Here is a 41,900-nt window from a genome sequence, read left to right as displayed (position 1 = left end):
CACCTCGCGCCGGTCGACGTCTTCGCTGCGATGGCCGCCGACGGCCGCGGCGTGCTCTCTCACCTCGCCTCCTGGGCGGCCTACTTCGGGCTCGTTCTCGGCGGCTTCCTCGCCCTTTTCTCCGTCGTCCTCGCGACGGCGATCGTCTCGGAGTCGCACGGTTGGACGATGGCTTCGGCGGTGGGGCTGATCTTCGTCGTCGGCAACGGCCTCTTTCTCTTCGGGCCGCGGCTCGCGGCCGTCGCCCGCTACACCCGCGACCTGCGCCAGGGGGGGCAGGCGCTCTTCTGGACCCTGGGTGCAGAGGCGTTGGCCATCACGGCTATCCTGTGGGTCACGTTCCGCCTGTACGAGAGGAAGAAGAGCTTTCTCTAGCCGATGCTCGATTTCGCCACGCTCTACGCCGAACATGCCCGCGACGTGCAGCGCTTCGCGCTGTTTCTCTCGGGCGATCCGGCGCTCGCCGACGACATCACCTCCGAGACCTTCATCCGAGCCTGGGGAGCGCAGGACCGCTTCGATCTCGCGAGCGTCCGGGGCTATCTCCTCGCCATCGCGCGCAACCTCCACCTGCACGAGATGCGCCGTCACCGCGCGCGCCCCGGCCTCCCCCTCGACGCGGAGGGCTCGCTCGAGCTCGCCACCGAGGAAGTGTCGCCCGAGCGCCGGGCCACGGCGCGCAGTGAGCTTTCCCGGGTCCTTGCTGAGCTCCAGAAGCTGCCGGAGGTCGACCGCGCCGCGCTCCTCATGCGGGCCGAGGATCAGCTCCCGTACGACGAGATCGCTCGCGCCCTCGGCCTCAGTCTTTCCGCCACGAAGGTGAAGATCCATCGCGCGCGCCTTCGCCTCGCCGAGGCGCGCCAGGTTGACTCGAGAATGGAGACCCCGTGATGAACCTCGATCCCGCCGTGATCCAGGACCTCCTGCCGCTCTACCTCGCCGGTGAGGCGAGTCCGGCGACGCGCAAGCTCGTCGAGGAGCACCTTGCCGCAAACCCGGACCTGGCGCGCCTGGCGCGTGCCGCCTCCGACCCGGAGCTCTCCCGATTCGGTGGGCCCACCACTCTTCCGACGCCGAGCGCCGGGAAGTCGGCGCTCGACGCCACCCGCCGGCTCCTTCGTCGCCGGTCCTGGCTCATGGGTTGCGCGATCTTCACCACCGTTCTGCCGTTCTCCGTTCAAGGCAACCAGAACGGGATCCAGTTTTTCCTCCTGCGTGATGCGCCCGCGACCGCGACGGTGTCGTTCGTCCTTGCCTCCCTGCTGTGGGTCGCCTTCTGGCGTGTCTCGCGGCGGCTCCGGGTGACCGGCCTCTAGCCTGACATTCTCACCAGACTTCTACTGCGGCGCCGCATCTGCCCATGCCGGCTGCGTTGCGCTCACGACCCGTCCACAGGACGGGTACCCCGCCTGCTCGACGTACTGAAAGTACGTCTGCGCGGGCCTCGGTCGCGACGCCTTGCCGTCACGGGCATCTGCCACGCCTCGCGACGAAGCCGGTGAGAAGGTCAGGCTAAGCCTCTTCCCGCCCCGAAGGGTGGGAGCGCGACTCCTCCGCCGGGGCGTTTCATGGTCGTTTCGCGCTTGAAACGATTCGTCACGGAGTCGATGCCATGACGATCCTCTCGCGACGACGTTTTCTGCAGATCGGTGCCGGGGCCGCAGGGGCGGGCGCGGCAGCGGCCTTCACCCCCGGGACGCCGGCTTGGGCCGGCTTCTTCGGACCCGCGCAACCGGGTGATCGCATCGAAACAGTCCCCACCTACTGCGACCTCTGCTTCTGGAAATGCGGCGCGATCGCCACCAAGAAGAACGGCCGGCTGTGGAAGATCGAGGGTAACCCGGCCGATCCGCTTTCGCGCGGCCGGCTCTGCCCGCGCGGCACCGGCGGCGTCGGGACCTACTACGACACCGACCGCCTGCGCTCGCCCCTCCTGCGCAAGAAGAACCGCGGCGAGGACGATTGGGTCGAGGTGACCTGGGACGAGGCGCTCGAGTTCATCGCCGAGAAGCTTCAGAAGCTCAAGGCCGAGCACGGGCCGGAAGCGCTCGCCTTCTTCAGCCACGGCATCGGCGGCAATTTTCTCAAGCACACCTTCAAGGCGTTCGGAACGCCGAATCTCGTCGCGCCCTCCTACGCCCAGTGCCGCGGGCCGCGCGATGTCGGCTTCCAGTTGACGTTCGGCGAGGAGATTTCGACCCCGGAACGGACCGACATCTCGAAGGCCCGCTGCCTGGTTCTCGTCGGCTCCCATCTCGGCGAGAACATGCACAACAGCCAGGTGCAGGAGTTCGCCGAGGCGATCGGCGCGGGCGCCACGGTGATCGTCGTGGACCCCCGATTCTCGGTGGCCGCGGGCAAGGCGAAGCACTACCTGCCGATCAAGCCGGGCACCGACATCGCCCTGCTCCTCGCCTGGATGAACGTGCTGGTCGCCGAGAACCTCTACGACCGCGAGTTCGTCGAGACCCATGGCTTCGGCTTCGACGCCTTCCGGGCCGAGATCGCCGCCTACACGCCGGAGTGGGCCTACCCGATCACCACCATCGAGCCCGAGGCGATCCGCGCCACCGCGCGCGAGATGGCGCGGCATCGTCCGGCGACGTTGCTCCATCCCGGACGGCATGTCACCTGGTACGGCGACGACGCGCAGCGCAGCCGGGCCATCGCCCTGGTGAACGCGTTGCTCGGAAACTGGGGCAGGGAGGGCGGCTTCTACTTTCCGGCCTCGTTCGCCCTTGCGAAGTACCCCTATCCCCCCTACCCGCACGGCGAGCGCGGCGCCGTCGACAATCCGGATGCGAAGTACCCGTTCGCGGACCTCGGGCTGACCAACGGCATCCGCGCCGCGACGATCTCCGGGGCGCCCTATCCGATCAAGGGCTGGTTCGTCTACGCGACGAACCTGCTGCAGGCGCTGCCCAACCAGGAGGAGACGATCCGCGCCATCCAGGCGCTCGATCTCATGGTGGTCGTCGACGTCGTGCCGTCGGAGATCGCTGGCTGGGCCGACGTCGTTCTGCCCGAATCGGTCTATCTCGAGCGCTACGACGATTTCAACACCGAGGCGTTCCGCGAGCCTTTCGTCTCGCTGCGCCAGCCGGTCATGGAAGCCCCCGACGACCAGCGCCCGAACTGGTGGATCGCGCGCGAGCTGGCGGGAAAGCTCGGGCTCGGCGCTTTCTATCCGTGGACGAACGTCGAGGAGTACCTCGAGGCGCGCCTCGCAGGCACCGGACTCACGCTGGCGGAGATGAAGAAGAAGGGAGTCGTGGTCGGGCCGCATCGCCCGATCAACGTCGAAGAGGGCCACGCTCTCGAGTTCCCGACGCCCTCGGGAAAGGTCGAATTCTGGTCGACGCAGCTCGCCGAGAAGGGGTTCGACGCGGTGCCGAAGTACACCCCGCACGCCGAGCCGCCGGCCGGCTACTTCCGCCTGCTCTTCGGCCGCGCTCCGGTCCACACCTTCTCCCGCACCCAGACGAATCCGCTGCTGCATGAGGCCATGCCGGAGAACGAGGTCTGGATCCATTCCGACGTCGCCCGCCGCTGGGGGCTCGAGAACGGGAAGCCCGTGCGGCTGGTGAACCAGGACGGCGTCGTGTCGCTGCCGGTCAAGGTCAAGGCGACCGAGCGCATCCGCACCGACTGCGTCTACATGGTGCACGGTTTCGGACATATCGCGAAGGGGTTGAAGCGCACGGCAGGCAGGGGAGCGTCCGATGCGCAGCTGATCTCGCGCTATGCCGTCGATCCGCTGATGGGCGGCACCGGCATGAACGTCAACTTCGTCACCTTCCAGCCGGCCGCCGGCGAGGAGGCCTGAGCATGGCTCGCTTCGGCATGGTGATCGACACCAAGCGCTGCGTCGGCTGCATGGATTGCGTCGTCGCCTGCAAGACCGAGAATCAGGTGCCCGAAGGGTTCAACCGCGACTGGATCACGACCGAGGTGCGCGGCAAGTTCCCGACCCTCTCGATGGAGACCCGCACCGAGCGCTGCAACCACTGCGACAACCCGCCGTGCGTGACCTGCTGTCCGACCGGCGCCTCGCATGTCGAAGAGTTCGGCAAGATCGTCCTCGTCACCCACGACCTGTGCATCGGCTGCAAGGCCTGCCTCGCCTCCTGCCCCTACGACGCGCGCTTCATCCACCCGGAGGGTTACGCCGACAAGTGCACGTTCTGCATCCACCGGGTGAAGGAGGGCAAGGACCCCGCCTGCGTCGCGGTCTGCCCGACCCGCTGCATGCATTTCGGCGACCTCGACGACCCCCAGTCGGAGGTCTCCCGCCTGCTCGCCGCGCGCGTCCACCACGCGCTCATTCCCGAAGCCGGCACGAAGCCGCGTATCTTCTATCTGACCTGAAGGAGACCGACGTGATCGAGCTCACCACGACACGCGCCAACCATCTCGTCGACCCGGTGCTCGAGGTCTGGGCCTGGCAGATCCCGGTCTACCTCTTCCTCGGCGGCCTGGTCGCCGGGATGATGATCATCTCGGGCTACTTCCTCTTCTCCGGCCGCTTCAAGAACACTCGTTCCGCCTGCTTCGTACTTCCGGGAATGAGCCTCGTTCTGCTCTCGCTCGGGATGTTCGCTCTCTTCCTCGATCTCGAGCACAAGCTCTACGTCTGGCGGCTCTACACCACTTTCGAGTGGCGCTCGCCGATGTCCTGGGGGGCGTGGATTCTGGTGCTGGTCTACCCGGCGCTCGTCGCCAATCTTCTGCTGCGCGTGCCCGCGCCGCTGCGCGCCCGGGTGCCGGCGCTGGGTGAGCTCTCCGACCGCCTCGTAGCACGCCCGGAGCTGCTGCGCTGGATCGGGTCGATGAACATGATCTGGGGCGGCCTCCTGGGGATCTACACCGGCGTCCTGCTCTCGGCCCTGGGCGCCCGGCCGCTGTGGAACAGTGCGCTCCTCGGTCCGCTCTTCCTGGTCTCCGGTATCTCGGCTGCCGCCGCACTCGTCCACCTCATCGCTCCCGACGTCGGCGAGCGCGAGCTCCTGGCCAAAGCGGATAACGGCTTCCTGATCGCCGAACTGGTCTTCATCACGCTCTTCCTCATCGGCCTCGTCTCTTCGACCGATGCGCACGTCCAGGCTGCCGGACTCCTCCTCGGCGGACCCTTCAGCGCACTCTTCTGGGTCGGAGTGATCGGCCTCGGGATCGTCCTGCCGCTCACGATCCAGCTTCTCGCCGTGCAGCATCGTGTCGCACACACGCCGATCGCCCCGCTGCTGGTGATCGCGGGTGGTCTCGCGCTGCGTTTCGTCCTCGTGCAGGCGGGCCAGGTCAGTCACTGGACCCGCGTTCCAGGTCTCTGAACAGCGATCACCGATCTTGGAGGTGGACCGCATGTCCTCCGATTCGCATTCCGCTCATCGGGCGCCCGCGCCCTACATGAACCCCTATCTCGCCGGCATCGGCCTAGGCCTCGTGCTCCTCGCCTCGTTCGTCGTCATGGGGCGCGGGCTCGGTGCTTCCGGTGCCTTCTCGTCCGCCTGCGCGGTAGCCGTCAACGCCGTGGCGCCGGCGCACGCCCAGGGCAACAGCTTCTGGAGTGAGTACCTCGCGGGCGGCGTCGGCCATCCGCTCAAGGACTTTCTGGTCTTCGAAGTCCTGGGCGTCCTCGTCGGCGGGTTCTTCTCGGGCCTCCTCGCCGGCCGGGTTCGCCGGACGGTCGACAAGGGACCGCGCATCTCGACCCGGGGGCGCTTTGCCCTCGCTTTCGCCGGCGGCCTTCTGATGGGAATCGGCGCCAAGCTGGCGCGCGGCTGCACCAGCGGCCAGGCCCTGACCGGCGGGGCTCTGCTCTCCGCCGGGGGATGGGCCTTCATGATGATGGTCTTCGCCGGCGGCTACGGTGCCGCCTGGATGGTGAGGAGGCAGTGGCAATGAACGCGCCCTTCTTCAAGTTCGGGATGTTCGGCGACGAGACCTCCCTGATCGTCGCCTGCGCCATCGGCATCGGCTTCGGGTTCTTCCTCGAACAGGCCGGATTCGGTTCGGCGAAGAAGCTCACCGATCAGTTCTACTTCAAGGACATGGCGGTCTTCCGGGTGATGTTCACCGCCATCGTCACCGCCATGCTCGGCCTGTTCTACCTCGCTGCCATCGGCTGGGTCGATCTCTCGCTGGTCTACATCCAGCCGACCTACCTCTGGCCGCAGATCGTCGGTGGTCTCCTGCTCGGCGTCGGCTTCGTGGTCGGCGGCTACTGCCCGGGCACCTCCGTGGTCGCGATGGCGACCGGCAAGGTCGACGCGCTGGTCAATCTCGCCGGAATCTGTGCCGGGATCTTCGTCATCGGCGAGGCCTGGCCGTCGATCGCCGGCTTCACCGAATCGTCGAACCTCGGCCGGCTGACGCTGCCCGAGGTCTTCCACCTGCCGATGGGGCTGATCGTGCTGCTCGTCGTGCTCATGGCGGTCGGTGGCTTCTGGGGCGCGGGCGCCCTCGAGCGCCGGTTCGCGAAGCGACCGGCAAAGGAGAATCCGTGAGCCTTCCGAGGCTCGACCGCCTCACGGGCAATCAGAGGCTGGCGCTTCTCGCCGTGGTGCTGGGGCTGGGCGCGCTCGTGATCGGCACCCCCCGCAGCGGCAAGATCGTGCTCGACGAGCGCGAGTTGGCGGCGATCGTCGAAGGGGAGCTCGACCATGTCACCCCCGACGAGCTTGCCGACTGGATCGTCGCCGGCCGGCAGGACTTCCGCCTGATCGACCTGCGCACCGCGGCGGAGTACGCCGAGTACCGGATTCCGCAGGCGGAGAACCTCGCGATCACCGCGCTTGCCGATGCGGACCTGGCACGCAACGAGAAGATCGTCCTCTACTCGGCCGAGGGGATCCACTCGGCCCAGGCCTGGTTTCTCCTCAAGGCGAAGAAGTTCCCGGCGGTCTACATCCTGCTCGGCGGTCTCAAACAGTGGACCGAGCAGGTCGTCTTTCCGGAGTCGCCGGCGGAGAGTGCGGGTCCGGTCGAGCGCATCGCCTTCGCGAAAGCGGCGGAGCGCGCCAAGTACTTCGGTGGGGCGCCGCGCGCAGCGGCTGTCGCGGGCGCGCTGGCGCCAGCGCCGGGCGCCAGCGGCGATATCGGCGCCAGCGCTCCGGGGCTGCCCAAGGTCGTGCCGCCGCCGGCGCCGGCGCCGGGGGGGGCCGCGGCGAAGAAGAAGAAAGAGGGCTGTTGAGGTTGGAGACGAGGCGGCCGCTATGACCGAGACGATTCGAAAGCCGATGTCGCCCACGCCCGAGGAGATCGCCTGGAGCGGTGTCGCCACCTCTTTCGCCGCGTTCGGTCGGGTCTTCCTCTGCCTCGACCGCGAGTTCCGCGTCGTGCATGCCTCCTATGTGTTGGACGACCTGGCGGGCGCGGGTACGGCGGCCGCGGTCGTCGAGCGGCCGATCGACGAGCTCATCGGCGGCGAGCTCTTCGCCGAGGGCGGCGCCCTGCGCGCGGCGCTCCTCGCGGGCGAGCGGCGCGAGGGCTGGCGGGCAGTCGTTACCGGCGCCGGTGGGCTGCAGCGCCTCGCGGCCCTCTCGGCCGCACCGATCTGTCCGCCGCCGGAGGTGGCCTGCGATCCGCGCGTCGCCTTCGCGGTCATCCTGCGACCAGCCGAGGAGGATCTGCCGGCGGTGCTCGGTGGACCGTCGGCGTTCAGCGGGATCGTCGCGCGCTCGCCCGCCATGCAGAAGATCTTCGCGCTGATCGAGAACCTGCGCGAGAGCGATGCCACGATCCTGCTCTCGGGCGAGAGCGGGGTGGGGAAGGAGGTCGTGGCACGGGCGATCCACGAGCACTCGCCGCGCCGCGGGAAGCCGTTCGTGGCGGTCAACTGCGGCGCCCTGCCCGGTGAGCTCCTCGAGAGTGAGATGTTCGGGCATGTGCGGGGCGCCTTCACCGGGGCCCTGCGCGACCGCATGGGGCGCTTCGAGGTCGCCTCCGAGGGGACGCTCCTGCTCGACGAGGTTGGCGATCTCCCGCTGCCGCTGCAGGTGAAGCTCCTGCGCGTGCTGCAGGACGGCTCGTTCGAGCGCGTCGGCGAGAACCGCACGCGGGTGAGCCGGGCGCGGGTGATCGCTGCCACCCACATCGATCTGGCGCGTGCGGTGCGCGAAGGCCGCTTCCGCGAAGATCTGTACTACCGCCTGCGCGTCGTGCCGATCGACATCCCGCCCCTCACCCGCCGCGGCGAGGACATCGAGCCGCTGGCGCGCGCGATTCTCGCTCGCGTCGCCGCGCGCCAGGGCCGGGCGCTGCGTCTGTCGCCTGACGCGCTGCGCGACCTCCTTGCCCACGACTGGCCGGGCAACGTCCGTGAGCTCGAGAACGCGCTCGAGTATGCGGTGGCGATTTGCCACGGCCAGACGATCCTCCCCGAGGATCTTCCGACTCTGGCCCGCCGCGCGTCGCTCGAGGAGGTGGCCTTGCCGGGAGCTCGCTTGGAGCCGCACACCGAGAGCGTCGAGCACTCCGCGCCGCCTCCAGCCGGGAGCATCGCGCTGGCGCGACGACGGCTCGAGGCCGAAGAGCTTCGCCGGGCGCTCGACTCGCACAGCTGGCGGCGCGCCGAGGCTGCGCGGGCGCTCGGCATGAGCCGCACGACGCTCTGGCGCAAGATGCGCGAGCACGGCTTCGTCGCCTGACCGCCTTCTTCCTTCCCGTATTGCGGCGCCGCCCGGCGAAGTCGGCTCGCGGGCTGCGGCTTGCTTCCGGGAACTGTTCGCCCGCCTCGGGTCTCTTCCTCATTGGTGACCCACTCTGCCGCAGATCCGAGCGCCCCGACGCCTGAGCTCCGAGAGCTTCCGCACCTTGGAGGATTGCGCCCCGGCGCCGCGGCCCGGCTCCTGGTGACACGGGTCACCCGTCCCACAGCGACAGCGAAACTCAGTGCGAGGCAAGTCCCATGAGAAAGATCCTGGTCATCCTGGTGGCGCTGGCAGCGGCAATCGGTTTCTCCGTTCTCACTCTGCGTCCGGCCGGTCCGGCCCCGAAGCCGCTCGACAAGTTGCGAGAGGAGCACAAGGTCAAGTCCGGTCCCGCTGTCGATCATGCCCGCTTCGAACAGCTCGCGGGGCCCTTCGAGCGGCCACAGGAGGTCACTGCAGCCTGCATTGGCTGCCACAACTCGCGCCACACCGAGGTCATGGCGTCGTCGCACTGGAACTGGGAGCGTCTCGAGTACATCGAGGGCAAGGGGATCCGGGCGGTCGGCAAGAAGAACATCCTCAATAACTTCTGTATCGGAGTCGCCGGGAGCCAGCAGACCTGCGACAGCTGTCATGTCGGCTACGGCTGGGCTGATGCCTCTTTCGACCTCACCGACCCGCGGAACGTCGATTGCCTCGCTTGTCACGACAACGGCGGCGACTACGCCAAGAAGAGCGGAGGCGCAGGCATGCCCGCTCCCGACCTCGACCTGGCGAAGGTGGCGCGGGCTGTTGGCCGACCGCAGCGGGCCAACTGCGGCGCCTGCCACTTTCTCGGCGGCGGCGGCAACAACGTCAAGCACGGCGATCTGGAGGTAGCACTTCTCGACACCAGCCGGGACGTCGACGTTCACATGGCGTCCGATGGCGGCGACATGTCGTGCGTCGAATGTCATCGCGCCGAGAACCACCAGATGCTCGGCAAGGCCTACTCGCTTTCGTCGATGAACCGCGACCGGGTGGAGTGCGAAAGCTGCCACGGCGCCTTGCCCCACGAGGACAAGATCCTCAACCAGCACGGCTACAAGGTCGCCTGTCAGACCTGTCACATTCCGAGCTACGCCAAGGTCGCCGCTACCAAGCTCCGGTGGGACTGGTCGACCGCCGGTTCGTTGCGCGACGGGAAGCCCTACCAGGAGGTGGACGAGGCGGGCAATCCGACCTACATGTCGACCAAGGGCAGCTTCGTCTGGGGCAAGGACGTGCGTCCCGAGTACACCTGGTTCAACGGCACCGCATCGCACTACCTGCTGGGGGACGAGTTCGATCCTTCCCAGCCCCTCGTCCTCAACCCCCTCTTCGGCGACTACGAAGACCCGGACGCCAGGATCGTTCCGGTCAAGATCCACCGCGCTCGGCAGATCTACGACGTCCTGAACCGGATCCTGATCCAGCCCAAGCTCTTTTCCGCAGCAGCAGGCGACAGCGGGTATTGGAAGGAGTTCGACTGGGACAGGGCGGCCACCGCCGGCATGAACGAGGTCGGACTTGCGTACAGCGGCAGTTACGGTTTCGCTGCGACCGAGATGAACTGGCCGGTCAATCACATGGTCGCGCCGAAGGAGCAGGCGGTCGCGTGCGACGAGTGCCACCGGCGCGAGGGTGGACGGCTCGCGACTCTCGGCGGCTTCTACCTGCCGGGGAGGGATCGCAGTCGCTGGCTCGACGGTCTCGGCGCGACAATGCTGCTTTCGACTCTGGTGGCCGTCGTTCTTCATGGCGGGGCACGCCTTTGGTTCCGGCGCCGGCGCCGGGGAGAGAACTGAGATGAAACGCGAGCTCGTCTACCCTGCCTTCGGCCGCTTCTGGCACTGGACGCAGGCCCTCCTGATTCTCTTCCTGGCCATCACCGGGTTCGAAATCCACGGCTCGATCTCGTTCTTCGGATTCGGGCAGGCCGTGCATCTCCACAGCGCGGCCGCGACGGCGTTCCTCGTCCTCATCGCATTCGCGGTCTTCTGGCACTTCACGACCGACGAATGGCGCCAGTACCTGCCGACCTGGAAGAACCTCCGGGCGCAGGCGGAGTACTACCTGTTCGGGATCTTCCAGGATGCTCCGCATCCGACCCGGAAGAGCCGGCTGCAGAAACTCAATCCCCTCCAGAAGCTCACCTACGCTGGATTGAAGATCCTCGTGATCCCGGTCGTGGTCGTCTCGGGTCTGCTCTACATGTTCTTCCGCTATCCCCAGCGCTACGAAGTGCTCGCCCTGGACGTCCAGGCGCTCGAACCGATCGCCTTGATTCACACGGCGGGAGCGTTCGCGCTGCTCGCCTTCCTCGTCGCCCACCTCTATCTCACGACCACCGGCCGCACGATCACTTCCAACCTCAAGGCGATGGTCACGGGTTGGGAGGAGATCGAAGAAGACGCGCCCACGGTCGCATCTTCCTCACCCTCATCCACCGACTCGTCTACGAAGGCAGAACACCAGGTGCATCCATGAACAACGGACCGATGAATCCCTACCTGGCCGGATTCCTCCTCGGCCTGGTGCTCCTCGCGACGATCTTCGTCACCGGGCGCGGCCTCGGCGCGAGCGGTGCGTCGAAGAACGTCGTCGTCGCCGCGGTCGGCGCGGTGGCCCCGGACCATGCTGCAGCAAACCCCTTCTATGCCAAGGTCCTGGGGCCGGGCCACGAGAGCCCGCTGAAAGGCTGGCTGGTCTTCGAGATCGCTGGCGTCCTGCTCGGGGCCTTCGTCTCCGGCTTGGCCTCCGACCGCTTGAAGCTGGTGACCGAGCGCGGTCCGCGCGTCGCCGTTTGGAGCCGGCTCACCTTCGCACTCCTGGGCGGCTCGCTCTTCGGCGTCGGGGCGCAGCTCGCGCGCGGCTGCACGAGCGGCGCGGCGCTCTCGGGTATGGCCGTGCTCTCGGTGGCCGGCTTCCTCACCATGTTTGCCATCTTCGGCACCGGCTTCGCGTTCTCCTGGGCCACCCGCGGCCTCTGGTTGCAGCGCAACGGGGAGCGGTGACGCGATGGGGCCCCTGGTTCCGGATCTGATCTCCGACGAGCTCAACCTCGTTGTCGCGCTCGTTCTCGGGTTTCTCTTCGGCTGGGTGCTGGAGCAGGCCGGATTCTCGTCGTCGCGACGCCTCGTCGGCGTTTTCTACGGCTACGACCTGACGGTCCTCCGCGTCTTCTTCACCGCCGCCGTCACCGCCGCGCTCGGCGTGCTGCTGCTCGCTTCGGCTGGCCTGCTCGATCTGCGCGCGGTCTTCGTGAATCCGACCTGGTTCTGGCCCGCGATCGCAGGGGGAGTTCTCATGGGCTTCGGCTTTCTCCTCGGCGGCTACTGCCCCGGCACCAGTTTCTGCGGTGCCGCGATCGGGAAGATCGACGCCATGGTCTTCTCGGCGGGCGGCCTGCTCGGCATCTTCGCCTATGCGGAGCTCTTCCCGAGGCTTCAGGCTTTTGCCGACTCGACGGCCCTGGGACCCCTGCAGGTCCCTGAGTGGCTCGGGATCTCGCCCGGGCTCTTCGTCCTCTTGTTGGCGGCGGCGGCGGTGCTCATCTTCGCCGTCGGCGGCAGGATCGAGCGCAGAATCGCTCCGTCCACGGCGCCGTCGATCGCCTTTCCGGCAAGGCGACATGCCGTTGCTGCGGCGAGCCTGCTCACCATCGCCCTCTTCGCGGCCCTCCTCCCGGGGCGAACGGCGCGCCTGGAGGCGAAGGTGAAGAACGAAGGGTACGTCCCCCGCCATGCGGTGCGGTCGATGACGCCCGACGAACTGGCGTTCCGGCTCGTCGACCGCGATCCCCGGACCCGCGTTTTCGACCTGCGCGACGAAGCCGCGCGCGCGGCGCATCCCATGCCGGGCGCGACGCCGGTTCCAGCCGCTGCGATTCTCGAGAAGCAGTGGCAGGCCGAGTTTGGCTCCCGCCACGTGAGGAAGATCCTGATCGCGGCGACCGAGGACGAGGCGCGCTTCTCCGCGTACCTTCTGGGCGAGGCCGGCTACGAGAATCTTGCGATCCTGGCCGGAGGCTACGAGTCCTTCGAGCGCACGATCCTCGCGAATACGGCGGGCGCAGCGGATGAGGGGCGCCACGCGCCCGACGTCGCACGCTTCCGGGGACAGGCGCAGGCGACCCTTCTCGAGCGGATCCGGTTGGAGCGCGAAGCGCCGAGCGCGCCGCGCGCGGCGCCGAAGACGGTGAAGGGCGGTTGCTGAAGACGAGTCACTTCGCGTCTGCGGCTGACCCTGTTTCAGAAACTGTTTCAGGGCGCAACGGCCCGTTGCAACGCCGCGTTTCTTTCTCTTCGGGCGAAGTCGATGGGGACCGGGCAAGGGCTGTGTTTTCAGCGGGTTGACGTTCCGGCACGAGTGCTGCGATCCGACTCTGCGGGAAGGGGTCGAAGATGCCGAGACGCACCCTGCCGGGACGCGAGGTCGAGATCGACGACAGCGGCTTTCTCGTCGACTCGCTCGCCTGGACCCCGGAGATCGCCGAGCAGATGGCCCGGGAGAGCGGCCTGGAAGAGCTCAGCCCGCGCCACTGGCGGGTACTTCTCTGCTGCCGCGAGGCGGCGGCGCGCGAGGGGCACTCTCCTGACCTCTGTGCGGTCGTCCGGCTTGCCGGCCTGCCGATCCTCGAGCTCCATCGCCTCTTCCGGCAGCGCCCTTTCGAGTTGATGACGAAGATCGCCGGCCTTCCCAAGCCTCCTCAGTGCAACCACGAGCCATGACCATTCCGCTTCAAACGTCGAAGGGAGTCATCGGATGAACCTCTACCGCAATGCCTGCATCGGGATCACGCTCTTCCTTGCCGCCGCCGTCGCCACGCAGGCGACGAACGGCCTCTATCTCACCGGCTACGGCCCCGAGGAGCTCGGCCGCGGCGGTGCCAACCTCGCCGTGTCGGACCGCTCGCTCGGCCTGAACTCGAATCCGGCCGGAATCGCGCAGCTCCAGGGGGACCACTTCACGGCCAGCCTGGCGGTACTCGCGCCGACGCTCGAGTTCGAGAACATGGTCAATCAACCGACGGACGCGTCGAGCCGCTACTTCCCGCTGCCCGCCTTCGCCTGGGTGCGCTCGGGGAAGGAGACGCCGTGGGCCTGGGGGGTCGGGTTCATCGCCCAGGGCGGAATGGGAGCGACCTTCGACGACCTCAACACCTTCTTCGGCACCCAGGACCAGACTTATACCCAGGTGCGATTCATGACGATCTCGCCGACCGTCGCCTACTCCTTCTCCGAGGACCTCGCGATCGGCGCGACGCTCAACCTCGGCTATGCCGACGCGGCGTTCCGCTTCTTCCCCGACACCTCTTTCTTCAACACCCAGAATCCGCAGATGAGCTTCTTCGGACCGAAGATGGAGGATGCCGGCGGCCTGCAGACGAGCCTGCGGCTCGGCGGCTGGTGGCGCCCGAATCCGCGCTGGTCGTTCGGCGCGATCTACCAGACGAAGACCAGCAGTACTTTCGACGGCGGCACCTTGCGGGTCAACTTCCAGCAGATGCCGGGGCTCGGCCAGAAGGTCGACTACGAGGCCGAGATGGACGGCTTCACCTTCGCCGCCCAGGCCGGCGTCGGCACGGCGGTGCGGGTGACCGACAACTGGCAGCTGCTGGTCGACGTCAAGCGCTATTTCTGGGACAGCGCCATCGACACGATCCAGGTCATCGGCACCGATCCGTCAGTGGCGGGGGCGCCGGCTCGCGTCGAGCTGCCGTTCGTCTTCAACTGGAAGGACGTCTGGGTCTTCGCGCTGGGCAGCGAATGGCGGACGAGCGACGAGTGGACGCTGCGTGCCGGCTACAACTACGGCGAGAACCCGGTCCCCGACGAAACCCTGACGCCGCTCTTCCCGGCGACGACCGAGCATCACCTGTCGGTCGGCGCGAGCGTGCTCAGGGGCAGCGTCACTTATGAGTTTGCCCTCGAGCATGCGTTGAACGCCTCGAACACCAACAACAACACCGACCCGATGGTGAACCCCTTCGGCCCCGGAGCGCGAGTCGACCACAGCCAGTGGACGGTTGCCTTCGGGATCTCGTGGGCGAAGTCGCGGTCGAGCCATTGACGGAGGACGCCATGAAACGATCGAGAATCCTCGCCGCAGCAGCAATGACGGCCGCCGCCGCTCTGTTCGCCGGTACCCTCGCCTCGGGCAGCGAAAAGGTCGGGAAGCAGGAGGGCATCTCCTGCACGGTCTGCCACGACAAGCCGGGCAGCAAGCTCCTCACCGATCAGGGGAAGTACTACGAGACGATGCGCACCCTCGCTGGCTTCGAGGATCTGAAGGCGACCTTCGGTGCCTGCACCAGCTGCCACGTCACCAAGCCCGGCTCGAAGAAGCTCACCGCCAAGGGCAAGGAGTTCCAGGGCCTCGTGAAGGACATGGAGGGGCTCGGCACCTGGATGCAGGAGCACCATCCCAAAGCGCCAGCTCCGGAGGCGGGCGCCGCTGCGCCGGCCGAGCCGAAGGAGTAGCTCCGCCTGAAGACCGCCTCGCCCTGCGGGTCGAGTGACTCGAAGTCGTCGCGACCTGCCTGCCGGTGGCCGCCGTGAGCTCGATGAGTACGCCGGGGACACGCTCCAGCCCGGCAGGTTTGAGATGCGCGATCGTGGCGGGGTCGACGGGCTTCAGCATGTCCCCGGCTGCGGGGAGCTGCCCTTGCACCGCCGAGGTCACGATCCGCTCTGGCCGTCGCCCGTGATCCGGTGGTGGAGCTCGACCGCCTTGCCGCGGCGCAGGCGGAGGTTCAGCATCTCGACGGCGACCGAGAACGCCATCGCGAAGTAGACGTACCCCTTCGGGATGTGGAACTCGAGCCCTTCGCCGAGGAGCGAAACGCCGATCAGGATGAGGAACGAGAGCGCCAGCATCTTGACCGTCGGATGCCGCCGCACGAATTCGCTGATCGAGCCGGCGAAGAACAGCATCACCGCCACCGCGCCGATCACCGCCGCGATCATGACGCCGAGCTTGTCGGTCATGCCGACCGCCGTGATCACCGAGTCGAGCGAGAAGACGATGTCGAGCAGCAGGATCTGGGTGATGACGCCGGCGAACGCCGCCTTCGCCTTCGTCACGCGGTGGTGCTCCTCGCCCCCTTCGAGGCTGTCGTGCACCTCGAACGTCGACTTGGCGATCAGGAAGAGGCCACCCAGGATGAGGATCAGGTCGCGACCGGAAATCTCGTGCCCGACAACGGCAAAGAGCGGCGCCGTCAGCTTGGCGATCCAGGCGATCGACAGCAGCAGCAGGATGCGGATGATCATCGCGAGGCCCAGCCCGAGCTTGCGCGCCCTGCCGCGCTCGTGCTCCGGCAGTTTGTCGGCCAGGATGGCGATGAAGACCACGTTGTCGATCCCCAGAACGACTTCGAGCGCGAAGAGCGTCGCGAAGGCGATCCAGATCTGCGGGTCGGAAATCCATTCCATGGACAGTTCTCCGGAAGTCAGTTTCTTGGCTGCGTTGCGAGCGATCGAACGACGGCGGCGGCGATCCTACCCTCACCTCGCTGCGCCCGCCGAGCCGCAGGAGCAGCTCGCAGCCGGCCAGTTTTGATGTGCTAGCATCAGATGCGTGCGCACCACTCTGGATATCGATGAGGATGTTCTGCGGGCCGTCAAGGAGCGCGCCCGACGAGAAAAGCGCAGCGCAGGCGAGGTTCTGTCGGAGCTCGCGCGGGAGGCGCTGACCGGGAGCCTGCGGGGTGGAGAGATCGCCGAGACTCCGAGCTTCTACGGCTTCGAGCCGTTTCCGCATCGGGGTCCGGCGATCTCGAATGCCGTCATCGACCAACTGCGCGAGGACGAGCCCGAGTGACGAGCGCGATGTTCCGGCGCCGGGCGACGCCGGCCAGCCCGGAGAGCTTCGTCATGCGGGCGCTCCTCGACGTCAACGTCCTCATCGCGCTTTTCGATTCGGATCACATCGATCACGCCCGGGCCCGCCGATGGTTCGGGGCGGAAGTTCAGCACGGCTGGGCTTCGTGCGCTCTGACCGAGAACGGCTTCGCGCGGGTGGTCAGCCAGCCACGCTATCCGAGCCCGGTGCCGACGGCGCTCGCGATCGCCCGCCTGGCGCGCGCGACGCAGAGCGAGCACCATGAGTTCTGGCCGTGCGCCTTGAGCCTGCTCGACGAACAGGTTTTCGACCGGTCGCGAATTCACGGCCCCCGCCAGGTCACCGACGCCTACCTCCTCGCGCTGGCGGTCGCCCATGGCGGCCGACTCGTGACCTTCGACCGGACGATCGCGCTCGAATCGGTCGTCGGGGCGCGTGCGGCGAACCTCGTCGTACTCTGACCCGGACTCTCGCCGCACTGCGGCGTAAAGGTCTCGCTGACAGGGGTTTCCGGACGATTCGGGAGGCCGCTCGACCCCTACCCGATGGTATAGTTCACCTTGGCGGAGGCTCCCAAAAGGGCACCCGAAACGGGATGGGGGTGGCAAGGATGTCCGAATCCGTACCTTCCAGCACCACGGAAGTTCAGATCTTCGGAGCCACGTACCATATCCGGGGGGGCCATGGCGGGGGCAACCTGGCCGAACTGGCCGCCCAGGTCGACCGCAGGATGCGCGAGCTGGCGGGTCACGCCGTGACGGCGGACACCGGCAAACTGGCCATTCTCGTGGCGCTGAACCTGGCGGATGAACTCTCCCGGCGCGAGCAGCAGGCAGCCGGGGAGCGGAGCGAGATCGAGATGCGGGTGATGGAGCTCGCGGAGAGGCTCGAGGAAGTCCTGAAGGCCTGACTTTCGCGAGACTCCGAGCAGCCTGGGAAGGGCAACACAAGCGATACCGAGCGGCATCCTCTGAGGGGACCGTGACGAGCCGACGCACTGTAGAACCAACATTGCTACTCAGGGAGTCCGATATCCGCGCGGCCCGTGCCTGCCCGGCTCCGACCGGGACGCTGAAGGCCGCACATGAGGACACCCACCTGACGCGTTTCAGGTTCTAAACGCAGCGTCTCGCGCGGTTCCCTCAGAGGGTGCCACTTTCCTTCCGGCACTCAAGCATCACGGCCTCGCCCCGATACGCATCATGATTGTGGGGTGAGCTCATGATTTCGGCTCTATGGATCGCGGTCGCCGCGGTCGTCGTCTCTGCAGCCGTGCTGGTCTACGGGTGGTCGAGGATTCGCCATGTCGGCGAGAAGCGCCTCGCCGAGGCCGAGCGCGAAGCCGCCCGCATGCGCGAAGAGGCGCGGCGGGACAGCGAAGCCAAGCTCAAGGAGGGCGAGCTCGCGGCCAAGGAGAAGTTGCTCCAGGCCCGCACCGAGTTCGAAACCGCCTCGCGGGCGCGGCGCGGCGAGCTCGAGACCCTGGAGCGCCGCCTCACCCAGAAGGAAGACAGCCTCGACAAGAGGATGGGCGAGCTCGACCAGCGCGACAAAGAGCTCGTCGGTCGCGACCGCACCCTCACCGGGCGTGAAAGGGAGGTCGCCGGGAAGGAGGTCGAGGCCGACCGGCTGGTCGCCGAGCAGAGGAATCGCCTCGAGCAGATTGCCGGCCTGACGGCGCAGCAGGCCAAGGACGAGCTGACTCGCGGGCTCGAGAACGAGGCCCGGATCGACGCCGCCCACCTCGTGAAGCGGATCGAAGACGAGGCCCGGGAACAGGGCAACCGCAAGGCGCAGTGGCTGATGGGACTCGCCGTACAGCGTCTGGCGTCCGACTACATCTCGGAGACCACGGTCTCGGTCGTCGAGCTGCCGAGCGACGAGATGAAGGGCAGGATCATCGGCCGCGAAGGACGCAATATTCGCGCCCTCGAGCTCGCCACCGGCATCGATCTCATCGTCGACGACACTCCCGAAGCGGTCATCCTCTCGGGCTTCGACCCCTATCGTCGCGAGATCGCGCGCGTCGCGCTCGAGCGTCTGATCGCCGACGGCCGGATCCACCCGGCGCGCATCGAAGAGGTCGTCGAGAAGGTCAAGGCGGAGTTCGAGCAGCGCATCCAGCAGGAGGGCGATGCGGCCCTTCTCGAGCTCAAGATCCCCGGCATGCACCCCGAGCTGGTGAAGCTCATGGGCCGCCTGCGCTATCGCTATTCGTATGGGCAGAACGTGCTGCAGCATTCGAAGGAGGTCGCCTTCCTCGCCGCGACCATGGCGGCCGAGCTCAAGGTGAACGTCACCATCGCCAAGCGTGCCGGGCTCCTGCACGACATCGGCAAGGCCATCGACCGCGAGGTGGACGGCACCCACGTCCAGCTGGGCATCGAGCTGCTCAGGAAGTACGGCGAGTCGGAAGAGGTCGTGCACGCCATGGCCTGTCATCACGGCGACTTCGACCCGCAGACAGTCGAGGCGGTTCTGGTGACCGCCTCCGACGCCCTCTCGGCGGCCCGCCCCGGTGCCCGGCGGGAGGTCCTCGAGACCTACGTCAAGCGGCTCGAGAAGCTGGAGGAGATCGCCAACAGCTTCAAGGGGGTGCAGAAGAGCTTCGCGATCCAGGCCGGCCGCGAAGTCCGCATCATCGTCGACAGCGGCAAGATCGGCGACGAACAGGCGATCTGGCTGTCGAAGGACATCGCCAAGCGGATCGAGGCGGAGCTCACCTACCCGGGCGAGATCCGGGTCACCGTCATCCGCGAGACACGCGCCGTCGAGTTCGCGCGATGAAGCTGCTCTTCGTCGGCGACGTGATCGGCAAGCCCGGTCGTCAGGCGCTGAAACGCCTGCTGCCGAGGATGGTCGACGAGCACCGGGTCGACTACGTCGTGGTCAACATCGAGAACATGGCCGGTGGCTTCGGCGTCACGCCAGAGACCCTGGCCGAGCTCGACGAGCTGCCCATCCATGCCCTGACCACCGGCAACCATGTCTGGGACAAGAAGGAGGTCCTCGACATGCTGGTGCACGAGCCCCGGCTGGTGCGCCCGGCGAACTACCCGGAGGGTACGCCGGGGCGCGGCATCCACGTCGGCGAGACGGCGGCGGGGGTCAGGGTCGCGACGATCAACCTCGAGGGCCAGGTCTTCATGAAGAACCTCGATTCGCCCTTCCGCGTTGCGGATCGCCTTCTCGCTGAGCTCGACAAGAAGATCAAGGTCGTCTTCGTCGACTTCCACGCCGAGGCGACGAGCGAAAAGCAGGCGCTGGGCATCTATCTCGACGGCCGGGTGAGCGGCGTCGTCGGCACACACACGCACGTGCCGACGGCCGACCACCGGGTGCTGCCGCAGGGGACTGCCTTCCTGACCGACGCCGGAATGACCGGACCCTACGAAGGCGTCATCGGATTCCGCTCGGACCGCGTCCTGCAGCGCTTTCTCACCCAGATGCCGGCCGCCTTCGAAGTCGCCAAGCGCGACGTCCGGCTCGCCGCCGCGCTGATCGACATCGACGAAGCCACGGGCCGCGCCCGCGGCATCGATCGCTTTCTGGTGCCGGACGGAGGAGCCTGAGAGCCATGGCCGCCAAACCCGCTGCTATCGAAGAACTGCGCGCCGCACCCGGGCGCAAGAAGCTGTCGGTGATCGTCACCACGTTCAACGAAGAGATCAACGTTGCCGAGTGCCTCGCATCGGTGCTCTGGGCGGACGAGATCGTGCTCGTGGATTCCTTCTCGAACGACCGCACGGTGGAGATCGCCCAGACCTTCCCGATCACCGTCCTGCAGCGGCAGTATTTCGGTTCAGCGGCGCAGAAGAACTGGGCGCTCGACCGGGTCCAGCACGAGTGGGTGCTGATCATCGACGCCGACGAGCGGGTGCCCGAGCCGCTGGCGCGCGAGATTCTGACGCTGCTCGCCACCGATCCCGCGATCGACGGCTTCTACATTCGACGCGAGAACATCTTCATCGACAAGGTCATCCGGCACTCGGGCTGGTCGACCGACAAAGTCGTGCGCCTCTTCCGGCGCGCCAAAGGGCGCTATCCCAACCGCCGCGTGCACGCCGATCTGGAGATCGCTGGTCCCGTGCCGGTGCTCAGAAACCCCTTCCTGCACTACACCTTCCGCACGTTCGACCAGTACTTCGGGAAGTTCCTCAACTACGCCGAGTGGGGCGCCGCGCAGGCCTTTCGGGATGGTCGCAGGGCGGGGCTGGTGGAGCTCGTGGCGCGGCCCTGGTGGCGCTTCATGCGCACCTACTTCCTCCAGCTGGGCGTCCTGGACGGCATGCACGGCCTGGTGCTCTGCTCGCTGCAGTCGTTCGGGGTCTTCCTGAAGTACGCGCGTCTCTGGGAGTACCGTATCCGGGAGGCCCGCGGCGAGAAGGTGGATCTGCCGGCATTCGACGACAGCGAAGCGACCTGGAAGCGCCCGATCGCGTCCGATGCGCCCGTCGAAGAGGATCCGCGTCTACTCTGAGAGAGGGGCCGCCTCAAGCGGTGGGCCGCTCGCCAACAGGATGTAGCCGTCCTCGCGCTCGGCATCCCGCGCCACCTCGGCCAGGGCCAGCGGTGTTTCGAGCTGCGCGAGCGCCGGCCGGGTGATCAGCAGCCAGACTCTTCCGGGGCGCCGCACGAACGCCTGCAGCTCGGCCTCGGAGGACGGCGTCTCGGCATAGCGCCGCGTGTGGAAGACGAACCGCGGATCGAGACGCGGATAAATGGCGTAGGGCTCGCCGGGCGCGGCCCCCTCCAGGATCCTCTGCGACAGCGGCCGGGCGCTCTTCACGACGTCGAAACGCGGGAGGACCAGGAGCACCGCCGTGAGGGCGGCGGCGCCCATGCCGGTGGCGAGCGCCGCGACCACGCGCCCCGGGTGCCCGCGACGCCCGAGGAGCCAGGCGAGGAGGGAGCCCGCGAACATCAGCGCGATCACGATCGCGACCTCCGTGAGCAAGCCGGGCCCGAGCGGCTCGATTCTGGCGAGGAGCTTCGCGACACGGTCGGGTCGCTCGCGCTCGAAGAGCAGCCAGCCCACCGGAACGGCTGCGAAAAGGACCGTGAGCAGGCCTGCCGGCACGAGCGCGAAGCGCCGCAGCCGACTCCAGCTGTTGGCGATCTCGGAAAACGACCAGGCGACCAGCATCGCCATCGCCGGGAACATCTGCAGCACATACACCGTGCGCTTGGCGGGCGAGATGCTGAAGAACAGTACCGTCACGACCATCCAGCAGAGTGCGAAGAGACAGCCGCGCCGTTCGTTGGCGGTGGCGCGGCGCCAGCCGAGCCAGAGAGCGCCGGGAAGGAAGAAGATCCAGGGCAGGAAGTCCGCCGGCACGGTCGTCAGGTAGTAGTAGAACGGCTGGAAATGGTGCCAGGGATCGGCGTACCGGGTGACGTTCTGTTTGACCACCATCGTTTCGAGATAGCTCATGCCGCCGACGATGCCCCCCGGCACGAGCCATAGCAGGACGACCCCGGCCCAGATCGCCAGACCCGAAGCGATGCGCATCTCCCGCAGCCGCGCGCGCTCGCCCGAGAAGAAGGCGAAGGCGACGATCGAGAGCAGGGGCGGCAGGAGACCCACCGGTCCCTTGGCGAGCGTCCCGAAGCCGGCGGCGAGGAAGAAGAGTCGGAAGAACCCGGGTCGATGTTCGAGCCAGCCGCGCACGAAGAAGTACATCGCCAGTGTGACGAGGGCGAGGAGCAGCATGTCGATCTGGCCGACCCGGGCCTGCCAGAGGATCCGCGCCGAGGTGGCAAGGATAGCGACCGACCACCAGGCCACGCGGCGGTCGAAGAGCCGTCGGGCCATGCCGAAGAGCAGGAAGAGGGTGGCGATGCCGGCCAGGAGCGAGGGCAGCCGTGCCGCGACGGGTCCGACCTCGCCGGTCGCGAGCGAGGCGCCGGCGATCATCCAGAAGAGGAGCGGCGGCTTCTCGGAATAGACCTTCCCGTTGAGGTGCGGCACGAACCAGTCGCCGCCCTCCCGCATCTCGCGCGTCACCTCGGCGTAGCGCGGCTCGTCGGGATTCCACAGATCGCGTCCGCCGATGCCGGGCAGGAAGAGAACGAGAGCGAGGATCAGGAGGCCCAGGCGTTCGAAGAGGCTCATCGCGGCAGCGCCCCGGTGCGGGTTGCGATCTCCTCGACGTTGCCGCGGGCGATCCAGCGGGTGCCCATCCAGCGCACGGCCATGAGGTCGGCCAGCGCCCGAAAGAGCCGGTTGCCGATGCCGTACTTGGCGGTGCCGTGGAGGCGCGGCCGGTGGTTCACCGGAATCTCCGCCAACCGCGCTCCGTTCCAGCGCACCAGCGTCGGCAGGAAGCGGTGCATGCCATGGAACATCGGCAACCCCGCGAGGACCTCGCGGCGGTAGGCCTTCAGCGAGCAGCCGACGTCGCTGACCTGCTCGTCGGTGACCCAGTTGCGGACGGCGTTGGCCACCCGCGACGAGGCCCGCCGCACCCAACTGTCCCGGCGCAGCCCGCGCACCCCGGAGACGGCGTCGCAGTCGCTCGCGGCGGCCGACTCGCCGAGCCGGGCGAGCAGCGCCGGAATGTCGGCGGGATCGTTCTGTAGGTCGGCGTCGAGCGTGACGACGATCGCGCCGCGTGCCGCCGCGAAGCCGGCGGCGAGGGCGGCCGACTGCCCGGCGTTCCTGCGATGGCGGAGGATCCTCACCGTCGGATCCTCTGCCGCGAGCGCCGCCAGGACCTCGAAGCTGCCATCGTCGGAGCCGTCGTCGATGAACAGCGTCTCCCAGGTCCGTCCGGTCGGCGCGAGCGCCTGGCGGATCTCCGCCGCGAGGATGGGGAGATTCTCCGCTTCGTTGTAGAGCGGCACGACGAGCGAGAGGTGGGGCGCCGTCTCCGGGGTCACTCCCAGGCTTTCCAGGGCGCGCGGCCCGACTTCCAGAGCTCGTTCAGATGCAGCCAGTCGCGGTAGGTGTCCATCGGGTGCCAGAAGCCCTCGTGGACGAAGACCGAGAGCTCACCGTCGCGCGCCAGCTTCTGCAGCGGCTCGAGCTCGAGGAAGGTCTTCGGGTCGGAGCCTAAGTAGTCGAAGACGCGGCGATGGAAGACGAAGAAGCCGCCCGAAACGACGCCTTCGGCGACGGTCGGCTTCTCGTTGAACTCGACGACCTTGCCGCCCTCGACTTTCATCTCGCCGTAGCGCGATGTCGGGTGGACGCCGGTGACCGTGGCGATCCGACCCTGGGTGCGATGGAAGGCGATCAGGGCGTCGAGATCGACCGTGCCGACCGCGTCGCCGTAAGTGAAACAGAAGTGCTCGGCGTCGACGTAGCTCTCCACCAGTTTCAGCCGGCCGCCGGTGCCGCTGTCGGCTCCGGTCTCGGCGCAGGTGACCTGCCAGTCCTCTTCGCCGACCTGGTTGTGGAAGCGGACCTGCGGCGGGTCGCCCTTCATCGAGACCGTGAAGTCGCGCCGCATCTCGTGGTAGCGCAGGAAGTACTGCTTGATGACCCAGCCCTTGTAGCCCAGGCAGAGGATGAAGCGCTTGAAGCCGCGCAGCCCATAGAGCTTCATGATGTGCCAGAGGATCGGCTGGTCGCCGATCTCCACCATCGGCTTGGGCACGTTGTCGGTGTGCTCGCGGAGACGCGTTCCCTGGCCGCCGCAGAGGATGACGACCGGCATGTCGGCAAACTGCCCCGCCGAGTCTCCGGAAGCGGCCGGTCGGGAACTGTCGGTGCGTCCTTCCTTCATCGTGCCTCCCTGGATCGATCTCGGAACCACTCGGCGGTGCGGACGAGGCCGCGGGCGAGCTCCTGCGTGGTGCGAAAGCCGAGAACGGCGTCGGCGCGCGACGGATCGAGAGCCGAACGTCGCGGCTCGCCGGCGATCGCCGGACCGTGGACCGGGGGTGCCCCCGGTTGCAGGACCGCCGCCAGCCGGGCAAGGAGCGTGCGCACATCGGTCTCGATCCCCGTCGCCACATTGTAGACGCCCGGACGGCCGAAGAGGGCGAGCTCGCAGGCGCGAGCGACGTCCGCGACGTCGACGAAGTCGCGGGTCTGGCGGCCGTCGCCATGGATGGTGACCGGCAGGCCGGTGAGCAGGCGCTGGCAGAAGACCGCGACGACGCCGGCCTCGCCGACCGACTCCTGGCGCGGTCCGTAGACATTGGCGAAGCGCAGGGCGACGCCGGCGATGCCGTGTCGGCGGGCGAAGAAAGAGAGGTAGCCCTCGCCGGCGAGCTTGCCGACACCGTAGGGCGAGAGCGGATCGAGGGGCGAATCCTCGGGAGTCGGGATCTCTTCCGGATCCCCGTAGACCGCTGCACTGCTGGCGAACACGATGCGCTCGACCCCTGCCGCCACCGCCGCGGCGAAGAGCCGGACGGTGTCGAGGATATTCACCTGGGCGTCGAAGACCGGATCCTCGAGGCTGCGGCGGGCATCGACCTGCGCTGCCAGGTGCACCAGCGCCTGCGGAGCGAACGCCCGGAGGCGCGCTCCGATCTCTGGCGCCCCGATGGCGAGGGTCTCGAGCGGGAATCCCGGCGGAAGATTCTCCCGCCGGCCGCGCGACAGATCGTCGATCGCGAGCACCGGGTGCCCGGCACCGCTCAGGTGCTCGCAGAGGTGGCTGCCGATGAACCCGGCGCCGCCGGTGACGACGACCCGTATCTTCCGGTCGCGCGTCATACGGGCGCCCCGCCGGCGTGGCCATCCGATGCCGCAGAAGCCGCGGTCCCTGCGGTCGCCGCGGACACCCGGCGCCAGAGGCGCTCGCCGCCCGCCCGGCGGACATGCCGCCGGACCAGGCGTCCGATCCGGGCGGGAGTGCGGAAGAGGGGATTCACCTGCGAAGCGTAGCAGGCGATCGCGGCAATCCGTGCCGCTATCTCCTCGGCGGCGAGGGGCTCGCGGAAGCTCCGCCAGGAGCGTCCGTAGATGCCGGCGCGCGCCAGCGCGAAGAGCTTCCAGACGATGTAGGGAAACTCCTCGTAGTAGAGCAGGGAGGTACCGAAGGCGCGCTCGGCAGCGGCGCGCACAATGCGATGGTCCACATGTCCGCCCACCCCCAGCGGCGCGACGATCCGGGTGCTTCCGAGGTCGCCCGCGAGCCCGGCAAGACGTTCGGCGAGGCCTGCGATCAGGCCCTCCTCCTGCGGCGCCACGTTGCCGAACAGGCGTTCGAGGGAGGGATAGAGAGCCTCCCGGCTCCGCACATCGAGACGATGGATCGCCTCCTGCAGGTCCCAGTGGAGCGCCCGCGCCGCGAGCACGCCGCAGGCGGCGAGATCCTCCCGGCGCCGCGTCGGCATGACCTCCCCCGGCGAGAGCTGCCAGAGGTCGTAGATCCGGGTGACCAGGGGAGAGGCTGCCGCGAACCCGGGGCCGGGCTCGTCGCCGGCGAAGACCGTGAGGATGTCGACCGTGGCGCCGGCCCGGGTGGCGCGCGCGATCTGGCCGCCGCAGGACAGGACGGCGTCGTCGAGATGGGGTGAAAGGTAGAGCCGGCGGTCCGGGTTCGTATCGACGAGGGCGCCCGGCGGAGTGGTGGGGTGAGTGGGGCTCATGCTCCGCGCTCGCCGATCTTCCGGGCGAGCGCCGGCCGGAAGCGCGCGACGATCTCGAGGATCGACTGGCGGTAGCCGTGCGAGAACTGCTCACGCGTGTGGTGGGCGCGGACCCACTCCCAGGCGGCGCGGCTCATGGCTTCGAGGTCGGCTGCCGGGCGGCTGGAGAGCGCGAGCACCCGGGCGCGAATCTCGTCGAGCGTGGAGGAGGAAAGCTCCAGGCCGTACTCCGGATCGAGGTCGACACCGCTCTCGCGCGAGAGCACCGGGATGAGCCCGGCGTGCATGCAGGTCACCGCGCCGCCGTTCTGGCCTTCGGAGCAGGAAGGGTAGACCAGAGCCAGATGACGGCGGGCGAGGGCGAGGAACTCCGGACTCGCGACGTCGATCCAGCCGTGGGTACGGATGTTGGGCGTCTGGTAGAGCTCGCGATGGAAGGCGCGCTCGAACTCGGGCTCGCGATCGATCGGGCCGAGGACGGTCAGCTCGAGCTCGGGAAGCCCGGCGAAGACCTCGAGCACCCGGTCGAGCCCCTTGTGCAGGAGCCCGCCGCTGCCGAACCAGAGGAAGCGGCGGCGGGCCGCCGCAAAGTCCTTCCCCTCCGGCCAGGGGTAGAGGAACGGTTGCGAAATCGGCACCGGCCAGAGGGGCTTTCCGGCGTGCTCGTAGGTAGCCTGCGTCGCACGGTTGCCCAGAATCGTGGCGGCGTCGGCGTGCTCGATGGCGCGGTTCGGCTCGAGCATCTTGTAGGGTGCCAGGCGAATCCCGCGTCGCGCCTCGAGCTCCGCCAGACGGCGCTGCTGCGCCGGATTGTAGAAGTCGCAGTGCGCGGTCTCGATGTGCATCACTTTGAGGCAGTCCGGGCCGAGCCGGGGGCCGAGGCGCTCGAGATTCAGACGCACGTCCACGAAGAGGTCGTAGGGGCGTCGCGGCGTGAAGGTCCGGTTGGTCCAGTGCACGACGTCGAGCTCGAAGCCGAGGGCGGTGAGAACCGTTCCGATCTCGCGCGACTCCCAGAAATGGGTGTGCGAATGGGGTGCAGGGCGCTCCGGAGCGAGGAGATACGGATCGAGAATGTAGGAGAGCAGCGCGCGGCCGACCGGTAGACCGGTCGAGAGTGGCGGCACAATCGTCACCACCCGGCTCTCCACCCGCCGGATCCGTCGCGACAGCCGCTCGAGGAGGCGCCGGCCGCGGCCGGCGAGGGCACCCACACGCATGCAGGTGGGCAAGGTATCACAGGGGTTTGATGCCCGGGCTTTGCGGTAGGATTTCCGTCTCTTGCGGCCCGTTCCCGTTCTCGTCACCGGCGCCACTGGCTTCCTCGGCGGCCATCTCGTCCACGCTCTGCTCGCGGCCGGCTGCCGCGTCGACGCGGTTTCGCGTCAGGCGCGCACGAGCAGCTCGCCGAACTTGCGCTGGTGGCAGGCCGACCTCGCGGCCTCCGGGGAGGCAGAGCGGGTCTTCGCCGGTAGCACTCCCGAGGTCGTCTTTCATCTCGCAAGTCTGGTGACCGGCCGGCGCGAGCGCGACCTCATTCTGCCGGCCTTCCACGCCAATCTCGAGAGCACCGTCCAGTTGTTGGCGGCGGCGACCGCCGCCCCCGCGGGCAGTTGCCGAAGGATCGTGCTGACCGGGTCGATGGAGGAGCCCGACCTCTCGTCCGGTGAGGCTCCGGGCTCGCCCTACGCGGTGGCCAAGGCGGCCGCGACGCTCTATGCACGTTTCTTCCGCTCGCTCTACGGCACGCCGGTGGTCTCGGCCCGCGTCTTCATGGTCTATGGCCCGGGGCAGGTGGATCACGGCAAGGTCGTGCCGTACACGATCCTCCAGGCGTTGCAGAAGAAGGCGCCGCAGCTGACGAGCGGGACGCGCCCGGTGGACTGGATCTACATCGATGACGTGATCGCCGGCCTCCTCGCCCTGGCCGAGGCGCCGGGGATCGAGGGGGAGACGTTCGACCTCGGCAGCGGCGAGCTCGTCACCGTGCGCCAGGTCGTCGAGAAGATCTGTCATGCCCTCGATGCGCCGCCGCCCGAGATCGGCGCGCTCGCCGACCGGCCGCTCGAAGCCGTGCGGCGGGCGAATATCGCGCGGAGTGGGAGCCGGCTCGGCTGGCGGCCGCGCGTCGGCCTCGAAGAGGGTCTGCACCGGACGATCGTCGGCCTGCGCGGCGAGCTCGCGGCGACTGCGGCCCAGGCAGCGACGGCTGCAGGCGCCGCCGTTCGCTCCCCGCCACCTACAACCCGGCTCTGATGGGCGTTCCGCGCGGCACGGTCCGCCTGCTGCTCGACGAGGCGCGCGCGCGGCCGTTCTCGGGCAGCCTCCTCGAGCTCGGACGCATGTCGATCTACGCCACCCTGGGCGAGGTCGAGCGCTGGGCCCGGGAGCAGGGCACGCCCCTCGCCCGGCCGGACGACCTGGCGCTCTCGCACCAGCCGGAGCTCGCGGCGGCGGGCTGCCTCGACGACCGGAGCTTCTTTCGCCTGCTGGGTTGCGAGCGCGTCGAGAGCAGCGACGTCTCGGACTGGGAGGGCGCCGACCACATCCTCGATCTCAATCTACCGGTGCCAGCGGCGCTCCACGGCCGCTTCGCCACCGTGTTCGAGGCCGGCACGCTCCAGCACGTGTTCGACCTGCCGCAGGTCTTCGCCAACCTGCATGCCCTGGTCCACGAGGGCGGCCGTGTCATCCACGGCATGGCGCCGTCGACCAACCATGTCGACCACGGCTTCTACATGTTCTCGCCGACCCTGTTCCACGATTTCTACACTGCGAACGGCTGGCGCATCGAAGCCTGCTACTTTTTCGAGTTCTTCCCCTACTGGTTCCGCGGCCGGTTTCACTCGACCGTGTGGAAGATCCGCCGCTATACCCCCGGCTGTCTGGACCACCTCGCCTACGGCGGCTTCGGTGCCCGCCAGATGGCGCTCTTCGTCGTCGCGACCAAAACGCCCGGCGCCACCGCCGACCGCATCCCCCAGCAGAGCTACTTCGCCCGCTTCCACTCGGAGCAGAGAAAATTGGGGACAGTCCCCAGTTTGGCCAAAGCGCTGGAAGCAAAGGAGTTGAGAAAATTGGGGACTGTCCCCAATTTTCTCTTGAGGATGAAGGAGTGGAAGCAGCGGCTGAAGCGACTCCTGCCGCGCCGGTTGCCGCCGGTCGAGAAGCGCTACTAGTCGATTAGACGGCGGCGTTGAGGGCGCGCTCGGAGCGTTCGGCGGCGAGCGCGCGATAGCTCTCGATCTGGGCGATCGTCACCGCTCGCATGTTCTCGCCGCGATCCAGCGCCTGGTACCAGTCGGCGATCCACTGCAGGCCGTCATCGAGCCGCAGGACCGGTGCCCAGCCGAGCAGCGCCCGGGCCTTGCTGCAGTCGAGCTTGAGGAAAGTGTCCTCGTGCGGGTGGGGGATGCGATCGGACTGCCACTGCGCTTCGCGACCCCACTTGCGGGAGAGCTCTTGCGCCAGCCAGGCGACCGGCAGGCAGTCCTCGTCGACCGGGCCGAAGTTCCAGGGACCTGCTGAAGGGAGGTCGCCGTTGTAGAGGTTCTCGGCGACCTGGAGATAGCCGCGCAGCGGCTCGAGGACGTGCTGCCACGGGCGGATCGCCGTCGGATGGCGCAGGACGAGCGGCCGGTCCTCCCGCAGTGTCGCAACGATGTCGGGGATCAGGCGATAGGGTGCCCAGTCGCCGCCGCCGATGACGTTGCCGGCGCGCACGGAGGCCACGAGGGCGGTCGGCTTGCCGCTCTCCTCCGGGTTGAAGTACGACGCGCGATAGGAGTGCACGATGAGCTCCGCGCAGCTCTTGCTCGCGGCGTAGGGGTCGCGGCCGCCGAGCTCGGAGTTCTCGCGGTAGGACCAGTGCCACTCCTCGTTGCGATAGCACTTGTCACTCGTTGCGACGACCACGGATCGCACGCTCGCGGTGCGGCGCACGCACTCGAGCACGTGGACCGTTCCCATCACGTTGGTCGAGAACGTCTCGACCGGCTCCTGGTAGCCGACCTGGACGATCGCCTGCGCGGCCAGGTGCAGGACGACCTCCGGCCGCACGCGATCGAAGACCGCCTGCATCCGGTCGAGGGAGCCGATGTCGGCGAGGATCGACTCCATTCCGGACCCCACGTTGGCGAGCTCGAAGAGGCTCGGCTCGGTAGACGGGGCGAGCGCGTAGCCGTAGGTCTCGGCGCCCAGGGCCTGGAGCCAGAGGGAGAGCCAGCTGCCCTTGAACCCGGTGTGGCCGGTGATCAGGACTCGCTTGCCTTTCCAGTTGAAATCGCTCATGGCAGCAAGACCTCGAACGGGTGAGTGGGCGAACGTCGATCCGAAAGCCGGGGCTCCGGATACACCGCAGGGTCTATTCTACCGGCTGAGTCCCGGGGGTGGCGTCGGCAACGCGCGGCGCACGGAAAAACTCGAGGAAACGGCCGCCGAAGCGCCACCAGAACCAGGCGAGGCTGGCGAGCGCGGCCAGGGCGGAGAGGGCAAAACGGAGCCAGGCCTCGTCGCCAGAGGCCCACCAGGCGAGGGCGAAGAGCGGCAGCGGAGCGCCGTAGACCTCGACCAGGTCGACTAGCAGCCGGCCCAGGCCGGGGCGGTCGATCCGTGCCAGCGACCAGATCAGGACCGGGGCGCCGAGCGCCAGGAAGTTGGCCCAGGCCATGCCGACCGGGCCGAAGCGGTGGGCGAGGTAGAGGCCGCCGGCGACCAGTGCCGTGAGATGAAGGACGAGCGAGAGGATCCGGTCGCGATCGCGATTGCGGGCGACCAGAAGCTCGCCGCCGAAACGGCCGAGCGGATCGATGAGCGGGGCGAAGGCGAGCAGGCGCAGGAGGTCCGCCTGGTCGGCATAGCGCACGCCGCCGAGAATCTGCACGACGAGATCGGCGTTCAGGAAAAGGAAGAGCGCAGCCGGAACCTCGATTGCGAGCAGCACCTTGGTGGCCAGACGGTAGGCGAGGAACTGTTGTGCCGGCTGGTCGCCGAACTGCACCAGAGCCGGATAGAGCGCCCGGCCGATCGGCTGCTGCAGGACGCGCGAGGCGAAGAACGCCCAGACGTAGGCGAACATGTAGCCGCCGACCACCGCGTCCGGAAAACGGCTGCCGAGGATGAGCGCGTCGGCGTAGGTGACCGCGAAAGCGAGCAGCCAGATGCTCCCGAGGGGGATGCTGGAGGCGAGCATGGTGAGTGTCCCGCCGCGCTCGTAGCGCAGCTCCATTGTCGGCCGCGCGCGCCACCAGAGGAGCGCGGCGTAGAGCGCCTGCGAACCGATCATGGCGAGGACGAACGACCAGACGCCCCATCCGGCGAGCGCGAAAGCGAGCGCCCCGGTGCAGTAGGAGAGCGTGCGGGCGAGCTCGGGGACGACCGAGCGCCCGATCCGCAGGCCGGCCTCGAAGTGGGTGAGCGGCACACTCGCGAGGCCCTCGAGCAGCAGGTAGACGACCATCGCCTGGAGGACGAGGGCGACGTCGGGCCGCGGCGTGCGGAAGGTCGTGGCGAGGAAAGGGGCGCCGGCGAGGATCGCGAGGCCCAGGGCGCCTCCCCAGCCGAGCTGCACCCGCAGGAGGTTGCCGAGCGGGATCGGGCGCAGCCGCACGACATGGCTCGGCATGCCGAGGTCGCGCACCGTGGCGAGGAGGAGGAAGAGCGCCTCCGTCCAGTCGCGCAGGCCCCAGTCGGCGGGGGGAATCAGACGGCGCAGCGCGAGGTGGGTGAGCAGGATCGCCGCGACCCGCACGAACTGGGCGAGAGTCGCGGCGCCGCTCGAGCGCAAGAGGCCCGTGGGGGTGTCGAGCGCGGCGATTGGAGGGTGTGGAGGGTGTGGAGGGTGCGGAGGGTGCGGCGGGGGCGAACTCTGCGCGGGACCTGGAGCCGGCCGATCCTTCACGGTGCGCGCTACGGAGCGTCGGTTGGCAGGACGGTGACGGGCAAGCGCAGCGTCGAGCCGGGCCGCTTGCCCGAGAACCAGGCGAGCTGCTCGCGCAGCGCGTCGAGCTCGAGAATGTACTCGCCGGGCTTCCTGGGTGTCGCGATCTCGAGCACCACCTCGACGCTTTCGCCCGGGGCGACGTCGCCCGGGAGAGCGCTGCGCAGGCCTTCGAAGATGACCGGCTGACCGGCGCTGTCGAGCCAGTGGTAGGCGAGCGCGACCCGCGTCGCGCCGCGTGCCGGCCAGGCAGCCGGGCTGGTGTTCTTCACCGTCGCCGGGACACGGAGCAGCCGGTTGGCGCGCCATTCGGCCGGCGGCTTCCCGCCCTGCCATTCGAGCTGATAGACGTCGGCTTCGAGGTCGCCCTCCTCTCCGAGGTAAGTCACCGCGGCGCCGACCAGGAAGGTGACCTCCTCGAACTCCTGCCGGGGCGCGGCACCCGGGCGGGCGAGCTCCTCCGCCTCCTCCTCGGTCGGCGGCTTCGCCTGGACCACCTCGGTGCGGAAGGTCTGGGCCGAGGCTTCGATCCACATCTTGTAAGCGAAGTAGGTGCTGCCGTCGTCGGCGCGCTCTTCGTTCGGGGCGCCGGGAGCGAGCGTGATCCGCGTCGTGTTGCCGGGCGCTGTCGCAGACTCGAAGTGGATCTCCTTGCGGTCGCGGCCGAGCTCGACCGAGACCCGGTTGGGCGCGATCGCGGTCGCGATCTGAAAGACCGGCCGGGTGAGCGGACGGTCCGTGTGCACCCAGAGCTCGACCGGCTTCCCCCCGACCGCCCACAGACTCTCGCCCACCGACTGCAGGACGTCGCGGCGGCCGAAGAAGTAGACCCCGCTGCCGATCTGCCCGCGATAGCCGGGGATCTGGCCGGCCAGGGTGCGCTCGAAAGGAAAGAAGCGGAACGGCGAGTTGCGCACGTGTGCCTGCAGGGTCGGGCTGGGCACCGGGGCGCCGAACGGCGTGAAGAGGATCGGAGCGACGAAGACTCCGCCGAGCGCGAAACCGGCCACTGCCAGCCACGCGGGCGCGATCCGGGTGACCAGGAAGAGCAGCGCCGGCAGGGCGTTGACGAAATAGCGGTTGCCGATGAAGCCGCCGCCGCCGTGCCAGTTGAACGGGATGAGCGTCAGGAAGAAGAACGCCACGCCGGCGAGCGCGGCGAGGACCCCCCAGCGCTCCGGAGAGCGCCGGCTGTAGAGCGCGAAGAGCAGCAGGCAGATCCCCGAGAACGGCGCGTAGAGGAGGAGTCCGGTATGCCGGCCGACGAAGAAGTAGGCGGTGTTCTCGGGCAGCCGCCGGTCGACTTCGGGCAACCGGAAGATCCACGACCAGGAGTTGCGCGGTCCGCTCGCTTCGGGGACCTTCTCCTTGTACGCCTCCCCTCGCGCGATCGGCAGGTCGGGCATGCGCGTGAAGTCGAGGACGCGGACCCCCGAACGCTCGACGCCGAGATAGGCGGAGGGGTGGCCGGTGAAGCCGATCGAGATGCCGCAGACGAGCACGCCCGCGGCCACGGCACCAGCGAGCCACTTCGCCGCGCCGCGCAGGCGCTCCGCCCGGTAGGCGAGGTAGAGCGCCGGCAGCCCGAGGAGGGCGAGGATCGGCTTGTTGTAGGCCCCGGCGATGATCGCCGCTCCCGACCAGGCCGGCCGGCTGGCGGCGTTCCAGAACGAGCGCAGGAAACGTCCCCAGCGGCCGGTCGGCACGGCAGTCGAGGCGGGGGTGAAGGCGAGGTAGAGACAGATCGTGACCGAGGCCATGCAGAGCACTTCGGTATGGATCCAGAAGACGTAGGCGAAGGCGTTCGAGATCAGGAAGAAGCCGGCCGAGAAGAGCAGCGCCAGGCCGTCCGGGTTGAACCGCCGCAGGTAGAGCGCGCCGAGCCAGACGCAGAGCATGAGCAGCGCCATGTTGGTGCCGAGGAAGCCGTTGGCGCCGAAGAGCGCGACTGCGGGTGCCGCGAGCAGCGAGATCAGGTAGGGCTTGCCGAACCAGACTGTCTGCCAGTCGTCGTCGGTCATGAGGATCAGGTTGTTGGCGTTGTTGTAGGGAAACTCGTTGGTCAGGCGCTGAATGTCCTGGGTCTCGCAGAGCAGGTCGAAGTCGTGCACCAGCGAGAGCGCCATCAGGTAGTAGGCCGGCTCGTCGGACTTCAGATCCTGCGGAAGCCCCGGCTTCTGGAGCGTCAGCGGGAAGAGAACGAAGAACAGCGCGAGGCCGGCGAAAGTGAGTCGAACCGTGCGGGACACGCGCCGGAGTTTATCCGCATTGCCGCCCGGAGCCGGAAAGAAGCGGGGCCGGCGGCACCTTTCGGCGCGGCCGGCCCCGGCGGAACGGAACGGTTCGTGCGGGTGCCCCGCGGCGGGCTACTCCGTCGTGCGCTCGAGATAGACCTTGAGGTTCTTGTACTCCCAGCCGTAGGTCGGCACTCCGTTCTCGCCGATGCTGCCGCCCTGCGTGCTGCCGAAGGTGATCGTGAAGCCGTCGTCCTCCGGGCGGATCGGGTACTCGGCCGTCGTGTCGCCGCTCATCAGGTAGATGCGGTTCTCGCCGACCACGCTGCCCTCGTAGACGTAGGTCTTGATCCTGTTGCTCGCCAGGTCGTAGATGTACAGGAAGGAGTACACGCCCTGCGGATCCAGCTCGTGGAAGATCGAGCGGTATTCGCGCTGGTTGGCAGGCAGGTCGAGGCTCGAGACCCCCTCGAGCTCGCCGACCGGCGGCCCGTAGAGGCCGAGCTCGCCGACCAGGTCGCCGCGCAGGTCGTCGTCACCGCGCCAGAGAGTGAAGAGATTGTGCTTGCCGCCCGGGTCGGCCGGGTAGTAGCCGTCCATGTCGACCTCGACCTCCACGACGATCTTGTAGAACTCCTCGTTGGCGGCGACGGGGATGTCGATGCGGTGGATCGGCTCGGCTTCGCTGGGGGTGAAGAAGAGCCCCGGGCGGGTGGTGAGGATCCACGGGCCGTCGTCCGGCGGCAGGGGCACCTCCGAGCCGTCGCAGGTGAAGGCGAAGATGTCGGCGACCGATTCGGCGGTATGGAGGTCGGCGTTGGTGCGTGTCCAGACGTGGGCCGGGTAGAGCTTGTCGGTGACCGTGATCGTGAAGCCGACGTTGGTGCCGGCGGAGTAGTAGACCCAGGCGCGGTTGTTGTAGCCGCAGCCGTCGATGACTTTCACGATCAGCTCCGGGTTGTCGGCGGAGAAGAACCAGAAGAGTCCGCCGCGCGAGACGCCGACGCTGGTGAGTGGCACCGCGTGGGCGTGACCCGACGAGCCGCCGTTCAGGGTCGTCTCCCAGTCGAGCTTGATCTCCCAACGGCCGTCGCCGGGCGTCTGATCGATGCACAGCGTGGTGGCGTCGGCGGTGCAGAGGGGGACGGTGGCAGAGGCGGTCGGTGGCGTTGCGAGAGCGGCCAGGGCGAGGAGCCCGGCGAGAGTGAATCTGCGGGGTTGCGATGTGTCGAGCACGGATTCTCCTGAGAGATGCCGGCCGGGGGATCGAAGGCCGGACGGCTGATGGCGGCGACTCCAGTCTACCGCGCACGTGTGCGGCGCCCGGCGCGGCCGGATGCTGCCGCCTCGGGACCGCCCGGGAACCTTGCCTGCGATAGGCTCAGAGCAGTTTCATGCCGCAGACTTTCCACCCATCGATCCACCCACCGGCCCACCCACCGGACCCCGCCGCACGGTCGCCCCGCTCGCTCATCCCCGTTCTCGCAGGCCTCGCGGTTCTGCTGTTCGCGACGCTCTTTCTGCTGCGCGTCGACAGCGACGACCTGCGCGGCGACGAAGGGACCTACGTCGCCATGGCTGCGTCGCTGGCGCGCGACTTCGACCTCGGTTTCGCCGCTGCAGACCGAACCTGGGCCGAGAATCACGCCGGCGGGCCTGTCGCGCTGATCCTGCAGCGCACCGGCCAGGGATTCGCCTACTCGAAGCCGGTCCTCTACCCGCTGCTCGCGGCACCGTTCGTCGGCCTGCTCGGCGACTGGGGCGCGGCACTGGCGAATCTCGCCGTGATGCTCCTGGCGCTCGCCCTGGCGCGGGCCTGGCTCGAGCGCCTGGGAGAGCGGACCGCGGCGCGAAACACCCTGCTCACGTTCATCGCCACCGGCATCGTCCTGCCCTACGTCGCCTGGCGGATGACCGAGTCACTGCAGGTCGCGCTGGCGCTCGCCGGTCTCGTGCTGGCGCTGGCCGGACGCAGCGCCCCGGAAGCGGTGGACTCTGCTCCCGCGGGTGACGGGTGGGCGCAGCGCCTCCTCGCGCAGCCGTGGGCCGATCTTCTGGGCGGCGTGCTCCTCGGCCTCCTCATCTCGCTGCGCGAACCGAACGCGCTGGTCGCGGGGGTGCCGGTCCTCGGGGCGCTCCTCTCGCGCGACCTGCGCCGCGCCGCGCGGGTCGGCGCTGCCATCGCCGTCGCCTATTTCGCGGCGCTGGCGTTGACCTGGGTGCTCACCGGCGCGGTGAATCCGTACAAGGCGGCGCGCGCCACCTTCAACGCCGAGACCGGCTATCCGGTCGGCGAGGGGAGCCTCCTCGCGGCCGCCCGTTTCGACTCGACCGACGAGCTCGCGACCTCCTCGCTCGTTCTCACCCCGCTCTTCGACGGCGGACTGTCGGCGTACGCCACGCTCTACTTTTTCGTTGGCCGTCACACCGGTCTCGCCATCTACCTTCCCGCAGCGCTGTTCTTCGCTGCCCTCGCTCTCCGGCGGCCGCACCCCGATGGTGTCGCGGCGCTCGCCGGAGTCGCCGGCCTGGCGCTCTTCTATCTCGTCTGGATGCCGGCCAACTTCTTCGGTGGCGAGACCTTTCTCGGCAACCGGTACATCCTGGCCGCCTATCCCTGCCTGCTGGTGGCCCTGCCGCGCCTCCCGTCGCGCCGCCTGCTGCTCACGATCTGGGCGCTTTCGGCGGTCGTCGGAATCTCGGCGCTCGCCTCCCAGATCCGCTTCGGCGCGCTCGACCCGACGAGCCAGGCGCACGCCAACGCCGGTCTCTTCCGCCTCCTGCCCTACGAATCGACGGCGACGAATCTCGACGGCCGGCGCGATCGCTACTGGGCGAACGACTTCGTGCGCTTCGTCGATCCGTTCGCGGCGGCCGGGGAGTGGAGCTTCACGATCGAGAGCGGCCGGCCGGCCGCGGAGCTCGAGATCGCGACCCGCTTTCCCGACGCGCCGATGCATCTGACGGTCGTCGCCGACACCGAGCCGGTCACCCTGGTGATCTCCGACTGGCGGGGAGCGCGGCGCTATCCCCTCGCCAGCTTCGCGCCCGGCCGATCCGGCGGCGTCGTCGTGCACGCGGCCGCCCGACCGTGGCGCCGCCACCGTTTCTGGTGGTCGCCGGAGGCGAGCTATGGCGCGAGGCTGGTCCGTTTCTCGGCGGAGACCGTGGGCGCGAAGCGCGCCTCCTTACGCCTGCGCTACCTCGGAAGAACGGCGCCGCCGACCGCGGGCTTCGCGCGCGAGGTGACTCCTGTCGCCCTGCCGGCTGCGGTCGCCGCCGGATCGCGGACGGTCTTCAGGATCGGGCTGCGCAACACCGGTAGCTGGACCTGGAGCTCTGCCGCCTCGCTGCCGGTGCAGATCGGCGCCCGGATCGTGCCGCTCGTCGCCGGCCAGGGACCGGCCAGCGAGCCGCGATTCCTCCTGCCACGGAAGATCGCGCCGGGGGAGAGCTTCGAAACCGAGATCGTTCTCGACTGGCCTTCGGTTCCGGGCCGGTATCGGGTCAGCCTCGACCTGGTCGTCGAGGACCTGGCCTGGTTCGCCGACGAGGTCGGCGCGCCGCTCGTGAGCGGCGAGATCGAGGTCAGGGCACCGTAGGCTTTGCGGCCGCTCCCGAGAGCGGCAGGGCGGCGCGCGCGGCCTTCCCGGCGTCCCCGAGCTCGAAGAGCTCGAGGCTCACCGGAACCGTTGCGAACCTGCCGAAGAGGATCTCGAGCGGCGCGCCGCCGCGCAGAACCTCCTTCACGACCATGCGCTTCGGGATGCCGCGCCCGGGGTCGCTCCACTCGGGAAACTCGATCACGCGCAAGACCTTGCCGTCGCCCGCCTGCAGGTCGGCGCGCAACGGCAGGCGCCGGCCGCGGGAGACCACCCAGCGCAGACGCGGTGTCGCGGCCCCCTTGTCGTTCGCAACGAGATCGAAGGTGACGACACCGCCGGCCTCGGAGAGCTGCTGAATGCGGTAGTCGCGCACCAGGCGGAGTCCGAGGAGCTCGTCGAGCGCCGCCCCCTGGAGCCGGTACGACGGCGCGAGCTTCACCGGGCGGGCGCTCCCCGGGGCGATGAAGTAGAGCTCGCGGTCGCGGCGCAGGAGGAATTTGCCGCGGTCTTTCTCGGCCAGCAGACGGACGAGCGCGAGCTCGTCGCCGCGCCGCCAGATCTCGAGCGGCAAGCCGCTCGCGGCCGTCGTCGGGCGCACCTCGAGCTCGACGCGGAACTCCGGCGGCGCGGCGGCGAAGAGATCGCTCGCCGCGAGGAGCTCTTGATCGGCGGCGGCAACCTGCGCCGCAGGCGCCATCTCGCCGGTCTTCTCGCCCGCTCTCACGACCGCTTCGGACGGCCCGACAGAAAGAAAAAAGCTGCTGGTAAAGGAAAAAAGAAGGGTCGCGGTGAGAGCCCCGACGCGCCTGGTCGCCGGCGGGGTGGAGGCGCTGCCCGGTCGAGAGGAAGCGGCACCGCAGCGGGACGTGGCGCCCATCGCGGGCTTATCGACGGGCTCGAGCATGCCGCGGTTCTCCGAGATATCGCGATGCTCAGACATGCCGCAGCGCTTCGACGACGGAGATGCGGGTGGCGCGAGCGACCGGGGCGAGGGCGGCGACGAGAAGCACGACGGCCATCACGACGACGATCGCTGCGAACGCTTCGGGCACGAAAGCGAGCTGCAGGTCGATCGGGTCGACGGCACCCGGCGGCGGCGGCATCTTGAGATGCAGCCCGTTGATGCCGGCGATGGCGGCGGCGCCGAGCGCGTTGCCCAGCAGGGCACCGAGCACACCGAGCCAGAGGGCCTCCCACAGCACCATCGCTGCAATCTGGCCCGGCGCTGTGCCGATGGCGCGCAGCGTGCCGATCTCGCGCACGCGCTCCATGACCGTCATGACCAGCGTGTTCGAGGTCGCGAGGACGACGAGGACGAAGACGATCGCGCCGAGGAACCAGAAGATCCCGAGGTAGAGGCCACGCACCTGGCTGTAGAAGGCGGCGCGCCTCTCCCAGGGAGTCACGGCAAGCGCCTGCTCGCCGCCGGCGAGAGCCTGAATCACCGCGCCCTGGGCGGCGGCGGTCCGGCCGGTGTCGTCCAGGCCGACGAGGAGATTCGACACCCGTTCGGTCCCCAGCAGGCGTTGCGCGCTCGCCAGGTGGATCTTGAGGAAGCGCGTGTCGAGCTCCTGGACGCCGGTGGTCGAGAGCCCCGCGACGCGCACGTCGAGAGCGTTCAGCATGCCGTCCGGGCTGGCCGCGAGGAGAGTCACGACGTCGCCCGGTTTCGCACCCAGCGCCGCGGCGAGACCGAGCGCGAGCACCACCTCGTCCTCGCCCTCGGCGGGCACCGCGTCGGCGAGGGCCCGGCCGTCGCGGACCTTGGTCTCGAAGCCCATGAGGCGTTCGAGCTCGGGCTCGACGCCGACGCCAACGAACGACACCGAGTCGCCGCCCGGCTTCTGGATCATTCCCATCAGGTGGAGGTTCGCCTGCACGGCGACGACGTGCGGCAACTTTTCGACCTGCACGCGGACCTCCTGCCAGTGGTCGATCCCCTGCTGCACCGAGCGGTCGAGCGCCGCCTCGCCGCGGCTTGCGACCGCCGCCCGGGAGGCGATCTCCAGGTGTCCGAGGCCGCCGTGGATCATCGCTTCGCGCAGACCGTCGAAAGAGAAGCGGATGAAGCCGGCGGTGAGCAGCAGGCCGATCGTGCCCGCGGCGACGATGGCGAGCGAGATCGCCGTCCGCCGCCGGTTGCGGGCCAGGTTGCGCAGGGCGAAGAGAGCGAACTTCACGCGCCGGCCTCTGCCCGCAGGGTGTCGGAGACGACCCGCCCGTCCCTGAGGTCGATCTGCCTGGGAGAGGCGGCCATCAGGGTCGGGTCGTGGGTCGCCAGGACGAAGGTCGTTCCGAGCTCCCGCCGCACCGAGCGCATGAGGTCGAAGATCGCGGTGCCGTTCGCCGAGTCGAGGTTGCCGGTCGGCTCGTCGGCGAGCACCGCGACCGGCCGGTGGACGAGGGCGCGGGCGATCGCGACCCGCTGGCGTTCGCCGCCGGAGAGGCGGTCCGGGCGGTGGTCGAGCCGGTTCGCGAGTCCCACGGCGGCGAGCATCTTCCCGGCGCGCTCACGGCGCTCGGCGGCCGGCACGTCGTCGATCCACAGGGGGTACTCGACGTTTTCGAGCGCCGAGAGCACCGGCACCAGGTGGAACGACTGGAAGACGAAGCCGAGCCGGCGGCGGCGCAGGAGCGTCCGCTCGCGCTCGGAGAGGGTCGCGAGATCGCGGCCCTCGATCTCGACCGACCCCCGATCCGGGGTGTCGAGGGCGCCCAGGAGGTGCAACAGGGTCGACTTGCCGCTTCCCGACGGCCCGGCGATCGCCACGAACTCGCCGGCGCCGATCTCGAGGTCGACGCCATCGAGGGCCACGACCTCCGTCTCGCCGAGCTCGTAGCGCTTGGCCGCGGCGCGGACGGTGAAGAGCGCGGGGGGCATGAGGGGATCCTATGCCGGGTGCCCCGGGGAAATCCGGCTCCCGGCCGCCCCAAACCGCCTCGGGCGGCCTAGACGCCGGAGAGCTTCCGTCCGTAGACCGACCGTCCGAGGGGGTTCCACCGATATGATCGAGGCGATGACGAAGAGTCCGGAGACCCTGACCGAAGTTCATGGGGTGGTGAACCCCAAGATGCTGTTCGAGGAGCTGCGACGCGGCGTCCTCGGCCAGGACCGTGCTCTTCGTTTCGTCTCGGTCGCCATCCACAAGCACCTTCTGGGCAGGGTCTCGGGCAACATCCTGCTCATCGGATCGTCGGGCACCGGCAAGACGACGATCATGAACAACATCCAGCGCCTCTACGACACCGTGCCCGGCTTCGAGCACTTCCGGGCGGTGACGATCCTGAACGCCAACCTCCTGGTGGACAGCGACCGCACCGAGTTTCGCCCCGACCGGATGTTCAGCGCGATCGAGCAGCGCGCCCGCGTCATCCTCGGCGAACGCCCGACACTCGAGGCGCTCAAGGCGACGATGGAGAGCGCGACGGTCTGCGTCGACGAAGTCGACAAGATGTCGACCGTCATCGCCGGCAAGCCCAATCCGATCGGCGTCGTCCTGCAGCAGGGCCTGCTGACCCTGATGGAGGGCGAGCGGGTGCCCTATCGTCTGCACGGTTTCGACGGCGAAAAGGACAGTGAGAAGGTGGTCGAGATCGACACCCGCAAGATGATGTTCGTCTGCGGTGGCGCCTTCGAAGGGCTCTACGACCAGGTCTACAACCGCGTCAGCCGCTCGGGCTCCGGCGAACGGATCAAGACCGAGGCGGTGAAGACGGCGGACGGCGGCGTCCGGCTCGAGACGCGCTTCTCGCTCGCCGACTTCTTGAAGATCAAGGATCTCTTCGAGTACGGCATGGTGCCACAGTTCATGGCCCGGTTCGACAAGGTCGTGGTGCTGAACGACCTCAACACCGCGATCCTCAAGGAGATTCTCCTCGGCAGCTTCGATTCCCCCCTGGCGCGCACCCAGCGCTACTTCGAGTCGCTCGACATCGTCCTCGAGATCGACGACATCGCCGCGGCGATGATCGCCGAGCGGGCCTCGCAGGAGAACCGCACCGGCGCGCGCGCCCTGCGCGACGTCTTCTCGGAGATCGTCAACCCGATCGAGTTCGACCC

41 protein-coding genes and 1 other RNA gene are annotated in these 41,900 nt (G+C 68.5%); 28 read left to right on the top strand and 14 right to left on the bottom strand.

The annotated features are described in order from the left end of the window. The 17 genes from KBI44_13475 to KBI44_13395 form a co-directional block, all read left to right on the top strand. Positions 1 to 375 (top strand): hypothetical protein (locus KBI44_13475; protein ID MBP9145491.1); only part of this gene is annotated, 375 nt, incomplete at its 5' end. A 3-nt stretch (positions 376 to 378) separates the two neighbouring features. Next, positions 379 to 891 carry an RNA polymerase sigma factor gene (locus KBI44_13470; GenBank protein ID MBP9145490.1) on the top strand — a complete coding sequence of 171 codons (513 nt, stop codon included), beginning with the start codon at positions 379 to 381 and terminating at the stop codon, positions 889 to 891. Next, positions 891 to 1,316 (top strand): zf-HC2 domain-containing protein, encoded by a 426-nt coding sequence (locus tag KBI44_13465; protein MBP9145489.1) that lies wholly within the window; start codon positions 891 to 893, stop codon positions 1,314 to 1,316. Before KBI44_13470 ends, KBI44_13465 begins: the two co-directional genes overlap by 1 nt. A 296-nt stretch (positions 1,317 to 1,612) precedes the next feature. Beyond that, positions 1,613 to 3,826, top strand: a complete 2,214-nt coding sequence (locus tag KBI44_13460; GenBank protein MBP9145488.1) for a molybdopterin-dependent oxidoreductase — start codon at positions 1,613 to 1,615, stop codon at positions 3,824 to 3,826. Positions 3,827 to 3,828: 2 nt separating this feature from the next. After that, the gene (locus tag KBI44_13455; protein ID MBP9145487.1) at positions 3,829 to 4,368 is read left to right on the top strand and encodes a 4Fe-4S dicluster domain-containing protein; all 540 of its coding nucleotides are present in this window, start codon (positions 3,829 to 3,831) and stop codon (positions 4,366 to 4,368) included. 11 nt (positions 4,369 to 4,379) lie between these two features. Further along, the gene (gene nrfD, locus KBI44_13450; GenBank protein MBP9145486.1) at positions 4,380 to 5,327 is read left to right on the top strand and encodes a polysulfide reductase NrfD; all 948 of its coding nucleotides are present in this window, start codon (positions 4,380 to 4,382) and stop codon (positions 5,325 to 5,327) included. Between the two features lie 31 nt (positions 5,328 to 5,358). Next, positions 5,359 to 5,901 (top strand): YeeE/YedE family protein, encoded by a 543-nt coding sequence (locus KBI44_13445; protein ID MBP9145485.1) that lies wholly within the window; start codon positions 5,359 to 5,361, stop codon positions 5,899 to 5,901. Continuing rightward, complete coding sequence (locus KBI44_13440) at positions 5,898 to 6,503, top strand: YeeE/YedE family protein (protein MBP9145484.1); 606 nt, start codon at positions 5,898 to 5,900, stop codon at positions 6,501 to 6,503. Before KBI44_13445 ends, KBI44_13440 begins: the two co-directional genes overlap by 4 nt. Continuing rightward, a complete protein-coding gene (locus KBI44_13435) occupies positions 6,500 to 7,189 on the top strand; it encodes a rhodanese-like domain-containing protein (GenBank protein ID MBP9145483.1) in 690 nt (229 codons plus the stop codon). Before KBI44_13440 ends, KBI44_13435 begins: the two co-directional genes overlap by 4 nt. A gap of 46 nt (positions 7,190 to 7,235) precedes the next feature. Further along, the gene (locus tag KBI44_13430) at positions 7,236 to 8,645 is read left to right on the top strand and encodes a sigma-54-dependent Fis family transcriptional regulator (GenBank protein MBP9145482.1); all 1,410 of its coding nucleotides are present in this window, start codon (positions 7,236 to 7,238) and stop codon (positions 8,643 to 8,645) included. 260 nt (positions 8,646 to 8,905) lie between these two features. After that, entirely contained in the window at positions 8,906 to 10,474 is a 1,569-nt protein-coding gene (locus KBI44_13425) for a tetrathionate reductase family octaheme c-type cytochrome (GenBank protein ID MBP9145481.1), read from the top strand. A 1-nt stretch (position 10,475) separates the two neighbouring features. Beyond that, the gene (locus KBI44_13420; protein MBP9145480.1) at positions 10,476 to 11,156 is read left to right on the top strand and encodes a cytochrome b/b6 domain-containing protein; all 681 of its coding nucleotides are present in this window, start codon (positions 10,476 to 10,478) and stop codon (positions 11,154 to 11,156) included. Next, on the top strand, positions 11,153 to 11,683 hold the full coding sequence (locus tag KBI44_13415; GenBank protein ID MBP9145479.1) for a YeeE/YedE family protein: 531 nt from the start codon (positions 11,153 to 11,155) through the stop codon (positions 11,681 to 11,683). Before KBI44_13420 ends, KBI44_13415 begins: the two co-directional genes overlap by 4 nt. A 4-nt stretch (positions 11,684 to 11,687) precedes the next feature. Continuing rightward, positions 11,688 to 12,884 carry a YeeE/YedE family protein gene (locus KBI44_13410; GenBank protein ID MBP9145478.1) on the top strand — a complete coding sequence of 399 codons (1,197 nt, stop codon included), beginning with the start codon at positions 11,688 to 11,690 and terminating at the stop codon, positions 12,882 to 12,884. Between the two features lie 188 nt (positions 12,885 to 13,072). Beyond that, a complete protein-coding gene (locus tag KBI44_13405) occupies positions 13,073 to 13,399 on the top strand; it encodes a TusE/DsrC/DsvC family sulfur relay protein (GenBank protein ID MBP9145477.1) in 327 nt (108 codons plus the stop codon). Positions 13,400 to 13,433: 34 nt separating this feature from the next. Then, the gene (locus KBI44_13400; protein ID MBP9145476.1) at positions 13,434 to 14,741 is read left to right on the top strand and encodes an outer membrane protein transport protein; all 1,308 of its coding nucleotides are present in this window, start codon (positions 13,434 to 13,436) and stop codon (positions 14,739 to 14,741) included. Positions 14,742 to 14,752: 11 nt separating this feature from the next. Next, positions 14,753 to 15,151 (top strand): hypothetical protein, encoded by a 399-nt coding sequence (locus tag KBI44_13395; GenBank protein MBP9145475.1) that lies wholly within the window; start codon positions 14,753 to 14,755, stop codon positions 15,149 to 15,151. Positions 15,152 to 15,349: 198 nt separating this feature from the next. Here KBI44_13395 and KBI44_13390 read toward each other — a convergent pair whose 3' ends face one another. Next, positions 15,350 to 16,105 (bottom strand): TerC family protein, encoded by a 756-nt coding sequence (locus tag KBI44_13390; GenBank protein MBP9145474.1) that lies wholly within the window; start codon positions 16,103 to 16,105, stop codon positions 15,350 to 15,352. Positions 16,106 to 16,250: 145 nt separating this feature from the next. Between KBI44_13390 and KBI44_13385 the strand changes: the two genes are divergently transcribed. The 7 genes from KBI44_13385 (at position 16,251) to KBI44_13355 (ending at position 20,994) form a co-directional block, all read left to right on the top strand. Next, positions 16,251 to 16,493, top strand: a complete 243-nt coding sequence (locus KBI44_13385) for an antitoxin (GenBank protein ID MBP9145473.1) — start codon at positions 16,251 to 16,253, stop codon at positions 16,491 to 16,493. Positions 16,494 to 16,546: 53 nt separating this feature from the next. After that, complete coding sequence (locus tag KBI44_13380) at positions 16,547 to 16,975, top strand: PIN domain-containing protein (GenBank protein MBP9145472.1); 429 nt, start codon at positions 16,547 to 16,549, stop codon at positions 16,973 to 16,975. A 149-nt stretch (positions 16,976 to 17,124) separates the two neighbouring features. Then, the gene (gene zapA, locus KBI44_13375) at positions 17,125 to 17,424 is read left to right on the top strand and encodes a cell division protein ZapA (GenBank protein MBP9145471.1); all 300 of its coding nucleotides are present in this window, start codon (positions 17,125 to 17,127) and stop codon (positions 17,422 to 17,424) included. Between the two features lie 54 nt (positions 17,425 to 17,478). Further along, positions 17,479 to 17,667: non-coding RNA, 6S RNA (ssrS, locus tag KBI44_13370), on the top strand. A gap of 68 nt (positions 17,668 to 17,735) precedes the next feature. Beyond that, a complete protein-coding gene (gene rny, locus KBI44_13365; protein MBP9145470.1) occupies positions 17,736 to 19,301 on the top strand; it encodes a ribonuclease Y in 1,566 nt (521 codons plus the stop codon). Next, positions 19,298 to 20,086 (top strand): TIGR00282 family metallophosphoesterase, encoded by a 789-nt coding sequence (locus KBI44_13360; protein MBP9145469.1) that lies wholly within the window; start codon positions 19,298 to 19,300, stop codon positions 20,084 to 20,086. The genes rny and KBI44_13360 overlap by 4 nt, the downstream gene beginning before the upstream one ends. Positions 20,087 to 20,091: 5 nt before the next feature. Beyond that, positions 20,092 to 20,994 (top strand): glycosyltransferase family 2 protein, encoded by a 903-nt coding sequence (locus KBI44_13355; protein ID MBP9145468.1) that lies wholly within the window; start codon positions 20,092 to 20,094, stop codon positions 20,992 to 20,994. Here KBI44_13355 and KBI44_13350 read toward each other — a convergent pair. The 6 genes from KBI44_13350 to KBI44_13325 all read right to left on the bottom strand — a co-directional run bounded on the left by KBI44_13350 (position 20,986) and on the right by KBI44_13325 (position 27,283). Continuing rightward, positions 20,986 to 22,629 carry a glycosyltransferase family 39 protein gene (locus KBI44_13350; GenBank protein MBP9145467.1) on the bottom strand — a complete coding sequence of 548 codons (1,644 nt, stop codon included), beginning with the start codon at positions 22,627 to 22,629 and terminating at the stop codon, positions 20,986 to 20,988. The genes KBI44_13355 and KBI44_13350 overlap by 9 nt on opposite strands. After that, positions 22,626 to 23,396 (bottom strand): glycosyltransferase family 2 protein, encoded by a 771-nt coding sequence (locus KBI44_13345; protein MBP9145466.1) that lies wholly within the window; start codon positions 23,394 to 23,396, stop codon positions 22,626 to 22,628. The genes KBI44_13350 and KBI44_13345 overlap by 4 nt, the downstream gene beginning before the upstream one ends. After that, positions 23,393 to 24,175 (bottom strand): glucose-1-phosphate cytidylyltransferase, encoded by a 783-nt coding sequence (rfbF, locus tag KBI44_13340; GenBank protein ID MBP9145465.1) that lies wholly within the window; start codon positions 24,173 to 24,175, stop codon positions 23,393 to 23,395. Before rfbF ends, KBI44_13345 begins: the two co-directional genes overlap by 4 nt. A gap of 65 nt (positions 24,176 to 24,240) precedes the next feature. Continuing rightward, positions 24,241 to 25,185, bottom strand: coding sequence for an NAD-dependent epimerase/dehydratase family protein (locus KBI44_13335; GenBank protein ID MBP9145464.1), 945 nt, complete (start codon positions 25,183 to 25,185; stop codon positions 24,241 to 24,243). Then, positions 25,182 to 26,063: a PIG-L family deacetylase gene (locus tag KBI44_13330; protein MBP9145463.1), complete on the bottom strand. Its 882-nt coding sequence runs from the start codon at positions 26,061 to 26,063 to the stop codon at positions 25,182 to 25,184. The genes KBI44_13335 and KBI44_13330 overlap by 4 nt, the downstream gene beginning before the upstream one ends. Beyond that, positions 26,060 to 27,283: a glycosyltransferase gene (locus tag KBI44_13325; protein MBP9145462.1), complete on the bottom strand. Its 1,224-nt coding sequence runs from the start codon at positions 27,281 to 27,283 to the stop codon at positions 26,060 to 26,062. The genes KBI44_13330 and KBI44_13325 overlap by 4 nt, the downstream gene beginning before the upstream one ends. A 61-nt stretch (positions 27,284 to 27,344) precedes the next feature. Between KBI44_13325 and KBI44_13320 the strand changes: the two genes are divergently transcribed. Next, the gene (locus KBI44_13320) at positions 27,345 to 28,319 is read left to right on the top strand and encodes an NAD(P)-dependent oxidoreductase (GenBank protein ID MBP9145461.1); all 975 of its coding nucleotides are present in this window, start codon (positions 27,345 to 27,347) and stop codon (positions 28,317 to 28,319) included. Further along, positions 28,319 to 29,242 carry a hypothetical protein gene (locus KBI44_13315; protein ID MBP9145460.1) on the top strand — a complete coding sequence of 308 codons (924 nt, stop codon included), beginning with the start codon at positions 28,319 to 28,321 and terminating at the stop codon, positions 29,240 to 29,242. The genes KBI44_13320 and KBI44_13315 overlap by 1 nt, the downstream gene beginning before the upstream one ends. A gap of 4 nt (positions 29,243 to 29,246) precedes the next feature. On the opposite strand, the gene rfbG is transcribed toward KBI44_13315, so the two are convergent. From rfbG to KBI44_13295, 4 genes are all read right to left on the bottom strand, one after another. Next, positions 29,247 to 30,353, bottom strand: coding sequence for a CDP-glucose 4,6-dehydratase (gene rfbG, locus KBI44_13310; GenBank protein MBP9145459.1), 1,107 nt, complete (start codon positions 30,351 to 30,353; stop codon positions 29,247 to 29,249). Positions 30,354 to 30,426: 73 nt separating this feature from the next. Then, positions 30,427 to 31,848 carry an oligosaccharide flippase family protein gene (locus tag KBI44_13305; GenBank protein ID MBP9145458.1) on the bottom strand — a complete coding sequence of 474 codons (1,422 nt, stop codon included), beginning with the start codon at positions 31,846 to 31,848 and terminating at the stop codon, positions 30,427 to 30,429. A gap of 122 nt (positions 31,849 to 31,970) precedes the next feature. Next, entirely contained in the window at positions 31,971 to 34,250 is a 2,280-nt protein-coding gene (locus tag KBI44_13300) for a hypothetical protein (GenBank protein ID MBP9145457.1), read from the bottom strand. Between the two features lie 117 nt (positions 34,251 to 34,367). Further along, positions 34,368 to 35,471, bottom strand: coding sequence for a hypothetical protein (locus tag KBI44_13295; protein MBP9145456.1), 1,104 nt, complete (start codon positions 35,469 to 35,471; stop codon positions 34,368 to 34,370). 158 nt (positions 35,472 to 35,629) lie between these two features. Here KBI44_13295 and KBI44_13290 point away from each other — a divergent pair, with 158 nt between their 5' ends. Beyond that, entirely contained in the window at positions 35,630 to 37,837 is a 2,208-nt protein-coding gene (locus KBI44_13290) for a hypothetical protein (GenBank protein MBP9145455.1), read from the top strand. Here the strand turns inward: KBI44_13290 and KBI44_13285 are convergent. The 3 genes from KBI44_13285 to KBI44_13275 all read right to left on the bottom strand — a co-directional run bounded on the left by KBI44_13285 (position 37,824) and on the right by KBI44_13275 (position 40,721). Next, positions 37,824 to 38,564 carry an outer membrane lipoprotein-sorting protein gene (locus KBI44_13285; protein MBP9145454.1) on the bottom strand — a complete coding sequence of 247 codons (741 nt, stop codon included), beginning with the start codon at positions 38,562 to 38,564 and terminating at the stop codon, positions 37,824 to 37,826. The genes KBI44_13290 and KBI44_13285 overlap by 14 nt on opposite strands. Before the next feature lie 208 nt (positions 38,565 to 38,772). Then, positions 38,773 to 40,020: an ABC transporter permease gene (locus KBI44_13280; GenBank protein MBP9145453.1), complete on the bottom strand. Its 1,248-nt coding sequence runs from the start codon at positions 40,018 to 40,020 to the stop codon at positions 38,773 to 38,775. After that, positions 40,017 to 40,721, bottom strand: coding sequence for an ABC transporter ATP-binding protein (locus KBI44_13275; GenBank protein MBP9145452.1), 705 nt, complete (start codon positions 40,719 to 40,721; stop codon positions 40,017 to 40,019). The genes KBI44_13280 and KBI44_13275 overlap by 4 nt, the downstream gene beginning before the upstream one ends. A gap of 136 nt (positions 40,722 to 40,857) precedes the next feature. Here KBI44_13275 and KBI44_13270 point away from each other — a divergent pair. Further along, positions 40,858 to 41,900, top strand: a 1,043-nt coding sequence (locus KBI44_13270) for an AAA family ATPase (GenBank protein ID MBP9145451.1), incomplete at its 3' end; no start/stop codon positions are given.

This window comes from Thermoanaerobaculia bacterium (genome assembly GCA_018057705.1).
Taxonomy (GTDB): Bacteria; Acidobacteriota; Thermoanaerobaculia; order Multivoradales; family JAGPDF01; genus JAGPDF01.
This window is presented reverse-complemented; position numbering and strand designations above follow the sequence as displayed.

Coding starts and splice junctions, on each gene's coding strand:
- zapA (MBP9145471.1), top strand. CDS start 17,125: ATGTCCGAATCCGTACCTTCCAGCACCACGGAAGTTCAGATCTTCGGA.
- rny (MBP9145470.1), top strand. CDS start 17,736: ATGATTTCGGCTCTATGGATCGCGGTCGCCGCGGTCGTCGTCTCTGCA.
- KBI44_13315 (MBP9145460.1), top strand. CDS start 28,319: ATGGGCGTTCCGCGCGGCACGGTCCGCCTGCTGCTCGACGAGGCGCGC.
- KBI44_13360 (MBP9145469.1), top strand. CDS start 19,298: ATGAAGCTGCTCTTCGTCGGCGACGTGATCGGCAAGCCCGGTCGTCAG.
- KBI44_13425 (MBP9145481.1), top strand. CDS start 8,906: ATGAGAAAGATCCTGGTCATCCTGGTGGCGCTGGCAGCGGCAATCGGT.
- KBI44_13410 (MBP9145478.1), top strand. CDS start 11,688: ATGGGGCCCCTGGTTCCGGATCTGATCTCCGACGAGCTCAACCTCGTT.
- KBI44_13405 (MBP9145477.1), top strand. CDS start 13,073: ATGCCGAGACGCACCCTGCCGGGACGCGAGGTCGAGATCGACGACAGC.
- rfbG (MBP9145459.1), bottom strand. CDS start 30,353: ATGAGCGATTTCAACTGGAAAGGCAAGCGAGTCCTGATCACCGGCCAC.
- KBI44_13465 (MBP9145489.1), top strand. CDS start 891: ATGAACCTCGATCCCGCCGTGATCCAGGACCTCCTGCCGCTCTACCTC.
- KBI44_13460 (MBP9145488.1), top strand. CDS start 1,613: ATGACGATCCTCTCGCGACGACGTTTTCTGCAGATCGGTGCCGGGGCC.
- KBI44_13470 (MBP9145490.1), top strand. CDS start 379: ATGCTCGATTTCGCCACGCTCTACGCCGAACATGCCCGCGACGTGCAG.
- KBI44_13380 (MBP9145472.1), top strand. CDS start 16,547: ATGCGGGCGCTCCTCGACGTCAACGTCCTCATCGCGCTTTTCGATTCG.
- KBI44_13445 (MBP9145485.1), top strand. CDS start 5,359: ATGTCCTCCGATTCGCATTCCGCTCATCGGGCGCCCGCGCCCTACATG.
- KBI44_13420 (MBP9145480.1), top strand. CDS start 10,476: ATGAAACGCGAGCTCGTCTACCCTGCCTTCGGCCGCTTCTGGCACTGG.
- KBI44_13395 (MBP9145475.1), top strand. CDS start 14,753: ATGAAACGATCGAGAATCCTCGCCGCAGCAGCAATGACGGCCGCCGCC.
- KBI44_13275 (MBP9145452.1), bottom strand. CDS start 40,721: ATGCCCCCCGCGCTCTTCACCGTCCGCGCCGCGGCCAAGCGCTACGAG.
- KBI44_13330 (MBP9145463.1), bottom strand. CDS start 26,063: ATGAGCCCCACTCACCCCACCACTCCGCCGGGCGCCCTCGTCGATACG.
- KBI44_13290 (MBP9145455.1), top strand. CDS start 35,630: ATGCCGCAGACTTTCCACCCATCGATCCACCCACCGGCCCACCCACCG.
- KBI44_13355 (MBP9145468.1), top strand. CDS start 20,092: ATGGCCGCCAAACCCGCTGCTATCGAAGAACTGCGCGCCGCACCCGGG.
- rfbF (MBP9145465.1), bottom strand. CDS start 24,175: ATGCCGGTCGTCATCCTCTGCGGCGGCCAGGGAACGCGTCTCCGCGAG.
- KBI44_13350 (MBP9145467.1), bottom strand. CDS start 22,629: ATGAGCCTCTTCGAACGCCTGGGCCTCCTGATCCTCGCTCTCGTTCTC.
- KBI44_13400 (MBP9145476.1), top strand. CDS start 13,434: ATGAACCTCTACCGCAATGCCTGCATCGGGATCACGCTCTTCCTTGCC.
- KBI44_13440 (MBP9145484.1), top strand. CDS start 5,898: ATGAACGCGCCCTTCTTCAAGTTCGGGATGTTCGGCGACGAGACCTCC.
- KBI44_13415 (MBP9145479.1), top strand. CDS start 11,153: ATGAACAACGGACCGATGAATCCCTACCTGGCCGGATTCCTCCTCGGC.
- KBI44_13325 (MBP9145462.1), bottom strand. CDS start 27,283: ATGCGTGTGGGTGCCCTCGCCGGCCGCGGCCGGCGCCTCCTCGAGCGG.
- KBI44_13335 (MBP9145464.1), bottom strand. CDS start 25,185: ATGACGCGCGACCGGAAGATACGGGTCGTCGTCACCGGCGGCGCCGGG.
- KBI44_13455 (MBP9145487.1), top strand. CDS start 3,829: ATGGCTCGCTTCGGCATGGTGATCGACACCAAGCGCTGCGTCGGCTGC.
- KBI44_13390 (MBP9145474.1), bottom strand. CDS start 16,105: ATGGAATGGATTTCCGACCCGCAGATCTGGATCGCCTTCGCGACGCTC.
- KBI44_13430 (MBP9145482.1), top strand. CDS start 7,236: ATGTCGCCCACGCCCGAGGAGATCGCCTGGAGCGGTGTCGCCACCTCT.